48 protein-coding genes (2 of these 48 cut by a window edge) are annotated in these 56,703 nt (G+C 64.4%); 30 read left to right on the forward strand and 18 right to left on the reverse strand.

Going from position 1 to position 56,703, the window contains the following annotated elements:
* On the reverse strand, window positions 1-1,851 hold the 5' portion of the coding sequence (locus CLU86_RS04790) for a fibronectin type III domain-containing protein (RefSeq protein WP_199175090.1). The gene continues 1,566 nt to the left of window position 1, outside the view; only the first 1,851 of its 3,417 coding nucleotides appear in the window; the start codon lies at window positions 1,849-1,851; its stop codon lies off the left edge, out of view.
* 889 nt (window positions 1,852-2,740) lie between these two features.
* Entirely contained in the window at window positions 2,741-3,766 is a 1,026-nt protein-coding gene (locus CLU86_RS04795) for a LacI family DNA-binding transcriptional regulator (RefSeq protein WP_099740828.1), read from the reverse strand.
* Window positions 3,767-3,934: 168 nt separating this feature from the next.
* Here CLU86_RS04795 and CLU86_RS04800 point away from each other — a divergent pair, with 168 nt between their 5' ends.
* From CLU86_RS04800 to CLU86_RS04820, 5 genes are all read left to right on the forward strand, one after another.
* Window positions 3,935-4,456 carry a gluconokinase gene (locus CLU86_RS04800; RefSeq protein WP_233194797.1) on the forward strand — a complete coding sequence of 174 codons (522 nt, stop codon included), beginning with the start codon at window positions 3,935-3,937 and terminating at the stop codon, window positions 4,454-4,456.
* 98 nt (window positions 4,457-4,554) lie between these two features.
* Window positions 4,555-5,004 (forward strand): TRAP transporter small permease, encoded by a 450-nt coding sequence (locus CLU86_RS04805; RefSeq protein WP_233195196.1) that lies wholly within the window; start codon window positions 4,555-4,557, stop codon window positions 5,002-5,004.
* A gap of 8 nt (window positions 5,005-5,012) precedes the next feature.
* Entirely contained in the window at window positions 5,013-6,305 is a 1,293-nt protein-coding gene (locus CLU86_RS04810) for a TRAP transporter large permease (RefSeq protein ID WP_099740830.1), read from the forward strand.
* A gap of 64 nt (window positions 6,306-6,369) precedes the next feature.
* Window positions 6,370-7,389, forward strand: a complete 1,020-nt coding sequence (locus CLU86_RS04815) for a TRAP transporter substrate-binding protein (protein ID WP_099740831.1) — start codon at window positions 6,370-6,372, stop codon at window positions 7,387-7,389.
* Window positions 7,390-7,701: 312 nt separating this feature from the next.
* Window positions 7,702-8,142 (forward strand): CBS domain-containing protein, encoded by a 441-nt coding sequence (locus CLU86_RS04820; RefSeq protein ID WP_099655094.1) that lies wholly within the window; start codon window positions 7,702-7,704, stop codon window positions 8,140-8,142.
* A gap of 44 nt (window positions 8,143-8,186) precedes the next feature.
* Here CLU86_RS04820 and CLU86_RS04825 read toward each other — a convergent pair whose 3' ends face one another.
* The 5 genes from CLU86_RS04825 to CLU86_RS04845 form a co-directional block, all read right to left on the reverse strand.
* Window positions 8,187-10,127, reverse strand: a complete 1,941-nt coding sequence (locus CLU86_RS04825; RefSeq protein ID WP_099740832.1) for a methyl-accepting chemotaxis protein — start codon at window positions 10,125-10,127, stop codon at window positions 8,187-8,189.
* Between the two features lie 94 nt (window positions 10,128-10,221).
* On the reverse strand, window positions 10,222-11,037 hold the full coding sequence (locus tag CLU86_RS04830; protein WP_066786300.1) for an ABC transporter ATP-binding protein: 816 nt from the start codon (window positions 11,035-11,037) through the stop codon (window positions 10,222-10,224).
* 93 nt (window positions 11,038-11,130) lie between these two features.
* The gene (gene ntrB / locus CLU86_RS04835) at window positions 11,131-12,081 is read right to left on the reverse strand and encodes a nitrate ABC transporter permease (RefSeq protein WP_099740833.1); all 951 of its coding nucleotides are present in this window, start codon (window positions 12,079-12,081) and stop codon (window positions 11,131-11,133) included.
* 65 nt (window positions 12,082-12,146) lie between these two features.
* Window positions 12,147-13,391 (reverse strand): CmpA/NrtA family ABC transporter substrate-binding protein, encoded by a 1,245-nt coding sequence (locus CLU86_RS04840; protein WP_099655098.1) that lies wholly within the window; start codon window positions 13,389-13,391, stop codon window positions 12,147-12,149.
* A gap of 475 nt (window positions 13,392-13,866) precedes the next feature.
* Window positions 13,867-14,493, reverse strand: coding sequence for an ANTAR domain-containing response regulator (locus CLU86_RS04845; RefSeq protein WP_099655099.1), 627 nt, complete (start codon window positions 14,491-14,493; stop codon window positions 13,867-13,869).
* Between the two features lie 205 nt (window positions 14,494-14,698).
* Here CLU86_RS04845 and CLU86_RS04850 point away from each other — a divergent pair, with 205 nt between their 5' ends.
* Together CLU86_RS04850 and tsaD are read left to right on the forward strand one after the other, a co-directional pair.
* Window positions 14,699-15,862, forward strand: a complete 1,164-nt coding sequence (locus CLU86_RS04850; RefSeq protein ID WP_099740834.1) for a branched-chain amino acid ABC transporter substrate-binding protein — start codon at window positions 14,699-14,701, stop codon at window positions 15,860-15,862.
* A gap of 68 nt (window positions 15,863-15,930) precedes the next feature.
* Entirely contained in the window at window positions 15,931-16,980 is a 1,050-nt protein-coding gene (tsaD, locus tag CLU86_RS04855) for a tRNA (adenosine(37)-N6)-threonylcarbamoyltransferase complex transferase subunit TsaD (protein WP_099740835.1), read from the forward strand.
* A gap of 85 nt (window positions 16,981-17,065) precedes the next feature.
* Here tsaD and CLU86_RS04860 read toward each other — a convergent pair whose 3' ends face one another.
* The gene (locus CLU86_RS04860; RefSeq protein WP_099740836.1) at window positions 17,066-18,517 is read right to left on the reverse strand and encodes an aldehyde dehydrogenase; all 1,452 of its coding nucleotides are present in this window, start codon (window positions 18,515-18,517) and stop codon (window positions 17,066-17,068) included.
* Between the two features lie 229 nt (window positions 18,518-18,746).
* Here CLU86_RS04860 and CLU86_RS04865 point away from each other — a divergent pair, with 229 nt between their 5' ends.
* The 5 genes from CLU86_RS04865 (at window position 18,747) to CLU86_RS04885 (ending at window position 24,835) form a co-directional block, all read left to right on the forward strand.
* The gene (locus CLU86_RS04865) at window positions 18,747-19,700 is read left to right on the forward strand and encodes a helix-turn-helix domain-containing protein (protein WP_099740837.1); all 954 of its coding nucleotides are present in this window, start codon (window positions 18,747-18,749) and stop codon (window positions 19,698-19,700) included.
* A 209-nt stretch (window positions 19,701-19,909) separates the two neighbouring features.
* Window positions 19,910-21,331, forward strand: a complete 1,422-nt coding sequence (locus tag CLU86_RS04870) for an efflux transporter outer membrane subunit (protein WP_099740838.1) — start codon at window positions 19,910-19,912, stop codon at window positions 21,329-21,331.
* A gap of 128 nt (window positions 21,332-21,459) precedes the next feature.
* Window positions 21,460-22,845 (forward strand): efflux RND transporter periplasmic adaptor subunit, encoded by a 1,386-nt coding sequence (locus tag CLU86_RS04875; RefSeq protein ID WP_099740839.1) that lies wholly within the window; start codon window positions 21,460-21,462, stop codon window positions 22,843-22,845.
* Complete coding sequence (locus CLU86_RS04880) at window positions 22,842-23,627, forward strand: ABC transporter ATP-binding protein (RefSeq protein ID WP_099740840.1); 786 nt, start codon at window positions 22,842-22,844, stop codon at window positions 23,625-23,627. The genes CLU86_RS04875 and CLU86_RS04880 overlap by 4 nt, the downstream gene beginning before the upstream one ends.
* The gene (locus CLU86_RS04885) at window positions 23,627-24,835 is read left to right on the forward strand and encodes an ABC transporter permease (RefSeq protein WP_099740841.1); all 1,209 of its coding nucleotides are present in this window, start codon (window positions 23,627-23,629) and stop codon (window positions 24,833-24,835) included. Before CLU86_RS04880 ends, CLU86_RS04885 begins: the two co-directional genes overlap by 1 nt.
* Window positions 24,836-24,979: 144 nt before the next feature.
* On the opposite strand, the gene CLU86_RS04890 is transcribed toward CLU86_RS04885, so the two are convergent.
* Window positions 24,980-25,375: an Hsp20/alpha crystallin family protein gene (locus tag CLU86_RS04890; protein ID WP_099740842.1), complete on the reverse strand. Its 396-nt coding sequence runs from the start codon at window positions 25,373-25,375 to the stop codon at window positions 24,980-24,982.
* Window positions 25,376-25,468: 93 nt separating this feature from the next.
* On the opposite strand from CLU86_RS04890, the gene CLU86_RS04895 reads away from it, so the two are divergent.
* The 9 genes from CLU86_RS04895 to CLU86_RS04935 all read left to right on the forward strand — a co-directional run bounded on the left by CLU86_RS04895 (window position 25,469) and on the right by CLU86_RS04935 (window position 36,290).
* On the forward strand, window positions 25,469-26,815 hold the full coding sequence (locus CLU86_RS04895; protein ID WP_099743291.1) for a branched-chain amino acid ABC transporter substrate-binding protein: 1,347 nt from the start codon (window positions 25,469-25,471) through the stop codon (window positions 26,813-26,815).
* A 142-nt stretch (window positions 26,816-26,957) separates the two neighbouring features.
* A complete protein-coding gene (locus CLU86_RS04900; RefSeq protein ID WP_099740843.1) occupies window positions 26,958-27,959 on the forward strand; it encodes an LLM class flavin-dependent oxidoreductase in 1,002 nt (333 codons plus the stop codon).
* Window positions 27,960-28,007: 48 nt separating this feature from the next.
* On the forward strand, window positions 28,008-29,357 hold the full coding sequence (locus CLU86_RS04905; RefSeq protein ID WP_099740844.1) for an LLM class flavin-dependent oxidoreductase: 1,350 nt from the start codon (window positions 28,008-28,010) through the stop codon (window positions 29,355-29,357).
* The gene (locus tag CLU86_RS04910) at window positions 29,357-30,592 is read left to right on the forward strand and encodes a M20 aminoacylase family protein (protein WP_099740845.1); all 1,236 of its coding nucleotides are present in this window, start codon (window positions 29,357-29,359) and stop codon (window positions 30,590-30,592) included. Before CLU86_RS04905 ends, CLU86_RS04910 begins: the two co-directional genes overlap by 1 nt.
* Window positions 30,589-31,212: a GNAT family N-acetyltransferase gene (locus tag CLU86_RS04915; RefSeq protein WP_099740846.1), complete on the forward strand. Its 624-nt coding sequence runs from the start codon at window positions 30,589-30,591 to the stop codon at window positions 31,210-31,212. The genes CLU86_RS04910 and CLU86_RS04915 overlap by 4 nt, the downstream gene beginning before the upstream one ends.
* Before the next feature lie 48 nt (window positions 31,213-31,260).
* Complete coding sequence (locus tag CLU86_RS23230) at window positions 31,261-33,156, forward strand: amino acid ABC transporter permease/ATP-binding protein (RefSeq protein ID WP_099740847.1); 1,896 nt, start codon at window positions 31,261-31,263, stop codon at window positions 33,154-33,156.
* Between the two features lie 107 nt (window positions 33,157-33,263).
* Entirely contained in the window at window positions 33,264-34,199 is a 936-nt protein-coding gene (locus CLU86_RS04925; RefSeq protein ID WP_099740848.1) for an ABC transporter substrate-binding protein, read from the forward strand.
* Window positions 34,200-34,266: 67 nt separating this feature from the next.
* Window positions 34,267-35,208, forward strand: coding sequence for an ABC transporter substrate-binding protein (locus CLU86_RS04930; RefSeq protein ID WP_099740849.1), 942 nt, complete (start codon window positions 34,267-34,269; stop codon window positions 35,206-35,208).
* A 2-nt stretch (window positions 35,209-35,210) separates the two neighbouring features.
* Window positions 35,211-36,290 carry an LLM class flavin-dependent oxidoreductase gene (locus tag CLU86_RS04935; RefSeq protein WP_099740850.1) on the forward strand — a complete coding sequence of 360 codons (1,080 nt, stop codon included), beginning with the start codon at window positions 35,211-35,213 and terminating at the stop codon, window positions 36,288-36,290.
* Here CLU86_RS04935 and mltB read toward each other — a convergent pair.
* From mltB to CLU86_RS04955, 4 genes are all read right to left on the reverse strand, one after another.
* The gene (mltB, locus tag CLU86_RS04940) at window positions 36,230-37,309 is read right to left on the reverse strand and encodes a lytic murein transglycosylase B (RefSeq protein ID WP_099740851.1); all 1,080 of its coding nucleotides are present in this window, start codon (window positions 37,307-37,309) and stop codon (window positions 36,230-36,232) included. The two genes, CLU86_RS04935 and mltB, sit on opposite strands and share 61 nt — an antisense overlap.
* 98 nt (window positions 37,310-37,407) lie before the next feature.
* Window positions 37,408-39,525: a DUF3488 and transglutaminase-like domain-containing protein gene (locus CLU86_RS04945; protein ID WP_099743293.1), complete on the reverse strand. Its 2,118-nt coding sequence runs from the start codon at window positions 39,523-39,525 to the stop codon at window positions 37,408-37,410.
* 135 nt (window positions 39,526-39,660) lie between these two features.
* On the reverse strand, window positions 39,661-40,704 hold the full coding sequence (locus tag CLU86_RS04950) for a DUF58 domain-containing protein (protein ID WP_099740852.1): 1,044 nt from the start codon (window positions 40,702-40,704) through the stop codon (window positions 39,661-39,663).
* Entirely contained in the window at window positions 40,704-41,624 is a 921-nt protein-coding gene (locus CLU86_RS04955; RefSeq protein WP_099655117.1) for a MoxR family ATPase, read from the reverse strand. The genes CLU86_RS04950 and CLU86_RS04955 overlap by 1 nt, the downstream gene beginning before the upstream one ends.
* Window positions 41,625-41,725: 101 nt before the next feature.
* On the opposite strand from CLU86_RS04955, the gene CLU86_RS04960 reads away from it, so the two are divergent.
* The 7 genes from CLU86_RS04960 (at window position 41,726) to CLU86_RS04990 (ending at window position 49,705) form a co-directional block, all read left to right on the forward strand.
* Complete coding sequence (locus CLU86_RS04960; RefSeq protein ID WP_099655118.1) at window positions 41,726-42,631, forward strand: histone deacetylase family protein; 906 nt, start codon at window positions 41,726-41,728, stop codon at window positions 42,629-42,631.
* Window positions 42,632-42,668: 37 nt separating this feature from the next.
* A complete protein-coding gene (locus tag CLU86_RS04965; RefSeq protein WP_233194803.1) occupies window positions 42,669-43,484 on the forward strand; it encodes an enoyl-CoA hydratase in 816 nt (271 codons plus the stop codon).
* Window positions 43,484-44,842, forward strand: a complete 1,359-nt coding sequence (locus CLU86_RS04970; RefSeq protein ID WP_099743296.1) for a mechanosensitive ion channel family protein — start codon at window positions 43,484-43,486, stop codon at window positions 44,840-44,842. The genes CLU86_RS04965 and CLU86_RS04970 overlap by 1 nt, the downstream gene beginning before the upstream one ends.
* A 198-nt stretch (window positions 44,843-45,040) precedes the next feature.
* Window positions 45,041-45,790: an electron transfer flavoprotein subunit beta/FixA family protein gene (locus CLU86_RS04975; protein WP_099740853.1), complete on the forward strand. Its 750-nt coding sequence runs from the start codon at window positions 45,041-45,043 to the stop codon at window positions 45,788-45,790.
* Complete coding sequence (locus tag CLU86_RS04980) at window positions 45,791-46,723, forward strand: electron transfer flavoprotein subunit alpha/FixB family protein (protein ID WP_099740854.1); 933 nt, start codon at window positions 45,791-45,793, stop codon at window positions 46,721-46,723.
* Window positions 46,724-46,798: 75 nt separating this feature from the next.
* The gene (locus CLU86_RS04985) at window positions 46,799-48,589 is read left to right on the forward strand and encodes an acyl-CoA dehydrogenase (protein WP_099740855.1); all 1,791 of its coding nucleotides are present in this window, start codon (window positions 46,799-46,801) and stop codon (window positions 48,587-48,589) included.
* Between the two features lie 162 nt (window positions 48,590-48,751).
* The gene (locus tag CLU86_RS04990; protein ID WP_099740856.1) at window positions 48,752-49,705 is read left to right on the forward strand and encodes a nitronate monooxygenase family protein; all 954 of its coding nucleotides are present in this window, start codon (window positions 48,752-48,754) and stop codon (window positions 49,703-49,705) included.
* A 148-nt stretch (window positions 49,706-49,853) separates the two neighbouring features.
* On the opposite strand, the gene CLU86_RS04995 is transcribed toward CLU86_RS04990, so the two are convergent.
* The 3 genes from CLU86_RS04995 to CLU86_RS05005 are packed head-to-tail and all read right to left on the reverse strand — an operon-like array spanning window position 49,854 to window position 52,843.
* Entirely contained in the window at window positions 49,854-50,864 is a 1,011-nt protein-coding gene (locus CLU86_RS04995; protein WP_099743298.1) for a cytochrome d ubiquinol oxidase subunit II, read from the reverse strand.
* Between the two features lie 19 nt (window positions 50,865-50,883).
* On the reverse strand, window positions 50,884-52,254 hold the full coding sequence (locus CLU86_RS05000; RefSeq protein ID WP_099740857.1) for a cytochrome ubiquinol oxidase subunit I: 1,371 nt from the start codon (window positions 52,252-52,254) through the stop codon (window positions 50,884-50,886).
* A 4-nt stretch (window positions 52,255-52,258) separates the two neighbouring features.
* Complete coding sequence (locus tag CLU86_RS05005) at window positions 52,259-52,843, reverse strand: GbsR/MarR family transcriptional regulator (RefSeq protein WP_099658568.1); 585 nt, start codon at window positions 52,841-52,843, stop codon at window positions 52,259-52,261.
* 254 nt (window positions 52,844-53,097) lie between these two features.
* On the opposite strand from CLU86_RS05005, the gene CLU86_RS05010 reads away from it, so the two are divergent.
* Complete coding sequence (locus CLU86_RS05010) at window positions 53,098-54,216, forward strand: acyltransferase (protein ID WP_099740858.1); 1,119 nt, start codon at window positions 53,098-53,100, stop codon at window positions 54,214-54,216.
* Between the two features lie 91 nt (window positions 54,217-54,307).
* Here the strand turns inward: CLU86_RS05010 and rnk are convergent, their stop codons facing one another.
* Window positions 54,308-54,721, reverse strand: coding sequence for a nucleoside diphosphate kinase regulator (rnk, locus tag CLU86_RS05015; protein ID WP_099655125.1), 414 nt, complete (start codon window positions 54,719-54,721; stop codon window positions 54,308-54,310).
* Between the two features lie 439 nt (window positions 54,722-55,160).
* A complete protein-coding gene (locus CLU86_RS05025; protein WP_233194804.1) occupies window positions 55,161-56,216 on the reverse strand; it encodes an MBL fold metallo-hydrolase in 1,056 nt (351 codons plus the stop codon).
* A 223-nt stretch (window positions 56,217-56,439) separates the two neighbouring features.
* Here CLU86_RS05025 and CLU86_RS05030 point away from each other — a divergent pair, with 223 nt between their 5' ends.
* Window positions 56,440-56,703, forward strand: the start of a protein-coding gene (locus tag CLU86_RS05030) for a LysR family transcriptional regulator (RefSeq protein WP_099743301.1). 690 nt of this gene lie beyond the right edge of the window; the window shows 264 of its 954 coding nt (coding positions 1-264); it begins with the start codon at window positions 56,440-56,442; its stop codon lies beyond the right edge, outside the window.

A 56,703-nucleotide genomic window follows, 5' to 3' on the forward strand; every position in this document is an offset into this window, starting at 1 on the left:
GGTTTGCGCAGCTTTAGGCGTGACTGCAGAGGACGCCATAGACGCCGAACCGGAGCCAGCCGAGTTTCTGGCGGTCACCGTAAAGGTATAAGCAGTTCCGTTTGTCAGACCAGTGACGTTCAGCGGACTGGCTGCACCGGTAGCCGTGGCTCCGCCGGGGCTGGCTGTGACCGTATAGTCAAGAATAGCACTGCCGCCATTGGAAGCTGGTGCGGTGAAGGCGACGGAGACCTGAGTGTCCCCTGGTGTACCGACCGCTGCCGTTGGTGCTCCCGGCACGATAGCGTTGACAGTAAAAGTTTGCGGAACTGTTGTTGCCGCTGAAAAGGCAGCATTACCCGCCTGATCGGCATTAATCGTACAAGAGCCTGCCGTGACAAACGTCAACGCACCACCGGAAGTGATCGTACAGACGCCGGTTGTCGTTGATGTGAATGTCGGTGTCAGACCAGAAGAAGCCGTAGCTGTCAAGGTCGGTGTCGTGCCAAAAGTCTGTGCGCCGAGAGGGTTAAAGGTAATGGTTTGCGGTGCCTTAGGCGTGACTGCAGAGGACGCCGTGGATGCCGAACCGGGGCCAGCCGAGTTTCTGGCGGTCACAGTAAAAGTATAAGCAGTTCCGTTTAACAGACCAGTGACGTTCAGCGGACTGGCTGCACCGGTAGCCGTGGCTCCGCCGGGGCTGGCTGTGACCGTATAGTCAAGAATAGCACTGCCGCCATTGGAAGCTGGTGCGGTGAAGGCGACGGAGACCTGAGTGTCCCCTGGTGTACCGACCGCTGCCGTTGGTGCTCCCGGCACGATAGCGTTGACAGTAAACGTTTGCGGAACCGTTGCTGCTGCCGAGTAGGTTGCATTGCCTGCCTGATCGGCGTTAATTGTGCAAGAGCCTGCAGTGACAAACGTCAACGCACCACCGGAAGTGATCGTACAGACGCCGGTTGTCGTTGATGTGAATGTCGGTGTCAGACCAGAAGAAGCCGTAGCTGTCAAGGTCGGTGTCGTGCCAAAAGTCTGTGCGCCGAGAGGGTTAAAGGTAATGGTTTGCGTTGCCTTAGGCGTGACCGCTGAGGAAGCGGTGGACGCAGCGCTGGACCCATTGGCATTTCTTGCCGTGACCGTAAAAGTATATGCCGTTCCGTTTGTCAGCCCCGTCACTGTCAGCGGACTGCCCGCGCCGGTAGCAGTAAAGCCGCCGGGACTTGATGTAACGGTATAGTCAAGAATGGCACTACCACCATCGGAGGCGGGAGCCGCAAAGGCAACAGACGCTTGCCCACTTCCTGGAGTAGCGGTAACACCTGTTGGTGATCCGGGTACGGGCGCAGTCACTGTGACGTTGACCGTATAAGGAGAACCGTTGAAATCGTAGAAAGTAAATGAATCTGCTCCAGAGTACCCGTTTGGCGGCGTGTAATAGAACGCATCAATATTTGTTGGTCCTGTGGAACCGCCGATCGACATGATGTAAACGTTGTTGGTTCCATGTGCACTCGACGATGGGAAAGTTTTGTTACCGGCGCTGTTCTGGTTGCCTATTGCATCGACGTAAATGCCCAGACTGCTGCCAGTTCCGTCCGTTTTTCCGCCAGGATCACAGTTCGCATAATCTGTCGCTGAGAACGTATATTTGTATTCACTGCCACTTTTCGTGACCTGTCCACCAACAGTCGTTGAAAAGCTGAGATTGCAAGCAGCAGATGCTTGTCCGTAGGTTAGTAATGAAAAAATGATTAATATTAATCTCCCAAGGAATTTTAATATTTGTTTTTTAAATGCGGCTGGGGCAATTATTTTTTGTGATTGGTGGAAATTTCTGTCGACTTGTTTTTGATGGATTTTTGGCGTCTTCATGCTATTCCTATGAAAAGTATTTTTTGATGTTTTGGTTGGAGTCGATATTTTTAGAAATTTGATTTTGTACTGGCGGTAATTTTATTAATGAATTTTATTGAATTTTTCTACTCAAGCGGCTTCGATTGAAGATTTCGATAGCTTGCGAATGAATTTAAATTTGGTGTTTTTCATGTTCAGCATTGTCCATATTTTTTTGTTTGTCTAGTTATTTTTGCGCTGTCCAATGTCCGTTTGGATCGGCGCCTGGTCTCACCAGAGAACAATGGCATGGTCGCGATAGACCAGTGTGCGAAGCCTGGCCCGCAGGGCTGAAGAGTCAGGCACTGCAAAGCAGTGGTGTGCTGGCTGGTGTGATGTGTGTGGTTTGGCTGATTGGAATAGCGGTATCCGCATTCAAGTGAGCTGCAGTGCAAGTCTTTCAAACTGCTGGTACGAAGAGGTGCAGGTTCTGCGCCGTGCATTCCCTTGATCCGGAGACTGGTCGTGCTTAATTACGGCCCGCATCACTGAGAGTGAGCTGGCCCTGCCGATGTGCTCTGCTGTAGGCGGTGCGGGAGGCTCGGCCAGACGGCGCAATGAGGCGGGGGATTGCTTTGCAGCGCAACAGGGAGGATGGAATGCAATGGATGCGCTGCACGGAATTGCACCCCTGCAAGCGGCCCAGAAGTCAGAGCGCTAGGCTCACCGGCCCGATTTCGGTCCAACCCTTCTGTTCGTTTTCTTTGCCGGGCGGGATGCATGGCGCCAACAACCAAGTGCGCGAGGGATGCGCTTGGTCGATTTAGCGACTTCGGTAGGTCCGGAGCGGTGAGGCGTCGCGAGGCGGTGATGACTTGGTCAGAATGCCCCTCACCGCTTGGTCTGCGCAGTCAACTGCGCTAGGTGATTAGGTGCTCTCCCGCACCGTCAATTCAAACCCCAGGTTCACCGAGTTGCTCTCAGGCAATTGCCCTTGCATCAGGGCCAGCAGCATCCGTGCTCCGGCTTCGCCCATGGCGGCGCGGGGGGTGCGCACCGTGGTCAGTGGCGGCAGCATCTGGTCACTGCCTGCCAGGTCGTTGAAGCCTGCAATGGCCACGGTGCCCGGCACGGCGATGCCCAGGCGTTGGGCGGCCAGCAGGCCACCTTGGGCCAAGTCGTCGTTGCAAAAGAAGATGGCGTCCACCTGCGGGCGGGTGCGCACGATATCTTCGAGCAAAGTGGCGCCCAGGCGGATGGAGGAGGGCTCGGGGCTGAGCACTTCCAGCTTGGCGTCGTACAGGCCCGCATGGCGCAGGCACCGCCGATAGCCCTCGGCGCGTTGCAGTGTGCGGGGGTCCAACTGGGCGGCCGCAAAGGCGATGTGGCGGTAGCCGCGCTGCAGCAGGTGCTCTGCCATGGCATAGCCTGCGTCTTGCTGCGAAAAGCCCGCGCAGTAGACGCCTGGGGCAGCCGTCACCTCCATCAGGTGCACGCACGGCACGCCGCTGGCGGCAATCATCTGGCGGGCGTTTTCGGTGCGGTCAAAGCCTGTCACCAGCAGGCCTGCCGGGCGATGGGCCAGGTAGGTGCGCAGCAGTTGCTCTTCTTCCAGCGGGTCGTAGTGGGTCACGCCAATCAAGGCCTGGTAGCCCAGGGGAAAGAGCACGCGGTGCACGGCATCCAGCACATCCACAAACAAAGCGTTGGAAAGCAGCGGCACCAGCACGGGCACCTGCACGCTGCGCTGCGATGCCAGCGCGCGCGCTGCGGGGTCGGGCACATAGCCCAGTTGCTGCACGGCGACCTTCACGCGGTCGACCAAGTCTTGCGCGACGCCGCGTTCGCCCCGCAAAGCGCGCGATGCGGTGATGGGGCTCACGCCAGCGGCTTTGGCCACGTCGCTCAGGGTGATGCGGCCACTGGAGCGGCGTTTGCTGTCGGGTTTGGTCAAGGGTTTTCCCTCGTTGGGGTTTGAGGATGTGGATTTAGGATAGCGCTGTCCTTGCTCTGGAACAAGGCGGAATTCCCTATTTTGTGGCAATTTCGGCAAGGTTCCAGTTTCACAGCACACCAATAGGCGGTGTGCTTTTTTAGAATTTGATTGGATAGCGCTACCAATATGTCTGTGAACAGTTCTTCGGTGTTTTTGGTGGTCATGGGGGTGGCGGGTTGCGGCAAGTCCAGCCTGGGTCAGTCCCTGGCGGCTGCGCTGCAACTGCCGCTGATTGAGGGGGATGACCACCACAGCGCCGCCAGCCGCACCAAGATGAGCCAGGGCGTGCCTTTGACCGATGCCGACCGCGAGGGCTGGCTGACGGAATTGGGCCAGTTGCTGCAGGACCGGCCTCAAGGGGCAGTGTTGACCTGCTCTGCGCTCAAAAAAGCCTACCGCGACCGGCTGCGTGCCGCTTGCCCCTCGCTGCGCTTTGCGTTCTTGCAGATCGACCGGGCTGAGTCGGAAGCCCGCGTCAAAGCCCGCGCACAAACCCATTTTTTCTCGGCAGCGCTGGTAGACAGCCAGTTCGCCACGCTTGAATCCCCCACGGGCGAGCCCGGTGTGCTGACGCTGGATGCCACCCTGCCTTTGTCCACCCTGGAGCAGCAGGCCTGCGCTTGGCTCACCACCCTGGAGGCCGCATGAGCGCCGCATCTCCTTCCACCCCCACGGCCGCGTCCACCCCTCCACAGGGTGAGGGCGGCACGGCCAGCAGCCGTTTCACCCGCATCGCCAGTGTGCTGATGGCCTTGTGTCTGGGCACCATGGCCGTGGCCGTTTTCTCCAACGTGGTGCTGCGCTACGGCTTTGGCAGTGGCGTGCCTGCCAGCGAAGAGCTGTCGCGCCTGCTGTTTGTCTGGATGGTGTTCATCGGCGCTGCGGCGGCCTACCCCGCAGGTGAGCACATGGCCTTTACCAGCCTGGCGGGTCTGCTGGTCCGCAAGCCGCTGGCGTTTGCTTTGCTCACGGCCGTGATTCGGCTGCTGGTGATTGCCGCGTGCGTGATGCTGGGCTGGGGCGCCTGGCAGCAGGTGGTGGTGGGCATGGGCAGCCATTCGGTGGTGCTGGGGTACTCGTCGGCCCTGCTGCCGTTGCCTGCCTTGTTGTGTGCGCTGGCCATTGGCGTGATGGCTTTGGTGGAACTGGTGCAGCGCAAGCCGCTGGACCTGGGCCATGGTGCGGAGGTGGAGTGATGTTTGGAATGACGCCTGAAGCAATGGCCTTCGTGGTCTTTTCGGTGGGCATGCTGGTGTTGATGGGTACGGGCATGAACATGGGGCTGGCGCTGGTGCTCACGGGCGCTGGCATGGCATGGGTGCTCGATTTTTGGGACACCCAGTTGCTGGCGCAAAACCTGGTGGCGGGGGTGGACAGCTTTCCGCTGCTGGCGGTGCCGTTCTTCATTCTGGCGGGTGAGTTGATGAACTCTGGCGGCATCAGCCGCCGCATCATCGACATGGCCCAGGCCTGGGTGGGGCATATCCGTGGCGGCCTGGGCTATGTGGCCATCGGTGCTGCGGTGCTCATGGCCAGCATGAGTGGATCGGCCCTGGCCGACACGGCCGCGTTGGCCACCATCTTGCTGCCCATGATGCGCCAGCAGGGCTACCCCATGAACACCTCGGCAGGGCTGATCGCCTCGGGCGGCATCATCGCGCCCATCATCCCGCCGTCCATGCCGTTTGTGATTTATGGCGTGACGACCAACACCTCGATTTCGGCGCTGTTTGTCTCGGGCATCGTGCCGGGGTTGATGATGGGTGCCGGTTTGATATTCGCCTGGCGCTGGGTGCTGCGCGACTTGGACTTGCCCAAGGGCGAGCCACTGCCGGTGAAAGACCGCCTGCGCGCCACGGCCCGTGCGTTCTGGGCCATGCTCATGCCGCTCATCATCATCGGGGGCATGAAGTCGGGCGTTTTTACGCCCACCGAGGCTGCCGTGGTGGCCGCGTTCTATGCGCTGGTGGTGGCGCTGTTCATCCACCGCGAAATGCGCGTGCCCGAAATCTACGGTGTGCTGGTGCGGGCGGCCAAAACCACCTCCATCGTCATGTTCCTGTGCGCTGGCGCGCAAGTGGCCAGCTACATGATCACGCTGGCCGACCTGCCCAATGTGCTCACCAGCTGGCTTGGACCGTTGGTGGAAAGCCCGCGCCTGTTGATGGCCGTGATGATGATCGTGCTGGTGCTGATTGGCACGGCACTGGACCTCACGCCCACCATCCTGATCTTTGCTCCGGTGATGTTGCCCATCGCCGTGAAGGCGGGGATCGACCCGGTGTATTTCGGCCTGATGTTCGTGCTCAACGGCGCCATTGGCCTCATCACACCGCCTGTGGGCACCGTGCTCAACGTGGTGGCTGGCGTGGGGCGCATTTCGATGCACAGCGTCATCAAGGGCGTGAACCCTTTTCTGCTCACTTATGTGCTCATCCTGGCGCTGCTGGTCGTGTTCCCGCAGATCGTGACTGCGCCCGTCGTCTGGCTGAGATGACGTAGGCCCTGAGTCGTTTGATTTTCCCTCTGTCTTTTCCTCCCTCACCACAATGGAGACAACCATGAAAACCTTCCGTCGCACCCTTTTGGCCGCCTTGTCGGTGGCTGCGCTGGCCTGCTCGTTACAGGCCGCTGCGCAAGACTTCAAGCCGCGCATCATCCGCTTTGGTTACGGGCTTAACGAAGTCTCCAACCAGGGCCGCGCCACCAAGCTGTTTGCCGAAGAGGTCGAGAAAGCCTCGGGCGGCAAGATGCGGGTGCGCGCCATTGGCGCGGCTGCGCTGGGCTCTGATTTGCAAATGCAGCAGGCGCTGATTGGCGGCGCGCAAGAGATGATGGTGGGATCGACCGCCACGCTGGTGGGCATCACCAAAGAAATGGCCATCTGGGACACCCCCTTTCTGTTCAACAACACCAAGGAAGCCGATGTGGTGCTGGACGGCCCGGTGGGCCAGAAGGTGATGGACAAGCTGCAGGAAAAAGGCCTGGTGGGCCTGGTGTATTGGGAGAACGGCTTTCGCAACCTCACCAACAGCAAACGTCCCGTGGCAAAGCTGGAGGACATGAACGGCATCAAGCTGCGCGTGATGCAGAACAACGTCTTCCTCGACAGCTTCAAGACCCTGGGCGCCAACGCCGTACCGCTGCCATTCTCTGAATTGTTCACCGCGCTGGAAACCAACACCGTGGATGGCCAGGAGAACCCCTTCAACACCATCTTGTCGAGCAAGTTCTATGAGGTGCAGAAGTACCTCACCGTCACCAACCACGTCTACAGCCCCTGGATCGTGCTGGTGAGCAAGAAGTACTGGGATGGCTTGTCGAAGGTCGAGCAAAAGGTGCTGCTGGACGCTGCCAAGAAGAGCCGCGACTTTGAACGCCAGGATACCCGTGCCGAAGCCGACAAGGCGCTGGCGGACTTGAAGGGCAAGGGCATGCAGGTCAACGACCTGCCCGCAGCAGAAGCCAACCGCATGCGCGAAAAACTGGGCGCTGTGAACGCCAGCATTGCCGCCAACGTGGGCGAAGGCCTGTGGAAGGAAGTGCAGGGCGCTGTGGCGCAAGCACGCGCCGCCAAGTAAGTACAGAGACCGGGGTAGGGCGCTACCCTGAAGGCGCAGCCAAACCCTCCATGCAGAAGCCAGCAGCCCTTGGGCCGCTGGCTTTTGTGCTTTTCAAGGCCCGCCCTGGCGCCTGTAGAGCGCCGGACTGGAGCACACGCTCGTTGCTGGGCCTGGTAACCAGACGTCTCATCAAGGCATCTACGGTTGCATTCAACGCACAGATGGGCTGAAATGTTCTGAAGCCTGCTCAATTCTTTTTGGGTAGAGCCCTGAAGGGGCTTGAACAGGTCGGTTCATCCATCGTGCTTTGCGCTCTACCGGGAGGTTGCCATGACCGTTGTTGCCGAAATCCTGAAATCCAAACCCGACACCACCGTGTACACCGTACGCCCCGCTGATTCGGTGCTGGACGCCTTGCGCCTGATGGCCGAAAAGGGCATTGGAGCCCTGCTGGTGACACAGGACGATGACCGCATCGTGGGCATCTTCACCGAGCGTGACTACGCCCGCAAGATCGCGCTGCTGGGCCGCACATCGGCCGCCACCCAGGTGCGCGATGTGATGACGCCCGACGTGCTGTTTGTGCGACCGCACCAGACCAGCGAGCAGTGCATGCAGATCATGAGCAACAACCGCCTGCGCCACCTGCCGGTGGTGGAGGCCGACCAGCTCGTGGGCATGATCTCCATCGGTGATCTGGTCAAGGACATCATCTCCGAGCAGAAATTCATCATCGAGCAGCTGGAGCAGTACATCACCGGCCACCGTTGATGCCAGCCCCGGCGCGCAGCGCACGGGGGCCACCCGCTGCAACGTCAAGGCCGCAAGCGGAAATGCGCCATCGCGCTGCTGACCTGATCGGCCTGCGAGCGCAGCCCCTGTGATGCAGCGGCGGTTTCCTCCACCAGGGCCGCGTTTTGCTGGGTCATGCGGTCCATGTGCTCCACCGCCTCCAGCACCTGCGAGATGCCTGACGCCTGCTCGGTGCTGGCGCTGCTGATCTCGGCCATGATGCCGCTGACCCGGGCAATCGCCTGCACGATGCCTTGCATGGCCTGGCCCGCGCTGTCGGCCTGGCGAGAGCCCTCGTCCATGCGCTGCACCGAATCGGTGATGAGTGCCTTGATCTCATGGGCGGCCTGGGCTGAGCGCTGGGCCAGGCTGCGCACCTCGCTTGCCACCACCGCAAACCCGCGCCCTTGCTCGCCTGCGCGGGCGGCTTCCACCGCCGCATTCAGCGCCAGGATGTTGGTCTGGAACGCAATGGAGTCGATCACCCCGGTGATGTCTGCGATCTTGCGTGAGCTTTCGTGGATGCCCTGCATGAACGCCACCACCTTTTGCACCTGCGCGCCCCCGTGCTCGGCCTCTTCGCTGGCCTGGCGGGCCAGGGCATGGGCCTGGCTGGCGCTTTGGCTGTTGGCGCTCACCGTCTGGTTCAGGGTTTCCATCGAGGCGGCGGTTTGCTCCAGCGCGCTGGCCTGTTGCTCGGTGCGCGCGCTCAGGTCCTGCGTGCCTGCGGCAATCTCGACCGATGCCGTGTGCACCGTGGCGATGGACTGCTGAATGCCTTGCACTGTGTCCGCCAGGGCGCGGGTGGATTGGTTCAGGGCGCGGGCGATGTCGCCAAACTCGTCGCGGGTGTTCAGGTGCAGCGGCTGGCCCAGGTCGCCCACGGCCAGGGCCCGGGCTGCGCCCAGGGTTTGCTGCACGGCGGCTTGCGCCTGGCGCACCGTGGCCAGGCTCACCCACAGGGTCGCCACCAGGGCGGCCAGCAGCGCGGCGCTGAACCACCACATAAAGCGCTGTGCCTGCGCCACGCGCTCTTCCAGCATGGTGTCCAGGGTTTCATAGCCTTTGGCGATGAGGGCGAACTGGGTGTCGATGGCCTCGGTCAGGCTGGCGAAGTAGGCCTGGGGCGGGTGGCTCAGCTCGGTGGGTTGCAGCAGTTGGTCCTGAATGGACTGCAGTGCGCGGCTGGCGTCGTCCGCCGCTTTTTTCTGCGCGCTGGCCAGCGTGCGTTGTACGGCTGCATCGGCTTCGCCAGCGCGGCTGAGCAGTGCTTGCGCCTTGTCGTTCTGTAGGCGCGCCGCAGTGACGGCTGCCAACAAGGCGGCCCGCTCGGCGTTGCCCAGATCGCGGCGGGTGAGTGCGCCGGCGCCCACCGCCCGCGCCTGGCCGAGTGACTCCGTCAGCGCGGGCAATTGGTCGAGCGTGCCCGACATCAGGTAGTAACTGGATGCCTCGGGGTCCAGGGTCAGTGTGGATGTGTCCAGCACCTGGTTGAGAAGCACCAGTTGCCGCGCGACAAGGGCGGTGTGGTTGCGAAAGCTGTCTGCCGCCTTGGCGCCGGGGGCCGCGACCTGGGCGGCGAGCGCCTGCCAATCATTTTCAATCTGCGCTGTCAGGGGCGACAGCTTGGTGTCGTTGGCGCTGGCGGCCAGTGCCTGGGTGGCTTGCAGTGCCTGTTTCAGGCGGTCTTGCACCTCGGCCTGCTTTTTCTCGCGCTGCGCGATGAATTGGGTGTTGCCCGAGAGCGCTCCGTTGGACAGCCCTCGGTGCTGCTGGGTCAGCTGGATGAGTCGCAGCACCTGCTCTGCGGGCTTCAGCCCCGCTTGTTCCGCCCGTGCAGTGCGCAGGGTTTCATAGCGAGCTTGCAGCACCAAAGCCGATGCGGTAACGGCCAGCAGCATGCAGGCTGTGCAGACCAGTGCAAATTTTTGCCAGAGTTTCAAGCGTGTAATCAGTGCATTCATCCTCGTGGTTCCCGTGTTGATTTGGCGACCCTCACGTTGCAGAGTCCGCAATTCAGTTTAGGCGCGCCCCAGGGGGATGGGGCGAGGTGCACGCTCAGGCAGCGGTTTTTTCCACGTGGGTTTGACGTGTGTACAAAAAGTCGATCACCGCCTTGCGGTACTGCACGTAGTGCGGGTCTTCGGCCAGCTCCACGCGCTTGCGCGGGCGGGGCAAGTCCACGTGCAGCACCTCGCCAATGGTTGCGGCGGGGCCATTGGTCATCATCACGATCTTGTCGGACAGCAGCACGGCCTCGTCCACGTCGTGCGTCACCATGACCACGGTGCTTTGGGTGCGGGCCACAATCTCCAGCAACTCGTCTTGCAGCTTGGCTCGGGTCAGGGCGTCCAGCGCGCCAAAGGGCTCGTCCATCAGCAGCACCTGGGGTTCCATGGAGAGCGCCCGGGCAATGCCCACGCGCTGCTTCATGCCGCCCGATATTTCGCCGGGGCGCTTTTGGCCTGCGTGCGTCAGGCCCACCAGGGCCAGCGCGGCGTCGGTGCGGGCCTGGAGCTGGGCCTTGTTTTCCTTGCCACCAAACACGCGTTCCACGGCTAGGTAGATGTTGTCAAAGCAGGTGAGCCAGGGCAGCAGCGAATGGTTCTGGAACACCACCGCGCGCTCAGGGCCGGGGCCCTTGATCTCTTTGTTGGCGCAGATCAGCACCCCGTTGGTGGGGGTGGTGAGGCCTGCAATCAGGTTCAGCAGTGTGGACTTGCCGCAGCCCGAGTGCCCGATGAGCGCCACGAACTCGCCTTTCGCGATAGTCAGGTCGATGCCCTTCAGCGCCGGGAAAAGCCCCTTGGCGGTTTTGAACGTTTGCTCCACGCCTTGGATTTCGATGAACTTGGTGGTGAGAGAGGTATGCATGGGGAGCTCCTGGTTTTTCCGAGGACCACCGTGGAGCCGGCTTTGCCGGGCCACGGGGGGTGATGCGCCGATGGCGCGGCTCTCAGGGGTGGGTCAAGTTTTGACCTCTTCAAACGTGAAGGCGGTGGCCAGCTTGATGAGTGCGTACTCCAGCACCAGCCCGACGATGCCGATCACGAAGATGGCGATGATGATGTTCTTGACGTTCAGGTTGTTCCACTCGTCCCACACCCAAAAGCCGATGCCTACGCCGCCCGTGAGCATCTCGGCCGCCACGATCACCAGCCATGCGGTGCCCACGGCCAGGCGGATGCCGGTCAGCATGTAGGGCAGCACGGCAGGGAACAGGATCTTGGTGGCGATCTTCCACTCCGACAGTTGCAGCACGCGGGCCACGTTCATGTAGTCTTGCGGCACGCGCTGCACGCCCACCGCAGTGTTGATGACCATGGGCCAGATGGAGCAGATGAAGATGGTCCAGATGGCGGCCGGGTTGGCGCCCTTGAACACCAGCAGGCCAATGGGCAGCCAAGCCAGGGGCGACACGGGGCGCAGCAGGCTGATGAGCGGGTTGAACATGCGCGACAGGAAGTTGAAGCGCCCGATGACAAACCCGGCCGGAATGCCCACCAGCGCCGCCAGCCCAAAGCCCACGGCCACGCGCTGCAGGCTCATCAGCACGTTCCAGCCCACACCCTGGTCGTTGGGGCCATTGCGGTAGAAGGGGTTGCTGAACACCTCCACCGCCTGGCCCCAGGTCTCCAGCGGGCCGGGGATGCTCTTGCCCGTGGAGACGGACACCATCGACCAGACCGCCAGCAGCAGCGCAACGCCGCAGGCGGGTGGAAGCACCGCCATCCAGAAGTTGCGCGACCACGCCGCCATGTCGCGGCCAGTGGCCTTGGTGGGGGCCGAGGCCATGGGCTTAGAGGTGTTTGGGGCTGTAGCGCTCATGGATAAAGCGCTAGGCGCTATGGAGTTTGTAGCGGGCTTGTCCGCGTGGGGCGCGGCGTCCAGCGGGGTGTGAAAAACAGCACTGACCATGGCGATCTCCTGGTTTCAACGTGGGGGAGGGCGGGGCGTGGGTGTTGCGATCAAGGGAGTGGGTTTCAGGCCTTGATCTTGAAGCCGTCGGCGTACTTCTTGGGGTCCTTGCCGTCCCACACCACGCCGTCGATCAGCTTGTGGCTGCGTGTGTCGCTCTTGGGCAGGGGGGTCTTGGACGCAGTGGCGGCCTGCTTGTACAGATCGATGCGGTTGATGGCCTTGGCCACGCCCGCGTAGTCAGGGTGGTCCTTGAGCAGGCCCCAGCGCTTGTGCTGCGTCAGGAACCACATGCCGTCGGACAGGTAGGGGAAGTTCACCGCGCCGTCGTTGTAGAACTTCATGTGGTTCGGGTCGTCCCAGCTCTTGCCCATGCCGTCCTGGTAGCGGCCCAGGATGCGCTGGTTGATCGCGTCCACACTGGTGTTCACATAGGCCTTGCCCGCAATGGTTTCGGCCATCTTGTTCTTATTGGCCAGGCCTTCGTCGATCCAGCGGCTGGCTTCCAGGATGGCGGCCGTCACGGCGCGGGCGGTGTTGGGGTACTTTTGCGCAAACTCTGCCGTGGTGCCCAGCACCTTCTCGGGGTGGTCTTGCCAGATGGCTTGTGTGGTGCTGGCCGTGACCCCGATGCCGTCCATGATGGCGCGCTGGTTCCAGGGCTCGCCTACGCAGAAGCCGTCCATGTTGCCCACGCGCATGTTGGCCACCATTTGCGGTGGGGGCACGGTGATGACCTTGGCGTCCTTCATCGGGTCAATGCCATGCGCGGCCAGCCAGTAATACAGCCACATGGCGTGCGTGCCGGTGGGGAAGGTCTGGGCAAAGGTGTATTCGCGCTTTTCGCTGGCCATCAGCTTGGCCAGCCCGGCGCCGTTCACGGCGCCCTTGTCCGCCAGCTTTTTAGACAGCGTGATGGCCTGGCCGTTGTGGTTCAGGTTCATCAGCACGGCCATGTCTTTCTTGGGGCCGCTCACACCCAGGTGCACGCCATACACCAGGCCATACAGCACGTGGGCAAAGTCCAGCTCGCCGTTCACGAGCTTGTCGCGCACACCGGCCCAGCTGGCTTCCTTGGTGGGGATGATGGTGACGCCGTACTTCTTGTCGATGCCCAGCACTGAGGCCATCACCACGCTGGCGCAGTCGGTCAGCGGGATGAAGCCGATCTTGACCTCTTTCTTCTCAGGCGCATCCGACCCCTGGGCGTGGACAAGCGCACGCAGTGCGGGGCTGACACCCACGGCGCCCACGGTGGCCGCTTGCAGCACGGTGCGGCGGTGGAGGCTGGTTTTCAACAAATCGGTCATGGCACATCCCTCAAGGGCAAGTCGGTGAAGAAAACAAAAAAGGCGTCCTCACGCCTTGCACGGCTGCCGTAGCAGCACGTTGCAAGGGTGGGGACGCCTTTGTCCTGGGTGGAGCCTGGGGCTCCTTGGCTGCATTCACCCGCCGTTGGGTGTTTGCTGCCAGTACAAGACCTTCATTGGTCTATGCAGGAGCTAATGCAAGCGGTGTGCCAGCTTTGAAAAGAATGCGTTTGCTATTTATTTGATAGCTTCTGGCGCTTGCAGATAAAGCGCTACAGCATGTTTTGGCTTGAAGGGGTATGCCTGTTGTGCACCTGTGGCGTGGCGCAGGCCTGCACGCGATTTGTGCGTTGCACCATCGCTGCTCCTTCGCAGAGCCGTGGCTGCTCCATGGGCGTGCTGCTGCGGTGCGGTGCTGCCCCATTGCGGGGTGGTGTGACGTGGTGCGGTGCGAAGGGCGGGGCGGTGCTCGCCGTCAGCCGAGCAGGTCCATCACATCCAACATGCGCTGGGCCACATCCACGAGCTTCAGGCCCTTGTCCATGGCCGTCTTGCGCAGTTTGTCGTAGGCGGCCTGTTCGCTCAGGCCCTGGCGCTGCATGAGCAGGCCCTTGGCGCGGTCGATGGTCTTGCGGTCCTTGAGCTCGGTCTTGGCATCGGCCAGCTCCGCCCGCAAGGCCTGTTCGTGCTGAAAGCGCGCCATCGCCACATCCAGGATGGGGCGTATGCGCTGCGGCGCCAGCCCCGCCACGATGTAGGCCGAAACGCCTGCGGCCACCGCGTCCTTGACGTGCGAGGTGTCCTCATCGTTTGTGAACATGACGATAGGCCGGCGGGCATCGCGCGTGGCCATCACCACATGCTCCAGCGCATCGCGGGCTTCGCTCTCGGCGTCCACGATGATCAGGTCGGGCTGCAACTGGGCCAGCCGGTCGCTCAGGAAGACGTCGGCGGGCAGCGTGGCAATGAGGTTGAAGTTGTTCTCCAGCAGGCCAATGCGCAGCGCGCGGGAGCGCTCTGCCTGCAGCAGAGCGTGCTCGTCATCCGGGTCGGTCACGGCCAGGTCGGGGGCGACCACCACGATACGTAATGCCTCATTCATACCGCTACTTTAAGCAAGATTTACGCCATTTTTTGGTGCACTGCAGCGGTGCAGTGGCCAAAGGGGTGCGCTGCCGTGGCTTACAGGGCCTGAAACTTGCTAATAAATGTAACCCTGGCAGGGCATACCCGATGGTGCGGGGCCCGGCTGCTCTTCTATACCTCCGGTCACTTGATCATTCATCTCATATTCAGGAGCCCACTGCATGAAGAATCACATTGCGCGTCGCCGTTTCCCGGTGGCCTTGGCCCTGCTGCCCACCCTGGTCGCAGCCGCTATGCTGGCCGGGTGCAGCAAGGTGCCAGACACCCTCAAGATAGGCGTAGCCCAGCCCTTGACCGGCCCGCTGGGGGCGCTGGGGCAAGACTTGCTCAACGGCGTGAACTTGGCCGTGCAAGAGCTGAACAAGGACGGCTTCATGGTGGACGGAAAGCGCGTCAAGCTGGAAGTGGTGGCGGTGGACGACAAGGCCGACGCGGCCACGGGCAAGCAGGTGGCCCAGCAGCTGGTGGATGCCGGGGTGGTGGCGGTCATCGGCCACCTTAACTCGGGCGTGAGCATCGAGACGGCACCCATCTACGCGGGCAAAAGCATTCCGCAGATCGCCATCTCCACCAACCCCAAGTTCACGCAGCTGGGTTTTGACACCTCCTTTCGCATGGTGGCCAACGACACCTTGCAGGCGCGCGCCATTGGCTCGTTTGCGGCCACCCAGCTGGGCGCCTCGCGCTATGCCGCGCTGGACGACGGTACGCCCTACGGCAAGGGCCTGGCAGACGGCGCTGCCGCCCAGCTCAAGGCCGAGAACAAGGAAGTCGTGGTGCGCAAGTCGTTTGACGACAAGACCGTGGCGTTTGAGGCGCTGGCGGGCGAGCTGAAGGCCGCCCGGGTGGAGGTGATTGTCTCCACCCTCAACGACTTCCAGGCCCTGGCATTGCTCAAAGAGCTGCAAAAGGTGGGCCACACCAAGGTGCAGCTGCTGGGCGGCGACACCATCAAGACCACCGACATGCTCAAGGGCGCAGGCCTGGTCGAAGGGCTCTACGCCACCTCTCCCGTGTTGGAGGCCAAGGAGTTCACCACGGGCAAGCCGTTCCTCGAAAAGTACCTGGCTGCCTACAAAAAGCCACCGGCATACGGCGGCCACTACAGCTACGACAGCACTTATGTGCTGACCGCCGCCATCCAGAAGGCCAAGTCGGCCGACCCCAAAGAGATCACCAAAGCCATGCACGCCATCAACGGCTACGCCCCTGTCATCGGCACCATGAGCTGGGATGACAAGGGCGAGCAGCGCTACGGCGCCGTGGGCGTGTACGAGCTGCGCGGCGGCAACTGGGAATTGCGCATGCGCTCAGACCGTTGGTAAGAGCACGGTGACAGCGGCCCGCAAACCTGCTGGCACCATGGCCGTGGGCAGGCTCTTACACTCGGGGCATGAGTTTGCTGATCCTGGGTATTGAATCTTCTTGCGACGAAACCGGCGTGGCGCTGGTGCGTTCATCGGGCACGGGCGTGCCTGCGTTGTTGTCCCACGCGCTGCACAGCCAGATCGAAATGCACCAGGCCTATGGCGGCGTGGTGCCCGAGTTGGCCAGCCGCGACCACATCCGCCGCGTGCTGCCGCTGGCCACCCAGGTGCTGCACGATGCCGGGCACGCCCTGGCCGATGTGGACGTGGTGGCCTACACCCAGGGCCCCGGCTTGGCTGGGGCTTTGTTGGTGGGGGCGGGCGTGGCGTGTGCCCTGGGTGCCTCGCTGGGCAAGCCGGTGCTGGGCGTGCACCACCTGGAGGGGCACTTGCTCTCGCCCTTTTTGAGTGCCGACCCGCCCGAGTTTCCGTTTGTGGCGCTGCTGGTGTCGGGCGGCCACACGCAGCTCATGCGGGTGGACGGGGTGGGGCGCTACGAAATCCTGGGCGAAACCATTGACGACGCGGCGGGCGAGGCGTTTGATAAGTCTGCCAAGCTCATGGGCCTGGGCTACCCCGGCGGGCCTGCCTTGTCGCGCCTGGCGCAGCAGGGCGATGCAGCGGCCTTCAAGCTGCCCCGGCCGCTGCTGCACAGCGGCGATCTGGACTTTTCGTTTGCCGGGCTCAAAACGGCGGTGCTGACCCAGGCTAAAAAGCTGGGCGACGACCTGGAAGCCCGCAAGGCCGACCTGGCTGCCAGCACCGAGGCGGCCATCGTCGATGTGCTGGTGCGAAAGACCCTCACCGCCCTCAAGCAAACGGGCCTCAAGCGCGTGGTGGTGGCGGGTGGCGTGGGCGCCAACCGCCTGCTGCGCGAGCAGCTCAACGCGGCCTGCGAGAAAAACCGCGTGCGCGTGCACTACCCCGAGCTGCACCTGTGCACCGACAACGGCGCCATGATCGCCATGGCCGCCGCCATGCGCCTGCAGGCCGGGCAACAGCAGGCCAACACCGCCTACGCCTTTGACGTGAAGCCGCGCTGGCCGCTGGATGCGATCACCGCCCCTTCGGCTTGATCTGCATCGTTGGCAGTGGTTTGCTATTGAAAATATAGCTGCTTGCGCTTATTTATCAAGCGCTAGAGCCCAAAAATACCCAATGTCAGAACGGGTAGTGGCGTGGGGCTGTCTGCACCGTGATCCAGCGCAGCTCAGTGAAGGCATCAATCCCCGCCTTGCCACCGAAGCGGCCGTAGCCTGAGGCCTTCACGCCGCCAAAGGGCATCTGCGCCTCGTCGTGCACCGTGGGGCCGTTGACGTGGCAAATGCCTGACTCGATGCGCCCGGCCACCTGCCAGGCACGGGCCACATCGCGCCCAAACACGGCGGCTGAGAGGCCGAACTCGTTGTCGTTGGCACAGGCCACGGCTGCTTCCACGCCGTTCACCCGCACGATGGCCTTCACGGGCGCAAAGGACTCCTCGCGATAGATGTGCATGGCGGGGGTCACATGGTCCAGCAGCGTGGCGGGCATCAGCGTGCTGCTTGCCTTGCCGCCACACACCAGCGTGGCGCCTTTGGTCAGTGCGTCGTCGATGAGGGCATTGCAGCGGGTGACGGTGGCTTGGTCTACCACCGAGCCCAGCACCACCGGGCCTTTGCGTGGATCGCCCAGCGGCAGGCTGGTGGCGCGTGCGGCCAGCTTGGCCACAAACTCGTCGGCCACCTTCTCGTCCACCACGATGCGCTCGGTAGACATGCAAATCTGCCCTGAGTTGGCAAAGGCGCCAAAGGTGGCTGCGGCCACGGCGGCGTCCACATCGGCATCGTCCAGCACCACAAACGGGGCCTTGCCACCCAGCTCCAGCACCGCCTGCTTGAGGTATTTGGCGCAGGTCTGCGCAATGATGCGGCCCACCTTGGTCGAGCCGGTGAAGTTCACGCGCCGCAGGGCAGGGTGGGCCACCATGGCCTCCACCACAGCGCCCGCATCGGCGGGAGCGTTGGTCACAAAGTTGACCACGCCGGGCGGCAGCCCGGCCTCCTGCAGCGCCTCGATGATCAGGCCGTGCGTGGCGGGGCACAGCTCTGAGCCCTTGAGCACCACGGTGTTGCCGCAGGCCAGTGGCGTGGCGATGGCGCGCACGCCCAGAATCACCGGCGCATTCCACGGCGCAATGCCCAGCACCACGCCCGCTGGCTGGCGCACTGCCATGGCCACCGAGCCCGGCACGTTCGATGGAATCACCTCACCGTTGATCTGCGTAGTGATGGCGGCGGCTTCGAGCAGCATGTCGGCCGCCAGGTGCACGTTAAAGCCTGCCCAAATGCCGGATGCGCCGGTCTCTGCAGCCATGGCTTGGGCAAAGGCGTCGGCCTTGCCCTCCAGCGCGTGGGCGGCTTTCATCAGCAGGGTGCGGCGCGCGCCTGGCCCCAGGGCCGCCCAGGCTGGGAAGGCCTGCGCCGCAGCCTCTACCGCCGCCACGGCATCGGCCACGGTGGCGGCAGGCGCCGTGGTGGCCACGGAGTGGTCCAGCGGGTTGCGGCGCTCAAACGTGGCACCGTTGGACGCAGCGCGGGGCTGCCCGCCAATCAGCATGGAAATGGGGCTCATAGGGTGTCTCCTGTGGGGGTAAAACCGTGGCGATGGACCGATCAACGGCCCATGCCACGCACCCTGTGGATGCTAGCCAGCACACGTTGCATTCGCTTGACCCACAGTGCACAGCGGTGTTGACCGAGAGCGCACACCGCCTAGGGATAACCCCTGGCAACCCACCTGCGCTGCGCAGGGGCTTGGCCCGCCACCCATAATGGCCCGCACCCCAGGACCCTATCCCCCTATGGCCGAAGCGACCCGCCTCACCACCGACAACTTGCCGCCGCAGCAGGCCGCGCTGGCCTGGCGCGACTGGATGGCCACGCTGTTTGACGGGCTGGAGTCTGATCTGTACGGCGACACCGGTTTTGACGGCCATCTGCATACCGCCTGGGCGGGGGATGTGGTGCTGACGCAGCTGGAGGCCAACCGCCATCGCGTCATTCGCCGCCCACGCACAGCCCGTGCAGGCGCGCAGCACTACCTCAAAATCGTCGCCCCCTGGCAGGGCCAGGCCCTGGTGCAACAGCACGGGCGGCAGGCGGTGGTGCAGCCCGGTGGCTGGGCCATCTACGACACCATGGGTAGCTACGAAGTGGCTAACCCCCAGCGCAGCCGCCACCTCATCGTGAGGGTGCCCACCAGCCAACTGGCCGAGCGCGGCCTGCACCTGCCCACGCTGATGGGCCGTGTGGTGGGTGGCCACGCGGGCATCTCGCGCGTGGCGCTGGACACCATGCGCAGCACCTACAACGAGCTGCCCAGCATGACCCCCGAGTCTGCACGTGGTGCCGGGCGGCTGATTGGCGAGCTGGTCTGCCTGTCGCTGCAGGAGCTGGCCGGGCAGGGCCCTGGCGTCGTGCTGCACGAAGCCTTCAAAGACCGCATCCGCGCCTACATCGCACAGCACCTGAGAGACCCAGCGCTGACCATCGAGCGCGTGGCCCTGGGGCTGAACTGCAGCAAGCGCCACCTGCACAACGCCTTTGCCGACGCCGGCGAAACCCTGGCCGAACACATCCTGCGCCGCCGCTTGCAGGCCTGCATGGATGAGATGCGCAATCCCGACTGCCGCCACCGCACCATCAGCGAGATTGCCTTCTCGTGGGGCTTTAGCAGCGGGGCGTATTTCAGCCGGGTGTTCCGGGCGCAGGTGGGGGTGTCGCCTACGGAGTACCGGGTGGGGTGCGTCGGCTAGTCGCGGCTTGGGATGGAGCTGGCATGGGTCGGTTGCCAAACCAAATGATTCTTCGGTATTTGGCTTGTGCGCAGCATGCCCCGCGCGGTGCTGCAGGGCAGAGGGTTGAGTGTCCCCATTTCTTTACCAAAGGTTGACACAAGCGCCTTCAGGGCGACAACGGAAACCGGGACAATGGATGTTGTTGAGAATGATTGTCAAATACATCCATGAAGCTTTTCCGTTCCCACCCACCCGCCTCACCAGGCCGCAACCCGCGCAGTGCCTCCTTTGCTTTGCCCGCATTGGCATTGGCCCTGGTGCTGGCGGGTTGCAGCAGCCTGCAACCGCACAGCGCTGATGTACCAGCGGTGCCCGTGCCTGCCGGGTGGTCTGCCGCCAGTGCAGGGGCTGCGGCCACGCCGCTGGCGCAGTGGTGGGGGCGGCTGGGTGACCCGGAGCTGACGGCGCTCATCACCGAAGCGCTGGCCGCCAACACCTCGGTGCGCAGTGCACAGGCGGCATTGCAGCAGTCGCGGGCGTTGGTGGATGTGCAGACGGCGGGCACCTTGCCGCAGATTGGTGCCTCGGCCTCGGCGCAGCGCAGCCGCGCTTCCGGCAGCACGGGCAACAGCTACAGCGCCGGGTTTGACGCGAGCTGGGAGCCCGATGTGTTTGGCCGCCTGCGTGCCGGGGTGGCGGCCACCGAGGCCGATGCCCGCGCCGCAGAGGCCAGCCTGGCCGATGTGCAGGTGTCGCTGGCCGCCGAGGTGGCGGTGAACTACATCGAGCTGCGCGGCCTGCAGCAGCGCCTGCAGATTGCGCGCAGCAACCTGGCCAGCCAGCAAGAAACGCTGCAGATTGCCCAGTGGCGCCTGCAGGCGGGGCTGACCACCTCACTGGTGACCGAGCAGGCCCGTGCTGCGGCTGAGCAGACCGCCGCCCAGGTGCCCGCGCTGCAAAGCAGCCTGGCGCAGTCGCGCCACAGCCTGGCGGTGTTGACCGGGCAAGCGCCTGCTGCACTGGATGCACGCTTGGCGGTCACTGCGCCGGTGCCCACGGCGCCGAATGACTTGGCGCTGGACATCCCCGCGCAAACGCTGCGCCAGCGCCCCGATGTGCGGGCCGCAGAGCACCGCGTGGCGGCGGCGGTGGCGCGGGTGGCCCAGGCCGATGCGGCGCGGTACCCTGACTTTTCGCTCAGCGGTTCCTTGGGCCTGCGGGCACTGACTTTGGGCACGCTGACGGGAGGCAACTCGGTCGCCAGCGCGCTGGCGGCCAGCCTGTCTGCCTCGCTGTTCGATGGCGGCGCGGCCAAAGCCCAGGTGCGGTCGCAGCAAGCGGCGTTGGAGCAGGTGCGTGTGGGCTATGAAGCTGCCGTGCTCACGGCGCTCAAAGATGTAGAGGACGCCCTGGTGGCCTTGCAGGGCGATAACGAACGCCTGGCGCGCCTGCAGGCCGCCGCCGATGCCGCCGCCAACGCCGCGCTGATGGCACAACAACGCTACAGCAGCGGCCTGATCGACTTTGCCACCGTGCTGGAGACCCAGCGCACGCAGCTGTCTGCGCAAGACAGTGTGGCAACCACCGTGGCCAGCGTGGCGGCCGACCATGTGCGCCTGTACAAGGCCCTGGGCGGCGGCTGGCAGTAGCTGTGGCGGGGCCCGCACTGGCCCTGCCTTGCGTGGCGTGCCGGTGTTACAGCACCCCAAGCGCTTGCCAGTGCATGGCCCCCTGGCCCACGTCCTTCCCCTTTTGATGACCCGATTTTTCCCATTCCATGAACCATCCTGACGCTTCTGTGAATTCCTCTTCCCCTCAGCCTGCCGCACCCCAGACCACGGCGGCAAATGGCCTGAACGACTTGCTGGGCAGTGCGCCACGGCGCCGCTGGTGGCAGCGCACCACGGTGTGGCTGGGCGTGGTGGGCCTGCTGGTGGCGGCAGGTGGTGTGTATGCCTGGCAAGCCAGCAAGGCCGCCGGCGCAGCCCCCAGCTTCGTGACCGAAGAGGTGCGGCGCGGCAATCTCACGCTCAACGTGGCTGCCAATGGCACGCTGAACCCCACCAGAACGGTCACCATCGGCAGTGAGCTGTCGGGCACGGTGCGCAGCGTGCTGGTGGACGTGAACGACAAGGTCAAAAAAGGCCAGGTGCTGGTGGAGCTGGACACTGCCAAGCTCGAAGCGCAGGTGCTGCGCTCGCGGGCGTCTCTTGCCTCTGCGCAGGCCAAGCTGGCCCAAGCCCAGGCCACGACCAAGGAATCCGAGGCCGGCTTTGCACGCCTGCAAGAGGTGGCGCGCCTGTCCGGTGGCAAGGTGCCATCGGCCACCGAGCTGGACGCCGGGCGCGCCACGCTGGACCGCGCTAAAGCCGACGAGCTCAGCGCCCGCGCTTCGGTCGATGACGCCAAAGCGGCGCTGTCTACCGACGAAACCAGTCTGTCCAAGGCCTCCATCCGCTCGCCTATCAACGGGGTGGTGCTCACCCGCAGCGTAGAGCCCGGCAACGCCGTGGCCGCATCGCTGCAAGCCGTGACGCTGTTCACCGTGGTGGAAGACCTGACGCGCCTGCGGCTGGATGTGAGCGTGGACGAGGCCGATGTGGGTTCGCTCACCGTGGGGCAAAAGGCCAGCTTCACCGTCAGCGCCTACCCCTCGCGCCGCTACCCGGCCGAGGTGACCCGCGTGTCCTTTGGCTCCACCAAGACGGACAACGTGGTGACCTACATCACCTGGCTGGACGTGGACAACAGCGATCTGAGCCTGCGCCCAGGCATGACGGCGGCCGCCACCATCACCTCGACCGAACGCAACGACGTGCTGCTGGTGCCCAACACCGCGCTGCGCTTTACCCCGGCCCAGGCGGGGGCTGAGTCTGCAGGCAAGCCTGCCAGCAGCAACCGGGGCATCGTCTCGCAGCTCATGCCAGGGCCGCCCCGCAACGCGCCCTCGGGCCGCAAGCCTGCCGGTGGCAATAGTGGCAATGGGCAGCGCGAAGGCGCTGGCCAGACGCGCCAGATCTGGCTGCTCAAGGATGGCACGCCGCAGCCTATGACGGTGAAGGCGGGCATCAGCGACGGGCGCATGACCGAAGTGAGCGCCGAAGGCCTGGAGCCCGGCGCCAAGGTCATCACCGACCAACGCACTGGCAAGGCCGCGCCATGAGTGCAACCCGGGCTGACCAAGGGGGCGCTGACGCGGGGCCTCCCATCATCGAGCTGCGCGGCGTGACCAAGGTGTATGGCGAAGGGGCGCTGGCGTTTCAGGCCCTTAAGGGCGTGGACTTGTCGATTGCGCAGGGCGACTTCGTGGCCATCATGGGCCCCAGCGGGTCGGGCAAATCCACGGCCATGAACACGCTGGGTTGCCTGGACCGTCCCACCACGGGTGAGTACCTGTTCAAGGGCGTGCACGTCGAGTCCTTGTCGCGCGATGAGCGAGCGATGCTGCGCCGCCGCTACTTTGGTTTTGTGTTCCAGGGCTTCAACCTGCTGGCGCGCACCTCGGCGCAAGAGAACGTGGAGCTGCCCCTGCTGTACCGGGGCGAGCCAGCGGGCGTGCGCAAGGCGGCCGCTGCGCGGGCGCTGGATGCCGTGGGCCTCAAGGGCTGGGAGCACCACACACCGGCCGAACTCTCCGGCGGTCAGCAGCAGCGCGTGGCCATTGCCCGCGCCATCGTCACCGAGCCCGTGGTGCTGCTGGCCGACGAGCCCACCGGCAACCTCGACACCCAGCGCAGCCACGAAATCATGGAACTGCTGTGGCGCCTGAATGCCGACCTGGGCATTACGGTGCTGATGGTGACGCACGAGCCCGACATGGCCGAATACGCCCGCCGCATCGTGCGGTTTGTTGATGGCGTGGTGGACACCGACACCGTCAACCCGGCCCCGGCAGGGCTGCGCGCCCACGCCGTGGCAGCGCCCGCAGCGCAAGGAGCGGTGTGATGCTGTTCAGTACGATTCTTTTGGCGCTGCGCTCCATTCGGCGCAACCTCATGCGCTCGTTCCTCACCATCTTGGGCATCGTCATTGGCGTGAGCGCGGTCATCACCATGGTGACCTTGGGCAACGGCGCCACCATGGCGGTGCAGACGCAGATTTCAAGCCTGGGCACCAACTTGCTGCAGGTGCGCCCCGGCCAGCGCATGGGGCCGGGCGGTGGCACTGGCGCGCCTTCGTTCAAAGACACCGATGCCGATGTGATTGCGCAGCAAATCGGCGGCATTTTGGCCGTGGCGCCTGAGGCGCGCGCCAGCGCCACTGTGGTGGCCGGTGGGCGCAACTGGACCAGCAGCGTGATTGGCAGCACCAACGCGTGGCTGGAGACCGGTAACTGGACCTTGCAAGCCGGAGGCCGCGCGTTCTCTGAGCCCGAGCTGCGTGCGGGCGCGGCGGTGTGCGTGGTGGGCGAGACCATCCGCCGCGAGCTGTTTGGTGGCCGCGACCCGGTGGGTGAGCAGCTGCGCGTCAAGGCCTTCTCTTGCGAGGTGGTGGGCGTGTTGACCTCCAAAGGGCAGGGGGCGTTTGGCAACGACCAGGACGACATGGTGCTCATCCCCATCAAGACCCTGCAGCGGCGCGTGACGGGCAACACCCGCGTGAACACGCTGCTGGTGTCGATGCAGGATGGCAGCGACCCTACCCGCGTCAAAAGCGCGCTGACGCAGCTGCTGCGCGAGCTGCGCAAACTGTCGGACACCGATGAGGACAACTTCAACGTGCTCGACACCAAGCAACTGGCCGACACTTTGTCGGGCACCACCAAGGTGATGACCATGCTGCTGGGCGCCGTGGCCGCGGTGAGCTTGCTGGTGGGCGGCATCGGCATCATGAACATCATGCTGGTGAGCGTGACCGAGCGCACCCGCGAGATCGGCCTGCGCCTGGCCATTGGCGCGCTGGAGCGCGAGGTGCTGTTGCAGTTCTTGATCGAGGCCGTGGTGCTGGCCGCATTGGGCGGGCTGGTGGGCATTGTGCTGGCCACAGCCGCATCGCTGGGGTTGGCGCAGGTGATGGGCGTGCCCTACCTGTTCAACCCTGGGGTCAACCTGCTGTCGTTTGTGTTCTCAGCGGGCATTGGCGTGGTGTTTGGCTACTTTCCGGCCCGCCGCGCGGCGCACATGGACCCGATTGACGCGTTGCGCCACGAGTGAGTGGCACACCCACCGCCCATCGCGGCGGTGATGTGCCCAGCGCAAAGGCACAAAAAGGCCCCTTTCGGAATCTCCGAAAGGGGCCTTTTTTTGGGGCGGGCTTTGATGGCCTGGGCGTACAGCGTGCTGCACCCCAGAGATGCTTTAGTGAATGGTCAGCGAAGTGGCTTTGCTCACGGGCTCCACGCGCACAAGTGTCAGGGTGAGCACGCCATTTTCAAGCTTGGCCGTGCTGGCAGCGGCGTCAATATCCTGGGCCAGTTCCCAGGCGCGTTGCACCTGGCGGGGGGCGCCTTCGGCGCTTTGCAGCTTCACCACATTGCCTTCGATGGTGATGTTCAGCTGCTCGCGTGAGAGGCCCGGCACATCCAGCTGCAGCGTAGTGCTTTTCTCGTCCTGCGTCACGGTGCAGCCTGCTGTGGTGGGCTGGGCCGCAGCGGTGGCGCCCAGGCTGCCCATGAGAAAACGTTGCAAGGCCAGGTCGGCGGCGCGTGGGGTGGGGTTGAAGGCGGCGCGGCGGATCACGGGGGCGAAGATCATGGGGTACTCCTATACACTGCGCGGCTCTCGGGGTGGTCGCCGCATGCACAGGAGGTGTGTACGCATCCACGGGATTTCAAGGGAAAAATGAGCATGAATAAATTGCAAACTGCGGGCTTGAAATGGGGCCGCGCAGCACTATTTCAGGCCGCTTGCACGGTGGCGGGTGCAGCGGTTCTGGGCCTTGCGCCCGTGGCACCGGGCTGGGCCCAAAGTGCAGCGTCCACGGCCGCAGTGCCCGCAGGCAAGCCGATCAAGGTGGCTTTGATTGAAAGCCTGTCGGGCGCTTTTGCGAACACCGGCGAAGCCGTGTTTCGCAACGTCTACTGGGCCATGGAGCGCGTGAACGCGCGTGGTGGCGTTACGCTGCCTGCCGCCGCTGGCGGCAAGCGCCCGCTGGTGCTGGAGCGCTACGACAGCAAGGGCCAAAACGAAGAGGCACTGTCGGCCCTGCGCGCTGCCATTGACGATGGCGCGCAGGTCATCTTGCAAGGCAATTCGTCGGCCACGGCGGCGGTGCTGATCGAGGCCATCAACAAGCACAACGAGCGCGAGCCCAGCAAGCGCGTGCTGTTCCTCAATTACTCGGCGGTGGACCCGATCCTCACCAACGAAAAATGCAGCTTCTGGCACTTCCGCTTTGACGCGCATGCCGACATGCGCATGGCCGCGTTGATGGAGGTGATGCGCGAGGACAAAGCACTCAAGAGCGTGTACCTCATTGGCCAGGACTACAGCTTTGGCCAGGCCGTGCTGCGCGAGGCCAAAAAGCAATTGGCAGCCCAGCGCCCCGATGTGACGGTGGTGGGTGACGAACTGCACCCCGTGGGCCGTGTCAAAGATTTCGCACCCTACGCCGTCAAGATCAAAACCAGCGGTGCACAGGCCGTGGTGACGGGCAACTGGGGCAACGACCTCACGCTGCTGGTCAAGGCCGCACGCGAGGTGGGCTTTGAAGGCAGCTTCTACACCTTCTATGGCAACGCCTTGGGTGCGCCTGCAGCCATGGGCGATGCGGGCATTGGCAAAGTAGTGGCCGTGGCCGACTGGCTGCCTAACGTGCCCGGTGCGCAGAGCGAGGCCTTCTACCAGTCGTTCCGTGATCGCTTCCCCAAGCCGCAGGATGACTACGTGCACATGCGCATGCAATTGATGGTCGAGGCGCTGGCCCAATCCATCGAGCGCGCAGGCACCACCGACGTGGTGGCTGTGGCTCGGCAAATGGAAAAGGCCAACGTGCAGCTTGCTGGGCAGGGCGGCGCCATGCGCGCGGCCGACCACCAGTTCCAACAGGCCCTGGCCGTGGGCGTGATGGACAAGAAGGGCGCGCCCGGCGTGAAGTTTGACGTGGAAGGCTCGGGCTATGGTTTCCGCGTGGTGCGGCAGATCCCTGCCGCCAAAGCCGAGCAGCCGCACAGTTGCCAGATGCAGAGGTTTTGAGGCAGCGGTTCTGAGGCTGTCTGTGCAGGGGGCACCGCGCAACGCCCCCTGCATATCGATATGAAAAGTTAGCGCAACCGGTGGGGGCCTGCGGGCCACAGAATTTGCTGCATCGATCACTCATGCGCGAATCGCCTCCACCGTGCCCTACGCCCTTTCTCTGCTCGACAAAAGCCCCGTGCCCGAGGGCGCTACCGCCGCCGAGGCCCTGCAGCGCACCGTAGCGCTGGCGCAGCGCGCCGAGCAACTGGGCTACCAGCGCTTCTGGGTGGCAGAGCACCACGGCAACCCGGGCCTTGCAGGCTCTGCCCCCGAGGTGCTTGCGGCCCACATCCTGGCGCGCACTTCGCGCATTCGGGTGGGTTCGGGCGGCGTCATGCTGCAGCACTACAGCCCCTTCAAGGTGGCTGAGCAGTTCAAGTTGCTGGCCGCCCTGGCCCCAGGCCGTGTGGACCTGGGCGTGGGCAAGGCGCCCGGCGGGCTGCCGTTGTCTACCCGTGCGCTGCAGGCCGTGCACGACAAGACTGCCAAGCCCGACTTTGCCGCCCGCTTTGCCGAGCTGGACGCCTTCCTGCACAACGCGCTGCCCGCGGCCCACCCGTTGGCTGGGGCCGTCGCCCAGCCCCAGCCCCCCAGCTTGCCAGAGCGCTATCTGCTGGGCGGCAGCCCAGACAGCGCGGCACTCGCGGCCCGCCACGGCTGGAACTTCACGTACGCCGGGCACTTCAATGGCGACCCGGCCAACATCGAGCGGTCGCTGAAGGTGTACCGCGAGGCCGCAGGCCGTGCCCCGTCGCTGGCGCTGTATGCGCTGGTGGCGCCAACGCAAGCACAAGCTGAACGCCTGGTGGGCGCGCTGCGTGTGTTCAAGCTGCACCTGCCCACGGGCCAGACCTTCAACCTGCCCAGCGAGCAGGCTGCTGCCGAATTTGCGCGCCAGGCGGGTGTGAGCGAGTACCGCCTTGAAGAAACCCGCCCGCATGTGATTGCAGGCTCGCAAAGCCATGTGCGCGAGCAACTCGATGCGTTGGCAGAGCGCTACGGCATCGAAGAGTTTGTGGTCGATACCCCGGTGACGGGCTTTGCCGACCGGCTCGCATCGGTCGAACTGCTGGCCGGAGCCTTTGACGCCGTGGCGGCCTGAGCGCCCGCTGCTTTCCATCCTTCCCATTTGTTGTCGGAGTTTGTTCCCATGAGCCCAAAATCCCCCATCCGCTTTGGTGTGATGCTGCACGGCGCCGGTGGCCACATGAATGCGTGGAAGCACCCCGCAGGCCCTGCAGACGCCAGCGTGAACCTGGACTTCTACATCCGCACGGCGCAAAAGGCCGACGCCAACGGCATTGCCTTTGCGTTTGTGGCCGATGGTCTGTTCATCAACGCAAAGTCGATTCCGCATTTCCTCAACCGCTTCGAGCCCATTTCCATCCTGTCGGCGCTGGCCACGGTCACCTCCAAGATCGGTTTGGCAGGCACCATCTCCACGTCGTACAGCGACCCGTTCACGGTGGCGCGGCAGTTTGCCTCGCTGGACCTCATCAGCAGTGGCCGTGCGGGCTGGAACGTGGTGACCACACCGCTGGAAGGCACCGCGCAGAACTACAGCCGCACCCACCCGGACCACGCGCTGCGCTACGAGATCGCCGATGAGTACCTGCAGGTGACGCAGGGGCTGTGGGACAGCTGGGATGAAGACGCCATCGTGCGCAACCGTGAAACGGGCCAGTTCTTCGATCCTGCCAAGCTGCACACGCTCAACCACAAGGGGCGCTTTTTTGAGGTGGCCGGGCCGCTGAACATCGGTCGCTCGGCGCAGGGACAACCTGTGATCTTCCAGGCGGGCTCGTCCGACGCCGGTATCGGCCTGGCGGGCAAGTTTGCCGACGCGGTGTTCACCCACTCGCCGTCGATCGAGGAGACCCGGGCGTTTTTACGCAAGGTCAAGGCCAGTGCGGTGGCGCACGGGCGCCAAGCCGACGAGGTAAAGATTTTTCCGGGCATCGGCCCCATCGTGGCGGCCACGCAAGAAGAGGCCGAGGCTAAATACCAGACCATTCGCGAGCTGCTCACCATCGACGAAGCCCTGGCCTACCTGGGCCGGTTTTTCGATCACCACGACTTCACGCAGTACGCGCTGGACGCGCCGTTTCCTGAGCTGGGCGACATTGGCAAGAACAGCTTTCGCTCTACCACCGACCGCATCAAGGCCGATGCCCAAGCGCGCGGGCTCACGCTGCGCCAGGTGGCACTGGAAGTGGCCACCCCGCGCTCGCAGTTTGTGGGCACGGGCGAGCGCGTGGCCGAGGAGATCATCCGCTGGGTGGACGAGGGGGCGGCCGATGGTTTCATTCTGGGCTTTCCGGTGCTGTCGCAAGGGCTCGATGATTTTGTGCAGTTCGTCATCCCGGCGCTGGATGCATGCGGCCGCTATGAGCGCACTCTGCCGGGCCAGACGCTGCGCGACCACCTGGGTTTGCCCCGCAAGGCGAGTCGCTATGCGCCCGACAGCCAGGCCGAGTTGCCCGTGCCCAAGGCCGCGTGATGGGTGCCGCATTGCCTGTGCAGGTGACTTCGGGCAGCGATCGCGCCGAGCAGGTGCGCCGCAGTGTGGCGTCGTCCATTGGTGAGTTCAAGGCGCTGCGGCGTGACCTGCACCAGCACCCCGAGCTGTCGTTCCAGGAGTTCCGCACCGCAGCCATCGTGGCCGAGCGACTGGCGCAGTGGGGCTATGAGGTCACCACCGGCATCGCAGGCACGGGCGTGGTGGGCACGCTGCGCAGGGGCCGGGGCGAGCGCCGCTTGGGCATTCGGGCCGACATGGATGCGCTGCCTATCCAGGAGACGACAAGCCTGCCCTATGCCAGCGAGAACCCCGGTGTGATGCACGCCTGTGGGCACGATGGGCACACCACGGTGCTGCTGGCAGCCGCCCGCTACCTGGCGCAAGAGGGGCTGTGGGATGGCACGTTGCACCTGATTTTTCAGCCCGCCGAAGAGGGCGGTGGCGGCGCCCGGCAAATGATTGCCGAAGGGCTTTTTGAGCGCTTCCCGTGCGATGCGGTGTTTGGCCTGCACAACTGGCCGTGCGTGGAGGCTGGGCACTTTGGCTGCGTGAGCGGCCCGGCCATGGCCTCGGTGGACCAGGCCCTCATCACCGTGCGCGGCAAGGGCGGGCATGGGGCTGCGCCGCAAGACACGGTGGACCCCGTGGTGGCCAGCGCGCACATCATCACTGCGCTGCAGTCGGTGGTGTCGCGCAATGTGGACCCGCTGGACATGGGGGTGGTCACCGTGGGTTCCATCCATGGCGGCCATGCGGCCAACGTGATTCCCGAGAGCGTCGAACTCAAGATCACGGCCCGCGCCTTCAAGCCCGAGGTGCGGGCGCTGCTGCAGCGCCGCGTGCCCGAGGTGGCGCGTGCGCAGGCTGAGAGCTTTGGTGCCACGGCCGAGGTGGACTACCGCCTGGGTTACCCCGCCGTGATCAACCACGACAAGGAAACCGCCTTTGCCCGGCAGGTGGCGCTGGACACCTTTGGCGTGACGGCCGTGGATGCGGGCTTTCGGCCGCGCACGGCCAGCGAGGACTTCGCCTTCATGCTGCTCAAGCGCCCCGGCAGCTATGTGTTTGTGGGCAATGGCGATGGGGCCTCGCTGCACAGCCCGTACTACGACTTCAACGACGCCATCCTGGCGCCCTCGGCCAGCTATTGGGTGCGGCTGGCGGAGCAGTTTCTGGTCACTGGCCCCACCGAATCTCAGGAGTCCATCGCATGAGCGACCTGTTTGTCTACACCACCCCGCTGGACCCCCTGGCCCAGCCCTTGGTGCAGGAGCTGACCCACGAATACGACAGCCGCTACGGCGAGTTCTACCAGCAGGACGGCAGCCCTCGGGAGATGGAGAAGTACCCGCCGCAGCTGTTTGCGCCCGCGCAGGGCGGAAATTTTGTATTGCTGCTGCGGCAAGGGCAGGCGGTGGCGGGTGGCGCCTTCAAGCGCTATGACGACGACACGGCAGAACTCAAGCGCATGTGGACCCACTCGCAGTGGCGCCGCCAGGGGCTGGCCTGCAAGGTGATGGCGGAGCTGGAAGCGCAGGTGCAGCGCCAGGGTTACCGCCGCATCTACCTGACCACGGGGTTTCGCCAGCCCGAGGCGGTGGGCTTGTACCAGGGCCTGGGCTACTCGGCATTGTTTGATGTGGCGGCCCCGGCGGGTACCTACCGGTCGCTGCCGTTTGAAAAGCGCCTGTCGCCTGAGGTGCCTTCCCTGGCCGATGCACCGCATTTTCTGGCGTCCCGCGCTCAGCACTTGTTTGTGCAGCCGACGGGGCTGCTGGGCAGCGTGCATGGGCCTGCGCCTGCAGCGCCAGCAGCCCACGCCCGGGCAGCCTGAGCCTGGGTTGCAGAGAACCCCTATTTTTGTTTTACGAAGGACTGGCCCATGTCAACGACGACCACCCTGGATGACGCTGGTCACCTGCGCCCGCTGGGCTCCACGCCGTCTGCCCCGTTGTCCAGCGGCGCGGCCCGCGCCCCTGCGCCCGCTGCGCTGGAGGCCCCCGTGCACCACCCAGCCCCCAGCAAGGGCGACTACTCGCACTACAAAGTGGTACCGGCGCGGCACCGCGCACGCGCTGTGGGCACGCTGTTTGCCGCCGCTGTCATAGCGCTGGTGTTGTATTCGGTGTTCACCAACCCGCGCTGGGGCTGGGGCGTGTTTGGCGAGTGGTTTTTTGCAGAACCCGTGTTGGTGGGCTTGGGGCGCACGCTGCTGCTCACAGCATTGGGGGCGGTGTTGGGCTTCACGCTGGGCACGGCGCTGGCATTGGCACGGGTGTCGCGCTCGCCGTTGCTGGCGGGGCTGTCGTGGGTGTTCATCTGGATTTTTCGCTCCATCCCCATCATCGTGTTGCTGCTCATCATCAACAACCTGGGCTATCTGTACGAGACGCTCGGTGTGGGGGTGCCTTTCACCGATTGGACGTTTTTCTCCTACCCCACCACGCAGCTCATCAGCCCGTTTGCTGCGGCGCTGATCGGCCTCACGCTGAACCAGGCTGCATTTGCGTCAGAGATCGTGCGCGGGGGCATCCTGGCGGTGGACCAGGGGCAGCTGGAGGCCGCTGCCGCCTTGGGCCTGCCACGGCGCCGCCAGGCGTTTCGCATCGTGTTGCCGCAGGCCATGCGCTCGATCTTGCCGGCGGGGTTCAACGACATCATTGGCCTGGCCAAGGGCACGTCCAACGTGTACATCCTGGCGCTGCCTGAGCTGTTCTACACCATCCAGATTATTTACCGCCGCAACCTGGAGGTGATCCCGCTGCTCATGGTGGCCACGGTGTGGTACCTGGTGATCCTCACGGTGCTGTCGCTGGCGCAGCACTACATCGAGCGGCATTTCTCCAAGGGGGCGTTGCGCAACCCGCCGCCTTCGCTGTTCAGTGCCATCGCCCAGCGCCTGTGGCCTGCGCGGCCTGCTCGGGGTGTGCTAGCCCCTGCGCAGGCCGTCGTGCAGCAGCCACCCGCACAGCCCACGGCCGTGCCGGTGGTGCCCCGCTGGACGGGGAACCACAGCCAGGGTGGGGAGGTCACGATCCACGGGGTGACCAAGCGCTATGGCGACCTGCAGGTGCTGCATGGCGTGACGCTCACGGTGCAGCCGGGCAGCGTCACGGTGATCCTGGGGCAGTCTGGCTCGGGCAAGTCCACCTTGCTGCGCACCATCAACCACCTCGAACGCGTGGACGGCGGCTTCATCGCCATCGACGGTGAACTGATCGGCTACCGCCAGGATGCCGACACGCTGTACGAACTGGGCGAGAAGGACATCTTGCGCCGCCGCGTGGACGTGGGCATGGTGTTTCAGAACTTCAACCTGTTCCCGCACTTGACGGTGCTGGAGAACATCATCGAAGCCCCCATCCATGTGCGTGGTGTGCCGCGCACCGAGGCCGAGGCCCTGGCGCTGGAGCTACTGGACCGCGTGGGCCTGGCCGACAAGGCGCACAGCTATCCACGCCAGCTCTCGGGTGGGCAGCAGCAGCGCGTGGCGATTGCACGGGCCCTGGCGCTCAAGCCCAAGGTGCTGCTGTTTGATGAGCCCACATCGGCACTCGATCCTGAGCTGGTGGGCGAAGTGCTGGATGTGATCAAAGAGCTGGCGCGCAGCGGCACCACCCTGGTCATCGTGACACATGAAATCGGCTTTGCCCGCGAGGTGGCTGACACCGTGGTGTTCATGGAGCGGGGGCGCATTTTGGAAACAGGCTCGCCTGCCAAGGTGTTCAACCAGCCTGACCACCCGCGCACCGCAGAGTTTTTGGCCAAGGTGCTCTGACGCGGGTCTGCCCCTATTCATCGCAAGTCCACCAACACACCCTCACGGGGCTCGGCCGCCCTGTGGCTTTCATTGATCGCTTTGATTTCAAACCAAGGAATTTCTTCATGCCCACGTTTCGCCAAACCCTCTCGTCTGTGCTGCTGGCCCTGGTCGCCACTGCGGCACTGATGCCGCTGCACGCCACCGCCCAGGCCGTGGACTTGAGCCCGGAGCAGCCCGGCCGCCCCCGCTCGCAAAAGGTGGACGATGCGCTCAAGCTGCTGCCCCCGGGCTTCAAGTTTGCCAAGGACGGTGTGCTGACGGTGGGCACCACCACGGGCCGCCTGCCGTTTGGCGCCTATGCCACCGACAACAAAACCCCGGTGGGCAATGCCCCCGACATTGCGCAACTGGTAGCTGACAGCCTGGGCCGCAAGCTGGAGCTGGTATCGGTGGCCTGGGCCGACTGGCCGCTGGGCTTGCAGTCTGGCAAGTTCGACGTGGTGATCTCCAACGTCACAGTGACGGAAGAGCGCAAGGAGAAGTTCGACTTCTCTACCTACCGCAATGACCAGTTGGGCATTTACGTGGCTGCCAACTCCAAGATCCAGTCCATCAAGGAGCCCAAGGACGTGGCGGGCCTCAAGGTGGTGGTGGGGGCGAGTACGAACCAGGAGCAGATCCTGTTGCGCTGGAACCAGCAGAACGTGGCAGCGGGCCTCAAGCCGGTGGACATTCTGTATTTTGACGATGACGTGGTGCTGTACCTGGCCCTGGCCTCAGGACGCGCTGATGCGTACCTGGCGCCCAACGGCATTGCGGCCCACAACGCGCGCGATGGCAAGACGCGTCTGGTGGGCGCATTCTCGGGCGGCTGGCCCCAGGCGGCAGAGATTGCAGTGGCCTCGCGCAAGGGCTCGGGCATAGCCGATGCGGTCACCGCGGCACTCAATGCGCAAATCAAAAACGGCAACTACGCCAAGGCGCTGGAGCGCTGGAATTTGCAGTCTGAAGCGATCACCGCATCGCGCACCAACCCACCCGGCTTGCCCAAGAAGTGAGGCAACGGTCCGCGATCCATGCAGGTCGCGAGCCCGATCCGACACATCTTTCGTTGATAGGAACACCATGGCATTGAACCTTGTGCGTCGCACGGTGCTGGCGGCGGGTGCCGCGCTGGCATTTTTCTCTGTGGCCAGTGCGGCGATGGCTGCGGCGGCGTTTGACTTCAGCCCCGAACAAAAGGGCCGCCTGCGTGCGGACAAGAACGCGGCGGCCATCCAGGCCATCCCCAAGGGCTTCAAGTTTGTAAAGGAAGGCGTGTTCACGGTGGCGATTGCGCCGTTTGCGCCGCCCATTTCCACCTACGCCAGCGACGCCAAGACCTTGGTGGGGTTTGACCCCGACTACGCACAACTGGTGGCCGATGCGCTGGGCCTGAAGCTGGAGCTGCTGCCCATTGCCTGGGCCGACTGGCCGCTAGGGCTGAGCTCTGGCAAATACGATGCTGTGATCTCGAACGTGGGGGTGACGGAGCAGCGCAAGGAGAAGTTCGATTTCTCCACCTACCGCCTGGGCCTGCACGGGTTTTATGTGCGCACCGACAGCAAGATCGCGGCGATCCAGGAGCCCAAGGATGTGGCTGGGCTGAAGGTGGTGACCGGCTCGGGCACGAACCAGGAGCGCATCCTGCTCGAATGGAACAAGAAGAACCTGGCCGCAGGGCTCAAGCCCGTAGAGCTGCTGTACTTTGACGACGATGCCGCACGCCTGCTGGCGGTGGTGTCGGGCCGTGCAGACGCCAACTTCAACCCCAATGCGCCGCAGGCCTACCATGCGGCCAAAGAAGGCAAAACCAAGCTGGTTGGCACCGTGAATGCGGGCTGGCCGCTCAAATCGGATGTCGCCATCACCACCCGCAAGGGCTCGGGCCTGGCCGATGCGTTGACCCTGGCGACCAATGGACTGATCCAGAGCGGCCAGTACACGCAGGCGCTGCAGCGCTGGGCTTTGCTGGAGGAGGCCTTGCCAAAGTCCGAGACCAATCCCCCCGGCTTGCCGAAGTTCTGACCATGGCCATTGCCCACCTTGCATTCCTTACCCCCGGCAGCTATGCCGAAGCCAGCCCGCTGCAGGGCCTGAACGAAGCCCTGGACCTGTTCGCGCTGGGCGAGGCGCTGGGTTACCAAAGCGCCTGGGTGCGCCAACGGCACCTGGAGCGTGGGGTGTCGTCCGCCACCACCTTCTTGGCGGCGGCCAGCCAGCGCACCCAGCGCATTGCACTGGGCACGGCGGTGATCCAGATGGGCTACGAGAATCCGTTTCGCCTGGCCGAAGACCTGGCCACGGTGGATGTGCTGGCACAGGGGCGGCTACAGGTCGGGCTGAGCGCTGGCGCCCCGCCGTATGGCGACTTGCTGGGCGAGCGGCTGTGGGATGGGGATGCGTCGGCCGTGGACTTCTCGCACGCCCGCGTGCAGCGGCTGCGCGAGAACCTGCGCGGTGACCTGATTGGCGACGAGGACACGTTTGTGGAGTCGCCCGCGGGCCGCCAGCGCCCACGGGTGCAGCCACACGCGCCTGGGCTGGCGCAGCGGCTGTGGTACGGCGGTGGCTCGTTGCGTTCTGCCCGCTGGGCGGGCGAAAACGGGTATCACCTGCTGATTGGCAACCTGAACCGGGGTGAGCAGACGGATGATTTTTTTGAAGCGCAGCGCAGCCAACTGGCCCTGTACCACGCGCACTGGGCCGGGGCTTGCGCCCCGCGCGTGGCGCTGGGCCGCGTGATCGTGCCGCTGGACGGTGCGGACGCCAGCACCCGTGCCCGCTACCGCGCCTGGGCTGCATCGCGGCATGGGCGCACGCTGGCCCCGCAGGGCGAGCGCCGCACGCTGTTCGCCCGCGACCTGGTGGGCACGGCCGATGAAATCCTGGAGCACTTGCGCCGCGACCCCATCGTGCCCTTGGTGCAAGAGCTGCGGCTGGAATTGCCGTATGACTTCAGTGCGGCGGAATACACCCAGATATTGAGCGACACCGCCCGCCTGATTGCTCCGGAGCTGGGCTGGGTGCCTGCCAGCGCGGTGGGCGACTACCGCGCAGCGCGGGCCGCGGCCACTTCGCGTCCCAGCTCAATCACCGCCATCGCGTAGTAGCTCGACCAGTTGTAGCGCGTGACTGCGTAGAAGTTCTCGGTGCCCACCACGTAGGTGGGCGTATCGCCGCCGTTTTGCAGCTCGATCAGGGCCATGGGGCCTGTGTGCTGTGCGCCCGCTGCGTCAAGCACCGCGCCCTTGGCCTGCAGGCTGGCCGCGCTGAAGGTGGGCAGGATGTCGGGCGCAAGCAGTTCGTCGAGCTTGAGCGTGGCGGGGTCGAACTGCACGGCAAAGTGCGTGGGCATGCCCGTGGTCCAGCCGTGGCCCTTGAAGTAGTTGGCCACCGAGCCAATCGCATCCGTGGGGCTCTTGAACAGGTCGATGCGGCTGTCGCCGTCAAAGTCCACCGCAAACCGCGCCCAGCTTGACGGCATGAACTGCCCCAGCCCCATGGCGCCTGCGTAGCTGCCCTTGACCTCAAACGGGTCGATGTTGGTGCGGTTGGCCAGGCTCAGCCATTGCTCCAGCTCACGGCGAAAGAACTCGGTGCGCTCTTTGGCGCGCGGGTGCGCGGCGGGGAAGTCGAAGGCCAAGGTGGCCAGCGCGTCCATCACGCGGAAGTTGCCCATCTGCTGGCCGTAGATGGTCTCGACCCCGATGATGCCGACGATGATCTCGGCGGGCACGCCATATTCCTGCTCGGCGCGGGCCAGGGCTTCGCGGTGCTCTTGCCAAAAGCGCACCCCTGCGCGGATGCGGATGGGGTCGATGAAGCGGCTGCGGTACACGCGCCAGTTTTTGGCCGTGCCAGAGGCGGGCGGCAGCATGAGCTTGGGCACGCCCCCCAGATAGCGCGCCTGGCCTACGGCTTGGCGCACCCATTCACGGTCCAGCCCCCGGCGCGCGGCCAGGTCGTCGGCAAACTGCATGGCGTCTTCGCGCTGGGCGTACGGGGTGCTGCCCTGCACCGTGTTGTTGCGTGTGGCCGCTGGTTGTGAATGTTTTTGGGGCTTGGCGCTTGCAGGTATTGCGCTGGCAGCTATTAAAGATGTAGCAAGCAGAACGGTCTTGAACATGAAGCGGGTCTGAAAGAGCGGGGCCGATTCGGTGTCGGCCCGCAAGGGGGTAAGGGTGCGTTGGCGGGGTGGGGTCCAGGTTTGGGGCCTGGACCTTGTCAAGGACCTTTGCGGGCTGCAGGCCAGGGCAGGGCGTTGAATTCGCGCCGCAGGGCACTGAGCTGCGCAGCCGGGTGGGCTGCATAGCGTACCTGCTCCAGGCGCAGCAGCCAGTCGGCAATGGGTTGAATGGGCTGCGCAGGCGTTGATTGAAGAGCGTGCCCCGGGTTGGTGGCGCTTTGGCTCCAGTGCGCCAGCACCTTCTGCGCCATGGTGCGTGGCGGCAGGTGATCGGGCAGCGGCAGCCCGGCGCTGGCCAGGCGCTTGCGGGTGCGGGCCAGCAGGCGCAGCCACGGGTCGTGCTGGCTGCGCTCCCACCAGCTCCACCCTGCGGCGCCCAGCGCGGCCACGCCCAGCAGGCCGCCCAAAATCGTCGTCAGGTCTTGCCAGCTGGGCGATTCAAAGCCCAGCTTTTTAAGCAGGTCCATCTGGCGGTTTTGGGTGTAGTTCAGCACCCATTGGTTCCAGCGGTTGTTGACGGCCTCCCACGCTGCGCGCAGCTGCTGCAGGGTGCCCACGCCGATCATGGTGCCCATGGCCGATGCAAAGGCACCCCGGGGCGCAGCCAGGCGCTCAAAGGCCCCCACGCGGCCGGGGGCCACGGCGCCGGTCGGGTCCACCCGCACCCAGCCGCGCTCGGGCATCCACACCTCGGCCCAGGCGTGGGCATCGCTTTGGCGCACGGTCCAGTAGCCGTCCACCGGGTTGATGGCGCCGCCTTGGTAGCCCGTGACGATGCGCGCGGGCACGTCCATGGCCCGCATCAGCACCACAAAGGCCGATGCAATGTGCTCGCAAAAGCCTTCCTTGCGGTCAAACCAGAACTCGTCGGCGGTGTGTTCGCCATACACGCCGGGCTCCAGCGTGTAGCTGTAGCCACCAGTGCGCAGCCGGTTCAGCGCCGCGCTGACCAGGGCGGCCGTGTCGCCGTTGGCCAGGGCCGGGTCGGCGCGCATCTGGGCTGCCAGTGCCAGCGTGCGGGGGTTAAAACCTGGGGGCAAGGTTACGAACTCGCGCAACTGCCGCACTGGGGTGCTGGGGCCATGGCGGAATTCGGGGTAACTTTCCGCCCGGTAGCGCACCACGTCCATGATGGGGCGCGCTGCCATCCACTGCAAATCCTGCGTCATGTAGGTGGGGTTGCCGGGCAGCTCGGGGGCCTGGGGGGTGGCTTCCAGCACCATCAGCCAGGGGCGTCTCTGGGGCTCCAGCGTCACTTCGTAGCGCAGCGCAGGGCCTTGCACCTGCAAGTTGGCAGGCAGGCCCGCACGCGCGGCCCAGGCGCTGTCTTCGCGAAAAGGCTCGGCCCGCCACTCGCGCCCGTCAAATCCCGCGAGCACGGGGCCACGAAAGTACATGGTCGAGGGCGGGGGCAGCTCTTGTGTCGGGCTGTCGAAGCGCAGGCGAAACGCCACGGCTTCGTTCAGTGCCAGCTCAGCGATGCTGCCCACCTTCATCGATCCCGACAGGCCACTGCCGCCCACGGTTTGCTCGCTGGGCACCCCCCACAGCGGCGCCATGCGGGGGAAGAGCATGAACAGCGCTGCCATGATGGGCGCGCCCAGCAGCGCCATGGTGAACGCGGTGCGAAACGATTGCCGCAGCGGGGGGCGCCCGACGGGCATGTGGGCATTGACCAGCGCGGTGAGCATGCCCAGCAGCCCCACCAGCATGGCGGCGGCGGTCAGCAGCGATTGCGAGCTGAAGAAGCTGCTGACCATGGTGAAGAAGCCCAGGAAGAAGATGACCAGGGCATCGCGGCGGGCGCGCAGCTCCAGAGTCTTGAGGGCTAGCAGGGTCACCACCAGCGTGACCCCGGCCTCGCGCCCGACGAAGGTGCCGTACGAGAAGATGGTGGCGCCAAACGCCACAGGCGCGATCAGGCCCGAGGTGATCCAGCGGCTGGGCAGCGGCCTGCTGTACCAGGCCAGCCAGCTGCGCCACAGCAGGATGCAGGCCACCAGCAGGCTGGTCCAAACAGGCAGCCACTGCGCTTGGGGCGCAATGACCCAGGCGATCACGGCCAGCAGGAACAGGGTGTCCCGCGCTTCGCGGGGCAGGTGGGCCAGGGTTTGGCGCAGTGTGGCGCGGGGCGCCGTGGTGGGCAGTGCGCTCATGGGCAGGCCGTCCCGCACGGGGGGGCTAGCAGCGCCGTCCCCCATGGGTGATGTTTTTTGCTATTGAAAGGATAGCTGCTTGCGCTGGATGGCATTTTTATGGGTGTATTCAAGCGGTGGGGCTGGCGGCGCGTGTCAGCACAGCGCCAAGGCTTCCAGGCACTGCATGCGGTGCGCTGCGCCGCTGCCTGGGGCAATCTCACGCCCTGGCACGCGCAGGCCGTAGTCCAGGCCCAGGCGGTCGGCTTGCAGCACCCAGGCGGTGACACGGGAGATGCGCGCCTCAGGGTCGGGCAGGTTGGCTCTGTTCACGTCCAGCCACAGCTCCTGGCGCTGGCTTTGCTGGGCGTCGCGGCTGACCAGGTCATCGGTGCCGCTGCCCAGTGATTTGGCCGCTTTCTTCCACACCACGAGTTTGAGCGGGTCGCCCCGCCGGTAGGCGCGCACGCCGTCAAATTCGCCAATGCCCTGGCTGTTGGCGCTGCCCTTGCCTACGGCGCGGGGCTCGCCGGGGGGCAGGGGCGCGGCGGGTACCTCGGGGGCGGGGTACACCAGGATTTGAGAGGCTGGGCGCCAATAGGTCCAGACGCGGAAAGTGCCCATGGGAAAGCGCGTTTCGGCCGTCAACGTAGGCACCGGGTGCAGGCCGCGCCGCTGGGGCTGGAACGCCACCTGCACCGTGGCCTGGCCCTGGGCGGGTACATCGGTCCAGGCCCAGTGGTGCTCGGCGTGGGCTTCGGGCTCGTGCACGGCCACGCCAATGCCATAGCGCGGCGTGGTGCGGGGGCTGGACAGTTGCACCTCCAGCGCAGCGCTGGTGCCCATAAACTGGGGCTGGGGCGGCTTGAGGTGCAAAGTGATGCCGCGCAGCGTGGCGTGGCAGATGTGCATGCCGATGGCGGCACTGCCCGCCAGCATGAAGGTGAACAGGTAGCCCAGGTTGAGCTGGAAGTTGATGGACGCCACCAGCAGCACCAGCAGGGTGACGGCCAGCATCCACCCCGGCCCGGTGGGCACGATATAGACGTTGCGCTGGGTCAGGGTGAGGGTGTCATCGCGCTTGAGGCGCCCCTCCCACCAGGAACGAAAGCGCCGACGCAGCGGCGCCAGGGGCGAGAAGCCCCCGACAGCGCCTGTCAACGGCTTTGGGGCAGCGGGGCGGGTTGCTGTGCCAGCCATCACGCCAGGGGGGTGGCATCGACCATGGCACGCACTTGCTCTACTGCGCCGCGCCCGGCATCGCCCACGGGCACCAGGCGGTGGGCAATGGTTTGGGGCAGCACGGCCTGCACGTCGTCAGGGGCGACATAGTCGCGCCCGCTGATCAGTGCCTGCGCCTTGGCCGCGCGCACGAGGGCAATCCCCGCACGGGGCGACAGGCCTTGCAAAAACCATTGGCCCGAGCGCGTGGCGGCCACCAGGTCTTGCACGTAGTTCAGCAGGGCATCGGACGCATGCACGGCCAGCACCTGGCGTTGCAGCTCGGCCAGCTCGGGGGCGTCCAGCAGGGCGGGCAGTGTGTCCACCATGTCGCGGCGGTCTGATCCGGCCAGCAGCAGGCGCTCTGAGGCGCGGTCGGGGTAGCCAATGGAGATGCGCATCAAAAACCGGTCCAGCTGCGATTCAGGCAGCGCGAAGGTGCCAAGCTGGTCGAGTGGGTTCTGTGTGGCAATCACGAAAAAGGGGTGGGGCAGAGGCCGGGTGGCGCCTTCGACCGAGACCTGCTTTTCTTCCATGGCTTCGAGCAAGGCACTTTGCGTTTTGGGGCTGGCACGGTTGATTTCGTCGGCCAGCAGCACCTGGGCAAACACCGGGCCGGGGTGAAAGACAAAGCCTTCCTTGCCGCGCTCGTACACCGACACGCCCGTCAGGTCGCTGGGCATCAGGTCGGCAGTGAACTGCACCCGCGAAAACTGCAGACCGAAAGTGCGCGACAGCGCGTGGGCCAAGGTGGTCTTGCCAACGCCGGGCACGTCCTCAATCAGCAGGTGGCCCCCGGCCAGCAGGCAGGCCACGCAGTCTTGAACCTGGGCCTTTTTGCCTACGATCACCGTGTTAAGCTGGTCTAAAAGCGATTTGATTTTGTGCTGTGCATCCATGGCGCAACGTTATCCGAAAAACTCTGAAAAATCTGAGACACGGGGACAAGACTGTGAGCAAGACGGGCTATTTCACGCACAGGGACTGTTGGAAACACGAAATGGGCCCGGGCCACCCCGAATGCCCCGAGCGCCTCGATGCCATTGAAGACCGCTTGCTGGTCACCGGCGTGGGCGATGCGCTGGAGCGGTTTGAAGCCCCCGAGGCCGCATTGGCCGACATTGAACTGGCGCACGACCGCATGCATGTGGCGGCACTGCGGGGCCTGTCGGATCGCCTGAATGAAGAGCTGATGGCGGGCGGGCCCAACTACTCGCAGTTGGACACGGACACTTCCATCAATGCCCACACCTGGAAAGCCGCCTTGCGCGCCGCAGGCGCTGCGCTGGCCGCCACCGATGCGGTGATGGCGGGTGAGCTGGAAAATGCCTTTTGCGCCGTGCGCCCCCCGGGCCACCATGCCACCCGCAGCAAGGCCATGGGGTTTTGCTTCTTCAACAACGTGGCGGTGGCCGCCAAATATGCATTGCAGCGCTACAACCTGCAGCGCGTGGCGGTAGTGGACTTTGACGTGCACCACGGCAACGGCACAGAGGACATCCTGGCGGGCGATTCGCGGGCGCTCATGGTCAGCATCTTCCAGCACCCGTTCTATCCATACAGCGGCGATGTGGACCCGGCCCCCAACATGGTGAACGTGCCGGTGGCGGCCTACACGCGGGGCATGGATGTCCGGGAGATCATCGAGATGATGTGGATCCCGAGGCTGGAGGCCTTCAAGCCCGAGATGATTTTTGTGAGCGCGGGCTTTGATGCCCACCGCGAGGACGACATGGGCCAACTGGGCCTGACCGAGCAGGACTACACCTGGATCACCCAGCGTGTGAAAGACATTGCCCGGCGCTACTCCAAGGGCCGCATCGTGTCGTGCCTGGAGGGCGGCTACGTGATGGGGCCGCTGGCCCGCAGTGTGGAGGCGCACTTGCGCGTGCTGGCGGATCTGTGACGTGTATTTTTGTTGGATGTGAAAGGTAGTTGAACGGATGACGGTTTTGGACACGGCGCAAATGTCGCTGCAAGCGCCGCAATCGCCTCTGGCGGTGGCGCGCGATGAGCGGGGGGTGATCACCCTGACCTTGAACGATCCGGGGCGCTTCAATGCCCTGGGCTCGGAGATGCTGGTGGCGTTGCAGCAGGCGCTGGACGCTGTGGCCCAGGACCCGTCCGCGCGGGCCGTGGTGCTGGCGGCGCAAGGCAAGGCGTTTTGTGCGGGGCACAACCTCAAGGACATGGCCGCCCACCCCGATCAGGCGTGGTACCAAAAGCTGTTTGCGCAGTGCAGCCGCATGATGCTCACCATCCACAAGCTGCCTGTGCCCGTCATTGCGCGGGTGCAAGGCATGGCCACCGCTGCGGGCTGCCAACTGGTGGCGCAGTGTGATCTGGCGGTGGCGGCGGAAGACGCCAGCTTTGCCACCAGCGGCATCCACTACGGCCTGTTTTGTGCCACGCCCAGCGTGCCGCTGGTGCGCAATGTGCCCGCCAAGCGCGCCATGGAGATGCTGCTCACCGGAGACTTCATCGACGCCCGCACCGCCCAGGCGCAGGGTTTGCTCAATCGCGTGGTGCCAGCCCATGCGCTGGATGCCGAGGTGGAAGCACTGCTCCAGTCCATTCTGGAGAAGCCCCGCGCTGCCATTGCCATGGGCAAGGCGCTGGTGTACCAACAGCGCGAGCTGGGCATCGAGGCTGCCTACCAGTTGGCCGGGCAGACCATGGCGCTCAACATGATGGACCCAGCCGCCCAGGAAGGTGCGCGGGCCTTTGCTGAGAAACGCACACCGGAGTGGAAGCGCTGATGGCAGGCTCTGTAGATACCCCCATGCTGGACGATGTGGGGCAGTGGCTGCGTGCCTTTGCAGCGCCCACGGTGTTGATTGAGCTGGCCAGCCTGCTGGTGTGTTTGGGGCTGGCCTGGGGCATGGTGGCCTTGCTGCGCCGTGGGCTCAAGCAAGAGGGGCATCGCTCCATTCTGTTTGGTCGCAAGGTGGTGGATGGGGCGCTGTTCCCCATCGTGCTGCTGGCATTGGGCTATGTGGCGCGCACCGCGCTGCTCAACTGGGTGCCGCTGGCCGTGTTCAAGGTGGCGATTCCGGTGCTGGTGTCGCTGGTCGTGATCCGCATCGGGGCCAAAGTGCTGCAGGTAGCGTTTCCGCAGTCCCAGTGGGTTAAACCGATCGAGCGCACCATCTCCTGGCTGGCGTGGCTGGCCATGGTGCTGTGGGTCACGGGCCTGTTGCCGCTGGTGCTGGGCGAGATGGAGCAGATCCACTGGAAGGTGGGCAGCGTGAACCTGAGCCTGCGCACCATGGTGGAGGGGGCCTTGACGGCGGCGGCGGTGCTGCTGCTCACGCTGTGGGTGTCGGCTGCGATTGAGTCGCGCTTGTTGCGCTCAGCCACGGGGGCTGAGTTGTCGCTGCGCAAGGCCGTCAGCAACGCGCTGCGGGCTGTGATGATTTTCTTTGGCCTCATTGTGGCCATGTCGGCGGTGGGGATTGATCTCACGGCCTTGTCGGTGTTGGGGGGGGCTGTGGGCGTGGGCATTGGCCTGGGGCTGCAAAAGCTGGCCTCCAACTACGTCAGCGGCTTTGTCATCCTGACCGAGCGCAGCATGCGCATTGGCGACAACGTGCGTGTAGACAACTTTGAAGGCCGCATCACCAACATCAATGCGCGCTACACCGTGGTGCGGTCTGCGGCAGGGCGCGAGTCCATCGTGCCCAACGAGATGCTGATCACCCAGCGGGTGGAAAACCTGTCGCTGGCCGATCCGCGCGTGTGGCTGTCCACTGTGGTGAGTGTGGCCTACGACAGCGATGTGGATCTGGTGATCCAGCTGTTGACCGAATCGGCCCTGGCCAGCAACCGCGTGCTGCGCGATCCCGCACCGTCTGCGTCTTTGTCTGCTTTTGGCGCCGATGGCCTGGAGTTCACGGTGGGGTTCTGGATTGCCGATCCGGAAAACGGCACCCTGGGCCTGCGCTCAGACATTAACCGGGCCATTTTGGCGGCGCTGCGCGCGCACCATATCGACATTCCGTTCCCCCAGCGCGTCATGCACGTGCAGGTGGAGGGCAGCTTGCCTGGGGCCGGGCCCACGGTGGCTGCCTTGGTGGGGGCCGATGCGGCATCCCCACCGCAAAGCCAGGGGCAGTGACCCTGCGTGCCGCAGGTGACAGCAAACTCTTTGTGCGCCAGTGAATTGCTGGCCTATAATTCACAAAAAGCACGGTCGTTCGTTTTTTGAAGATTTGCAGCCAGCAGCGCATCCTTTTGTTGGGTTCGCTGCAGTGCGGCATAGAATCATCTGGTTTACGTAAACGTCAATTCAACCAACTCTCTAGGAGCCGCAGCAATGAAGGTCTTGGTCCCTGTCAAGCGCGTGGTGGACTACAACGTGAAGGTCCGAGTGAAGTCGGACAACACGGGTGTGGACATCGCCAACGTGAAGATGAGCATGAACCCCTTTGACGAAATCGCCGTTGAAGAGGCAGTGCGCCTGAAAGAAAAAGGCCTGGTGACCGAAGTCATCGCAGTCTCCTGCGGCGTAGCCCAATGCCAGGAAACCCTGCGCACGGCCATGGCGATTGGCGCCGACCGCGCCATCCTGGTCGAGACCGATGTCGAACTGCAACCCCTGGCCGTGGCCAAGCTGCTCAAGGCCCTGGTGGACAAAGAGCAACCCTCGCTCATCATCCTGGGCAAACAAGCCATCGACGACGACGCCAACCAGACCGGCCAGATGCTCGCAGCCCTGGCCGACCTGCCGCAAGCCACCAACGCCAGCAAGGTGGACCTGGCTGCCGACAAGGTCAATGTGACCCGCGAAATCGACGGCGGCCTGGAAACCCTGGCCCTGACGCTGCCCGCCGTCATCACCACCGACCTGCGCCTGAACGAACCCCGCTACGTCACCTTGCCCAACATCATGAAGGCCAAGAAGAAACAGCTGGATGTCGTCAAGCCCGAAGACCTCGGCGTGGACGTGGCGCCTCGCCTCAAGACCCTCAAAGTGACCGAGCCTGCCAAGCGCGGCGCAGGCGTGAAGGTGGCCGACGTGGCGGCCCTCGTTGAAAAACTCAAGAACGAAGCGAAGGTGATCTAAATGTCGGTACTCGTTATTGCTGAACACGACAACGCCAGCATCAAAGGCGCCACCCTGAACACCGTGACAGCTGCAGCCGCTTGCGGTGGCGACGTGCACGTCCTCGTTGCCGGCCACAACGCCGGTGCAGCCGCCCAAGCAGCAGCCCAGATCGCTGGTGTGAGCAAGGTGATCCATGCCGACGCAGCAAGCCTGGCCCACGGCTTGGCCGAGAACGTGGCAGCCCAGGTACTGGCGATCGCCAGCAACTACAGCCACATCCTGTTCCCCGCCACCGCAGGTGGCAAGAACGTGGCCCCCCGCGTGGCCGCCAAGCTCGACGTGGCCCAGATCAGCGACATCACCAAGGTGGTAAGCCAAGACACCTTCGAGCGCCCCATCTACGCAGGCAACGCCATCGCCACCGTGCAAAGCGCAGACAGCGTCAAAGTCATCACCGTGCGCACCACCGGCTTTGATGCCGCAGCTGCCACGGGTGGCAGCGCCGCCGTCGAAACCGCCGCTGCGACCGCCGATGCCGGCAAGAGCAGCTACGTGGGCAGCGAGATCGCCAAGAACGACCGCCCCGAACTCACCGCCGCCAAGATCATCGTCTCCGGTGGCCGTGCGCTGGGCAGTGCTGAGAAATTCAACGAAGTCATCACCCCGCTGGCCGACAAGCTGGGTGCCGCCATTGGTGCCAGCCGCGCAGCGGTGGATGCAGGCTACGCCCCCAACGATCTGCAAGTGGGCCAGACCGGCAAGATCGTGGCGCCGCAGTTGTACATCGCTGCGGGTATCTCGGGTGCGATCCAGCACTTGGCGGGCATGAAGGACTCCAAGGTGATCGTGGCGATCAACAAGGACCCAGAAGCTCCGATCTTCAGCGTGGCCGACTACGGCCTGGAAGCCGACCTGTTCACGGCAGTGCCTGAATTGGTCAAGGCGCTGTAAAGCCCTGTGGCTTGCACAAAGGCATCGTTCGCGATGCCTTTTTTTTGACGAAATTTTGCTTTTCCGGAGACAACAATGAGCTACACCGCCCCCGTCAAGGACATGCTGTTCGCCATCGAGCACTTGGCCAACATCGAACAGATCGCCCAAATCCCTGGCTTTGAAGACGCAGGTCTGGACACCGCCGCCGCCGTGCTGGAAGAGTGCGCCAAGTTCAACGAGGGCGTGCTGGCTCCGCTCAACTGGGAAGGCGACAGGAATCCATCGAGCTTTCAATCCGGTGTGGTCACCACCACGCCCGGTTTCAAGGAAGCCTTTCGCCAGTACGCCGAAGGCGGCTGGCAAGGCCTGCAGCACCCCGCCGACTTTGGCGGCCAGGGCTTGCCCAAGACCATTGGCGCAGCCTGCATCGAGATGACCAACAGCGCCAACATGAGTTTTGCGCTGTGCCCGCTGCTGACCGATGGCGCCATCGAGGCGCTGCTCACGGCGGGCAGCGATGAACTCAAGGCCACGTACCTCGAAAAGCTGGTGACGGGCGAGTGGACCGGCACCATGAACCTGACCGAACCCCAGGCGGGCTCGGACCTGGCACTGGTGCGCACGCGCGCTGAACCCCAGCCGGACGGCAGCTACAAAGTCTTCGGCACCAAGATCTTCATCACCTATGGTGAGCACGACATGGCCGAGAACATCGTGCACCTGGTGCTGGCCCGCGTGCAGGGCGCGCCCGAGGGCGTCAAGGGCATCAGCTTGTTTGTGGTGCCCAAGTTCATGGTCAACCAGGACGGCAGCCTGGGCGCGCGCAACGACGCGCACTGCGTGAGCATCGAGCACAAGCTGGGCATCAAGGCGTCGCCCACGGCCGTGCTGCAGTTTGGCGACCATGGTGGTGCTGTGGGCTATTTGGTTGGTGAGGAGAACCGTGGCCTCGAATACATGTTCATCATGATGAACGCGGCCCGCTACGCCGTGGGCATGCAGGGCATTGCGATCTCCGAGCGCGCTTATCAAAAGGCTGTGCAGTACGCGAAAGACCGCGTGCAGAGCCGCCCTGTGGACGGCAGCATCAACGCCAGCGCCGCCATCATTCACCACCCCGACGTCAAGCGCATGCTCATGACCATGCGCGCCACCGTCGAGGGCTGCCGCGCCATGGCCACCGTGGCGGCTGCCGCGTTCGACGCCGCCCACCACCACCCTGATGCGGACACGCGCAAGCAGAACCAGGCGTTCTATGAATTCATGGTGCCGCTGGTCAAGGGCTACAGCACCGAAACCAGCCTGGAAGTGACCAGCCTGGGCGTGCAGGTGCATGGTGGCATGGGCTTCATTGAAGAAACTGGCGCGGCGCAGTACTACCGCGACGCCAAGATCCTGACCATCTACGAAGGCACCACGGCCATCCAGGCCAACGACCTCGTGGGCCGCAAGACGGCGCGTGATGGTGGCCAGGTGGCCAAGGGCATTGCCGCGCAGATCGAGAAGACCGAGGCTGCGTTGCTGGCCAGTGGCACACCCGCAGCCCTGGCCGTGGCCAAGCGCCTGACGGCTGCACGCAAGGCGCTGCTCGACGTGATCGACTTCGTGGCGGGCGGCACCAAGGCCCAGCCCAACGCCGTCTTCGCGGGCAGCGTGCCCTACCTGATGCTGGCGGGCAATGTGGTGGCGGGCTGGCAACTGGCGCGCAGCCTGCTGGTGGCCCAAGACCTGTTGCAAAAGGGACAGGACGAAGCCTTCATGCGCGCAAAAATCACCACGGCCCAGTTCTACGCTGACCACATTCTGGTGAAGGCCCCCGGCCTGCGCGACAGCATTGTGGAAGGCGCTGCCAGCGTGACCGAGCTGGCATTGGAGGCGTTCTAACGCGTCCTGAAAGGGCAGCCCGCCCGTTGAGGAATGAAAAAGAGTGAGACGAGGCCTGTGCAGGGTGCAGGCCTTTACTATAAAAAATAATAGCTGCTAGCGCTTGTTGAATAAGCGCTAGAGGGCTATTTCAATCAAAACCTGTTTCTGGAAGTTGTTGCCATGTCCAAACTGCCCGCCGCGTTGCAAAACCTGTCGTTGCCCGTCATCGGATCGCCGCTGTTCATCATCAGCAACCCCAAGCTCGTCATTGAGCAGTGCAAGGCCGGTGTGGTCGGCTCCATGCCGTCACTCAATGCGCGCCCCGCCGAACTGCTCGATGAGTGGCTGGCCGAAATCACCGAGACGCTGGCCGCCTACAACAAGGCCAACCCCGACAAGCCCGCCGCGCCCTTTGCCATCAACCAGATCGTGCACAAGAGCAACGACCGCCTGGAGCACGACATGCAGGTGTGCGCCAAGTACAAGGTGCCGATCATCATCACCAGCCTGGGTGCGCGTGAGGATGTGAACCAGGCGGTGCACGCCTGGGGCGGCATCGTGCTGCACGACATCATCAACAACAAGTTCGCGCACAAGGCGATCGAGAAGGGCGCTGACGGCCTGATCGCCGTGGCGGCCGGTGCCGGTGGACACGCAGGCACCAAGAGCCCGTTCGCGCTGGTCCAGGAAATTCGCCAGTGGTTTGACGGCCCCTTGGCGCTCAGCGGCTCCATCGCCAGCGGTGGCGCGGTGTTGGCCGCCCAGGCCATGGGGGCCGACTTTGGCTACATCGGCTCGGCCTTCATTGCCACGCACGAGGCCCGCGCGGTGGATGCCTACAAGCAAGCCATTGTGGAGAGCAACTCCGACGACATCGTCTACAGCAACCTGTTCACGGGCGTGCACGGCAACTACCTGGCGCCCTCGATCCGCGCCGCAGGGCTGGACCCCGAAAACCTGCCCGAGTCCGACCCCAGCAAGATGAACTTTGGCGGTGGCGCCCAAAAGGCCTGGAAGGACATCTGGGGCTGCGGCCAGGGCATTGGCGCCATCAACGCCGTGACCAGCACGGCCGAGCTGGTGGCCAAGCTGCGCCGAGAGTACGAAGAAGCGCGGACGCGCTTGAAGCTCTGATCGGCGCATGCAGTGCATACCGCTGGGCTTGGTCACTCAGTGGTATGTTTGCTATCGAATGTATAGCTGCCAGCGCTTATTCAATAAGCGCCAAGGCCTGATTTGATTCAATATTGGGGTGCCGGGCTGTGGCGTTGGGCGGCACGCATCACAGCCCGTACGTCAGCTCCCGCGCCTTGCCCCAGAACACGCGGTACATGAAGATGGTGTAGATCACGATCACCGGCAGCGTGATCGCCACGCCAATGCCGATCACCGCCAAGGATTCCGTCGCGCTGGCGGCTTCCCATACCGTGAGGCGGTCGATGACGATGTAGGGGTAGATGCTGTACGACAGCCCGAAGAAGGCCAGCACAAAAATCACCACCGTGGCCACAAACACCACCCAGCCATAGCCCGCTGCCACCACCCGCGGTGCGGCCAGCACATGCCGAATGGCGAAGAAGGCGGCCACGCACGCCAGCGGAATCGGCAGCAGTGCAAAAAAGCCGGGCAGGGCAAACCACTTGTGGAACACCGTGTGGCTCACCACCGGTGTGGCCAGCGAGATGCCCACCAGCGCAAAACCCATGGGCCACAGCACGCCCTGGCCCCAGCGCAAGGCCTTGCGTTGCAGTTCGCCCTCGGTCTTCATCACCAGCCAGCCCACGCCCAGCATGGCGTAGGCGGCGGGCAGCGTCAGCGCAATGCCCACGGCAAACAGGCGGCTCCACAGGTCGGTGTGAAAGCCGGTGACGTACGCCCCCAGCATCCAGCCCTGGGCCAGGGTGGTGACCAGGGAGCCCAGCGCAAACAGGTGGTTCCAGGCGGCCTTGTGTGCATCGCGTGCCTTCACGCGAAAGTCAAACGCCACCCCGCGCACGATCAGGCCGATCAGCATCACCGCCACGGGCAGGTACAGCGCCGACAACACCAGGCCGTGCGCCATCGGAAAGCACACCAGCAGCACGCCCACACCCAGCACCAGCCAGGTCTCGTTGGCGTCCCAGAAGGGGCCGATGCTGGAGACCATCACATCCTTCTCGGCGTGCGTGGCCAGCGGCAGCAGCATGCCCACACCCAGGTCGTAGCCGTCCAAAATCACGTAGGCCAACAAGGCCAGGCCCATCACAGCCATGAAGATCAGGGGCAGGGCGGTGGCCCAGTTCAGTAGTTCCATCATGGGGGGCTCCTGCCGTTCAAACGGCTTGGGGTGTGGCGGGCGCCACGGCGGGGGCGGGCAGGGTGGCGTGTTCGGCCATGTGCTTGATGACGCCCACGTAGGCGGCCAGCAACAGCGCATACACCGTGAGGTAGGCCGCCAGCGTGCCAGCCACCATGCCACTGGGGTGGGGGGCCACGGCCTCGGCGGTTTTGAGCAGGCCGTAGACCAGGTAGGGCTGGCGCCCGATTTCCGTCACGTACCAGCCCGCCAGCGTGGCCACCCAGCCCGAGAACGTCATGCCCACCAGCGCCCACAGCACCTTGCGGGGCAGCATGCCAGCACTGTGCGCGCGGCGGCGCCACAAGGCCCACGCGGCAGCCCAGGCCACGGCCAGCATCAGCAGGCCCACGCCCACCATCACCCGAAAGCCCCAGAACACAGGCGCCACGGGCGGGTGCGCGCCTGCAAACTCGTTCAGTCCCTTCAGCTCGGCATCGGGGTCATGCGCCAGGACCAAGCTCGCGCCCTTGGGGATCTGCAGGGCGTAGTCGGTGCGGCCTTCTTTCTCGTTGGGCAGGCCAAACAGGGTCAGCGGCGCGCCTTTTTCGGTGTGCCAGATGCCTTCGATGGCGGCGATCTTGGCGGGTTGGTGCTCCAGCGTGTTCAGGCCGTGCAGGTCGCCCATGAAGATTTGCAGTGGCATCGCCACGGACACCGCCACCACGGCCGTGCGCAAGGCTTGGCGGGTGCCAGGTGCGGCCGTGCCTTTGAGCAACTGCCAGGCGCTGACCCCCGCAATCAAGAAGCCTGCCGTGAGGCACGAGGCCAGCAGCTTGTGCCCCAGCCGGTAGGGGAAGGACGGGTTGAACACAATCTCCAGCCAGTCCACCGCATGGAATTTGCCGTCGATGATCTCGTAACCCACAGGGGTCTGCATCCACGAGTTCAGGCTCAAAATCCAGAACGCCGACAGCGTGGTGCCGAAGGCCACCAGCAGTGTGGCTGCCAGGTGCACGCGGTCAGACACACGGCCCCGGCCAAACAGCATGATGCCCAGGAACGAGGCTTCCAGAAAAAATGCCGTCAACACCTCGTAGCCCAGCAGCGGCCCGGCGATGTTGCCCGCACGCTCCATGAAGCCAGGCCAGTTGGTGCCGAACTGAAAACTCATGGTGATGCCCGAGACCACGCCCATGGCGAAGGTCAGCGCAAACACCTTGGTCCAGAAGTAATAGGCCTGCCCCCAACCAACGGCTGCTGGCGTGCCCCGCGTGGCCGCGTGGCGCAGCCGGAAGAACACCAGAAACCAGCACAGGGCAATGGTGATGGTGGGAAAGAGGATGTGAAAGCTGATGTTGGCCGCGAACTGGATGCGCGACAGCGTGAAGGTATCGAGCGCGTCCATGGCCTCAGCCCCCCTTGGCGTTGTCGCCCGCGCGGCCCTTGCCAGTCAGGCGGTCTTTGAACTCCAGCACCCGGGTCACCGCCGTGCCCATGCCCATCAGCTGCAGGGCGGTTTCGGGGGCCAGGCGCTGCACATCGTCAAACCAGGTCATCAGGCGGTCGATCAGCTCGTGCATCTCGCGCATGCGCTCCTGGGCATAGCGTTCTTCGTCCGAGGTGGGCTCTTCCAGCAGCGCCATGCGCAGCATGGACAGCGTGGGCTCGATCTCGCGGCGGCGGCGTTCCTCGGCCAGCACGCGGAAGATTTCCCACACATCCTTGGGGGCCTCAAAGTATTCGCGCCGGTCCCCGGGCTGGTGGCTGAGCTTGACGAGCCGCCACGACTGCAGCTCTTTGAGGCCCATGCTTACGTTGGAGCGCGAGAACTCCAGGGTCTCTGCAATCTCGTCGGCATTGACTGGGCGCGGCGACAGGAAGATCAGCGCATACATCTGGCCCACGGTGCGGTTGATGCCCCAGCGGCTGCCCATCTCGCCGAAATGGGACACGAATTGGCGATTCAGAGGAGGGAGGTTTTTGACGTAGGTCATAGGAAGCGCATTGTGCTCCAAATTTATTGAATTTTCAGTAAATACTGAAAATTCAATAAATTGCCTGTTCCGCGAATTCAGGTGGTGCTTGCTCAGAGGCAGTTTGCCTTCCGGCGCTGGGGTGAGGACGGCCTTGCGTACACCGGTTTGGGCCGGGGCTGGCACGCTTTACATGGAAAGAGGACAATAGAGGGTTTTACATTTGCGCCTGCGAACCATTTCGCCAGCGCGCGTTGGTGAATCCCGTTCTCTGCATGTCTCAACACACCTCACGCCTGCCGCTGCTGGACACCGTCAAGGGTCTGGCCTGCGCAGCCATCGTTGCGCACCATCTGGCCTTTTATGGCCCCATGTCTGACATAGCCCAGCCCCTGGCACCTGACCTGATGGCCTGGCTGTACGACTACGCGCGCATGGCGGTGCAAGTGTTCTTGGTGCTGGGCGGCTACCTGGCTGCCTCCAGCCTGGCGCCAGAGGGTGTGGCCCGCTTCGGCCAGGTGGGCCAGCAATTGAGCAAGCGTTTTGTGCGCCTGGTGGTGCCGTATGTGGTGGCGTTGTTGGTGACTGTGCTGATCAGCGCGCTGGTGCGCCCCTGGATGGAGCACCCCTCGGTGCCCGGCGACCCGAGCCTGGCCCAGTTGGTCACCCATGCGTTGCTGCTGCACAGCCTGGTAGACCATGAATCCCTGTCGGCCGGGGTCTGGTACGTGGCGATCGATTTCCAGCTGTTCGCGCTCAGCCTTCTCATGTTTGCTGCAGTGCGTGCATTGCCATCGCCACTGGCCAAGCAGCGTGCCGCCTTGCTGGGCCAGGCCTTGGTGGTGGTGGGCGTTGCGGCCTCGCTGTGGGGCTTTAACCGCGACGCGCAGTGGGATGTGTGGGCGGTTTACTTCTTTGGTGCCTATGGCCTGGGCATGATGGCCTTTTGGGCCAGCCGTGCACCGCAGGCCACGGGCTGGGTGCTGGCGATGGCCGTGCTGGGCGGCGTGGGCTTGGCGTTGGAATTCAGGGCGCGCATCGCGCTGGCGCTGGCAACGGCCTTGCTCATGGTGTGGGCCATGCGCACCCCTGCGGTGCGGCAGTGGCGTGGGGTCTCGCCGCTGGTGCGCCTTGGGCAAATGTCCTACTCCGTGTTCCTCATCCACTTTGCCGTGTGCCTGCTCGTCAATGCCGTGGTCAGCAGCCTGTGGCCCGCATCGCCGTGGGTCAATGCCCTGGGCATGCTGCTGGCGTTTTCGCTGGCCATGGTGGCAGGGCAATGGCTGTACCGCACCGTGGAGCAGCGCACCCCTACATTGCCCACCATGCTGCGCTGGCAGGCGAGCCTGGTGGCCGCAGGGGTGCTGGTGCAGTTGGGCAGCAACTGGGGTTGATACCTGGCGGTGCGCCCGCGTGTTGACGCAGGGGCGCAGCCCACAGGCTTGCCAGCTTTGCCGCGAAGCCCTGCGGGTCCGGTTTCGGTGTTCAGCGATGCAGCTCGCCCGCGCTTTCGGGCTGGTACACGATGCGTTTGACCTGCACCGTCATGGCCTTTCCGCCAGGGCCGGGCCAGGCCAGTTCATCCCCCACTGACAAGCCCAGCAAGGCGCTGCCCACGGGGGCGAGGATAGAGAGCTTGTCTGCGCTGCCATCGAGGTCACGCGGGTACACCAGGGTCAGGCAAAACGACTTGCCTGTCTCCACAATGCTGAACTCCACGGTGGAATTCATGGTGACCACGTTGGGTGGAATCTCTTCGGGCGCCACCACGTCCGCCCGATCCAGCTCTGCCTGCAGGTCTGCCTTGCCCGGGAACACACTGGAAGGCATGGCGGCCAGCAGGGCTTCAATGCGGTCGAGGTCGAGAGAGGACAGAACGATCTGGGGCTTGCGTGCCATGGCAGTACCTTAGAACCTGTTCAAAATCTTTTTGGAGATTGCATTGGAGTGCAATCGGGATGAGTGGATGCTTCGGGTGTGCCGCATGGGCTTGTGCCCATGCAAGCAGCCGAGGCGTTCAATCGCCCGATTTCACTCCAACCCTTCGGGCAAGTGGCTGGCCGGGCGGTCTGCGGCGTTGCATCGCTTGCCAATAGCACGGGCTATTGGCTGCGCGCTGCGCCTAGCACCCCATCCCGGTCAGACACTTGTGCAACTCCAAAAAGACTTTGAACAGGTTCTTATATGTTTGGTTGAAAGCGCGGGACTGTAGCCCACAGGGCAATCTCGCACTGGCCCGCAGGGCCATACCGCCATGCCGCTGCTATACCGTTGTTGCACGCGAAGCGGTGAAGGGGACGCAGCGCCATTGCAGCGCTGCGTCCATGCTTCGCGGGGCCTATCGCACCTGGCTGCTGTAGTTCACCGGCACCCACACCCAGCCGCTGCCGGCCTGGCGCAGCCGGCCCATGCCCGGAAAGCTGAAGTGGCTCACCGCCACCAGGCTGCCATCTTGGGCCAGTGCTTCAAACAGCCGTGCACGGCTGGCGGTGGCCTGGGGCTCGTCGGTGTCAAAGGCAATGGTCACTTCCGGGGACTGCAACTGCACCGAGGCCACGTGGATCAGATCGCCCACCAGCACTAGGCGCTGCCCCTGGCTTTCCACGGCGTAGGCCGTGTGTCCTTCGGTGTGACCGTGGGCGGACAGGGCTCGAATGCCTGGCACCACCTCGCTGTCAGGGGCAAACGCGGCGAACCGGCCAGCCTTGACGTAGGGCTGCAGCGATGCCACCGCCCCTGCAAAAAAGCCCTTGGCCTCGGCAGGGGCCGCGTTGGCTTTTGCGGGGTCCAGCCAGAAGTCGGCATCGGCTTTTTCGGCATGCACGGTGGCGTTGGGGAACATGCGTCGGCCTTTGGCTGCCAAGCCACCCACGTGGTCGGGGTGCATATGGGTGATGAGGATGTCATCCACCTGCTCGGGCCGGTACCCTGCCGCGCGAATCTGCGCCGCCAGCTTGCCCAGCGTGGGGCCAAACAAGGTGCCCGCGCCAGCATCCACCAGCACCAGGCGCTTGCCGGTGTTCAGCAGCCAGGCGTTGACCGAGGTCTCCAGCGGCGCGTGCTGAAAGTGCTGTGCCAAGCCCTCTGCGACGCGCCCTGCGGGGGCGTGCAGCAGTTGGTCTACGGGCAATTCCACGGTGCCATCGCTCAGCGCGGTCACCTCTATTTGGCCCACCATCATGCGGTACCAGCCGGGGGCCTGCACCTTGTGCTGTGGGGCTGCGGCCAGGGCCACCTGTGGCAGTGTGGCGGTGGCGATGAAGGCGCCGCCCAGGGCCAGTGCGGTGGCCAAGGTGGTGGCGCGGGCCAAGCGCAGGGGCATGCGCTTGGGGGTCGCCCAGGTGGGCAGAGAGCGCAAAACGGACAAAGCAGTGGTGGTGGATTTCGACGTCATCGGGTGCTTTCTGGCGGCATGGGCCGCAGTGAAATGGATGGATGGGCGGATGGGTTGAGAGACGAGGTGCTATTGTTCTTCTTTGCGTTTTTTGGAACAATGGGTTTGTTTGCAAACCTACGTTGCGAATTTTGCAAAGAACGGCTGCGTGCACATCCCATCAAATGCCCCGTGGTTTGCTGAAAACCTCTGGGCCCTGACTTCGCCACCGGCGCAACCACCCATGCTCGATTTTTTGGAAACCTTTCTCGCTGTGGCCGCCGCCGGTTCCTTCTCATTGGTGGCCCGCAGGCAAAACGTGGCGGTGTCCTCCATCACCCGCAAGATTGATGCGCTGGAGTCAGAGATGGGCTCGCGGCTGTTTCACCGCAGCTCGCGGCGGCTGGTGCTGACCGATGCGGGCGAGCAATTTGTTCCCCGTGCCCGCAATGTGATTGCCGAGCTGGCCGAGGCCAAAGAGGCCATCCTGGCGCAGGACGCCGGGCCG

Source organism: Acidovorax sp. 62 (assembly GCF_002754495.1).
Lineage (GTDB): Bacteria > Pseudomonadota > Gammaproteobacteria > Burkholderiales > Burkholderiaceae_C > Acidovorax.

Bases quoted from the DNA above. Each gene is read 5' to 3' on its own strand.
- CLU86_RS04800 (WP_233194797.1), top strand. From the start codon at position 3,935: ATGTCTGTGAACAGTTCTTCGGTGTTTTTGGTGGTCATGGGGGTGGCG.
- CLU86_RS04805 (WP_233195196.1), top strand. From the start codon at position 4,555: ATGGCCTTGTGTCTGGGCACCATGGCCGTGGCCGTTTTCTCCAACGTG.
- CLU86_RS04810 (WP_099740830.1), top strand. From the start codon at position 5,013: ATGACGCCTGAAGCAATGGCCTTCGTGGTCTTTTCGGTGGGCATGCTG.
- CLU86_RS04815 (WP_099740831.1), top strand. From the start codon at position 6,370: ATGAAAACCTTCCGTCGCACCCTTTTGGCCGCCTTGTCGGTGGCTGCG.
- CLU86_RS04820 (WP_099655094.1), top strand. From the start codon at position 7,702: ATGACCGTTGTTGCCGAAATCCTGAAATCCAAACCCGACACCACCGTG.
- CLU86_RS04825 (WP_099740832.1), bottom strand. From the start codon at position 10,127: ATGAATGCACTGATTACACGCTTGAAACTCTGGCAAAAATTTGCACTG.
- CLU86_RS04830 (WP_066786300.1), bottom strand. From the start codon at position 11,037: ATGCATACCTCTCTCACCACCAAGTTCATCGAAATCCAAGGCGTGGAG.
- ntrB (WP_099740833.1), bottom strand. From the start codon at position 12,081: ATGGTCAGTGCTGTTTTTCACACCCCGCTGGACGCCGCGCCCCACGCG.
- CLU86_RS04840 (WP_099655098.1), bottom strand. From the start codon at position 13,391: ATGACCGATTTGTTGAAAACCAGCCTCCACCGCCGCACCGTGCTGCAA.
- CLU86_RS04845 (WP_099655099.1), bottom strand. From the start codon at position 14,493: ATGAATGAGGCATTACGTATCGTGGTGGTCGCCCCCGACCTGGCCGTG.
- CLU86_RS04850 (WP_099740834.1), top strand. From the start codon at position 14,699: ATGAAGAATCACATTGCGCGTCGCCGTTTCCCGGTGGCCTTGGCCCTG.
- tsaD (WP_099740835.1), top strand. From the start codon at position 15,931: ATGAGTTTGCTGATCCTGGGTATTGAATCTTCTTGCGACGAAACCGGC.
- CLU86_RS04860 (WP_099740836.1), bottom strand. From the start codon at position 18,517: ATGAGCCCCATTTCCATGCTGATTGGCGGGCAGCCCCGCGCTGCGTCC.
- CLU86_RS04865 (WP_099740837.1), top strand. From the start codon at position 18,747: ATGGCCGAAGCGACCCGCCTCACCACCGACAACTTGCCGCCGCAGCAG.
- CLU86_RS04870 (WP_099740838.1), top strand. From the start codon at position 19,910: ATGAAGCTTTTCCGTTCCCACCCACCCGCCTCACCAGGCCGCAACCCG.
- CLU86_RS04875 (WP_099740839.1), top strand. From the start codon at position 21,460: ATGAACCATCCTGACGCTTCTGTGAATTCCTCTTCCCCTCAGCCTGCC.
- CLU86_RS04880 (WP_099740840.1), top strand. From the start codon at position 22,842: ATGAGTGCAACCCGGGCTGACCAAGGGGGCGCTGACGCGGGGCCTCCC.
- CLU86_RS04885 (WP_099740841.1), top strand. From the start codon at position 23,627: ATGCTGTTCAGTACGATTCTTTTGGCGCTGCGCTCCATTCGGCGCAAC.
- CLU86_RS04890 (WP_099740842.1), bottom strand. From the start codon at position 25,375: ATGATCTTCGCCCCCGTGATCCGCCGCGCCGCCTTCAACCCCACCCCA.
- CLU86_RS04895 (WP_099743291.1), top strand. From the start codon at position 25,469: ATGAATAAATTGCAAACTGCGGGCTTGAAATGGGGCCGCGCAGCACTA.
- CLU86_RS04905 (WP_099740844.1), top strand. From the start codon at position 28,008: ATGAGCCCAAAATCCCCCATCCGCTTTGGTGTGATGCTGCACGGCGCC.
- CLU86_RS04910 (WP_099740845.1), top strand. From the start codon at position 29,357: ATGGGTGCCGCATTGCCTGTGCAGGTGACTTCGGGCAGCGATCGCGCC.
- CLU86_RS04915 (WP_099740846.1), top strand. From the start codon at position 30,589: ATGAGCGACCTGTTTGTCTACACCACCCCGCTGGACCCCCTGGCCCAG.
- CLU86_RS23230 (WP_099740847.1), top strand. From the start codon at position 31,261: ATGTCAACGACGACCACCCTGGATGACGCTGGTCACCTGCGCCCGCTG.
- CLU86_RS04925 (WP_099740848.1), top strand. From the start codon at position 33,264: ATGCCCACGTTTCGCCAAACCCTCTCGTCTGTGCTGCTGGCCCTGGTC.
- CLU86_RS04930 (WP_099740849.1), top strand. From the start codon at position 34,267: ATGGCATTGAACCTTGTGCGTCGCACGGTGCTGGCGGCGGGTGCCGCG.
- CLU86_RS04935 (WP_099740850.1), top strand. From the start codon at position 35,211: ATGGCCATTGCCCACCTTGCATTCCTTACCCCCGGCAGCTATGCCGAA.
- mltB (WP_099740851.1), bottom strand. From the start codon at position 37,309: ATGTTCAAGACCGTTCTGCTTGCTACATCTTTAATAGCTGCCAGCGCA.
- CLU86_RS04945 (WP_099743293.1), bottom strand. From the start codon at position 39,525: ATGAGCGCACTGCCCACCACGGCGCCCCGCGCCACACTGCGCCAAACC.
- CLU86_RS04950 (WP_099740852.1), bottom strand. From the start codon at position 40,704: ATGGCTGGCACAGCAACCCGCCCCGCTGCCCCAAAGCCGTTGACAGGC.
- CLU86_RS04955 (WP_099655117.1), bottom strand. From the start codon at position 41,624: ATGGATGCACAGCACAAAATCAAATCGCTTTTAGACCAGCTTAACACG.
- CLU86_RS04960 (WP_099655118.1), top strand. From the start codon at position 41,726: ATGGGCCCGGGCCACCCCGAATGCCCCGAGCGCCTCGATGCCATTGAA.
- CLU86_RS04965 (WP_233194803.1), top strand. From the start codon at position 42,669: ATGACGGTTTTGGACACGGCGCAAATGTCGCTGCAAGCGCCGCAATCG.
- CLU86_RS04970 (WP_099743296.1), top strand. From the start codon at position 43,484: ATGGCAGGCTCTGTAGATACCCCCATGCTGGACGATGTGGGGCAGTGG.
- CLU86_RS04975 (WP_099740853.1), top strand. From the start codon at position 45,041: ATGAAGGTCTTGGTCCCTGTCAAGCGCGTGGTGGACTACAACGTGAAG.
- CLU86_RS04980 (WP_099740854.1), top strand. From the start codon at position 45,791: ATGTCGGTACTCGTTATTGCTGAACACGACAACGCCAGCATCAAAGGC.
- CLU86_RS04985 (WP_099740855.1), top strand. From the start codon at position 46,799: ATGAGCTACACCGCCCCCGTCAAGGACATGCTGTTCGCCATCGAGCAC.
- CLU86_RS04990 (WP_099740856.1), top strand. From the start codon at position 48,752: ATGTCCAAACTGCCCGCCGCGTTGCAAAACCTGTCGTTGCCCGTCATC.
- CLU86_RS04995 (WP_099743298.1), bottom strand. From the start codon at position 50,864: ATGGAACTACTGAACTGGGCCACCGCCCTGCCCCTGATCTTCATGGCT.
- CLU86_RS05000 (WP_099740857.1), bottom strand. From the start codon at position 52,254: ATGGACGCGCTCGATACCTTCACGCTGTCGCGCATCCAGTTCGCGGCC.
- CLU86_RS05005 (WP_099658568.1), bottom strand. From the start codon at position 52,843: ATGACCTACGTCAAAAACCTCCCTCCTCTGAATCGCCAATTCGTGTCC.
- CLU86_RS05010 (WP_099740858.1), top strand. From the start codon at position 53,098: ATGTCTCAACACACCTCACGCCTGCCGCTGCTGGACACCGTCAAGGGT.
- rnk (WP_099655125.1), bottom strand. From the start codon at position 54,721: ATGGCACGCAAGCCCCAGATCGTTCTGTCCTCTCTCGACCTCGACCGC.
- CLU86_RS05025 (WP_233194804.1), bottom strand. From the start codon at position 56,216: ATGACGTCGAAATCCACCACCACTGCTTTGTCCGTTTTGCGCTCTCTG.